The sequence below is a fragment of the Anthropogastromicrobium sp. genome (assembly GCF_037349415.1).
GTDB classification, from domain to species: domain Bacteria; phylum Bacillota; class Clostridia; order Lachnospirales; family Lachnospiraceae; genus Anthropogastromicrobium; species Anthropogastromicrobium aceti.
This window is the reverse complement of the sequence record NZ_JAXWCK010000012.1, coordinates 1-57,671: the sequence shown is the minus strand read 5'-3', so window position 1 is coordinate 57,671 and position 57,671 is coordinate 1. Positions and strand designations below refer to the sequence as shown.

46 protein-coding genes, 1 pseudogene and 1 other annotated feature (1 of these 48 running past the window's edge) are annotated in these 57,671 nt (G+C 39.8%); of the genes and pseudogenes, 6 read left to right on the top strand and 41 right to left on the bottom strand.

Going from position 1 to position 57,671, the window contains the following annotated elements; genetic code table 11:
* The 3 genes from WJP93_RS01065 to WJP93_RS01055 form a co-directional block, all read right to left on the bottom strand.
* Positions 1–220, bottom strand: partial view of a phosphoketolase family protein gene (locus WJP93_RS01065; protein ID WP_227100505.1) — the 5' portion only. The gene continues 2,156 nt to the left of window position 1, outside the view; 220 of the gene's 2,376 nt are visible here — the first part of the coding sequence; the start codon lies at positions 218–220; its stop codon lies off the left edge, out of view.
* 143 nt (positions 221–363) lie between these two features.
* Complete coding sequence (locus tag WJP93_RS01060; RefSeq protein WP_262535799.1) at positions 364–1,227, bottom strand: YitT family protein; 864 nt, start codon at positions 1,225–1,227, stop codon at positions 364–366.
* A 132-nt stretch (positions 1,228–1,359) separates the two neighbouring features.
* Positions 1,360–2,088, bottom strand: coding sequence for a polysaccharide deacetylase family protein (locus WJP93_RS01055; protein ID WP_337546517.1), 729 nt, complete (start codon positions 2,086–2,088; stop codon positions 1,360–1,362).
* Between the two features lie 252 nt (positions 2,089–2,340).
* Between WJP93_RS01055 and WJP93_RS01050 the strand changes: the two genes are divergently transcribed.
* Positions 2,341–3,600, top strand: a complete 1,260-nt coding sequence (locus WJP93_RS01050) for a DUF4910 domain-containing protein (protein ID WP_337546368.1) — start codon at positions 2,341–2,343, stop codon at positions 3,598–3,600.
* A 94-nt stretch (positions 3,601–3,694) separates the two neighbouring features.
* On the opposite strand, the gene WJP93_RS01045 is transcribed toward WJP93_RS01050, so the two are convergent.
* Positions 3,695–4,261: a tyrosine-type recombinase/integrase gene (locus WJP93_RS01045; protein WP_227100508.1), complete on the bottom strand. Its 567-nt coding sequence runs from the start codon at positions 4,259–4,261 to the stop codon at positions 3,695–3,697.
* Between the two features lie 273 nt (positions 4,262–4,534).
* Between WJP93_RS01045 and WJP93_RS01040 the strand changes: the two genes are divergently transcribed.
* Together WJP93_RS01040 and WJP93_RS01035 are read left to right on the top strand one after the other, a co-directional pair.
* On the top strand, positions 4,535–5,479 hold the full coding sequence (locus tag WJP93_RS01040) for a hypothetical protein (RefSeq protein ID WP_337546365.1): 945 nt from the start codon (positions 4,535–4,537) through the stop codon (positions 5,477–5,479).
* 104 nt (positions 5,480–5,583) lie between these two features.
* Positions 5,584–6,489 carry an SGNH/GDSL hydrolase family protein gene (locus WJP93_RS01035; protein ID WP_227100510.1) on the top strand — a complete coding sequence of 302 codons (906 nt, stop codon included), beginning with the start codon at positions 5,584–5,586 and terminating at the stop codon, positions 6,487–6,489.
* Between the two features lie 539 nt (positions 6,490–7,028).
* Here WJP93_RS01035 and WJP93_RS01030 read toward each other — a convergent pair.
* The 16 genes from WJP93_RS01030 to WJP93_RS00955 all read right to left on the bottom strand — a co-directional run bounded on the left by WJP93_RS01030 (position 7,029) and on the right by WJP93_RS00955 (position 29,968).
* Complete coding sequence (locus tag WJP93_RS01030) at positions 7,029–7,487, bottom strand: DIP1984 family protein (RefSeq protein WP_337546362.1); 459 nt, start codon at positions 7,485–7,487, stop codon at positions 7,029–7,031.
* Positions 7,488–7,601: 114 nt separating this feature from the next.
* Positions 7,602–8,621, bottom strand: a complete 1,020-nt coding sequence (locus WJP93_RS01025) for a sugar kinase (RefSeq protein WP_337546361.1) — start codon at positions 8,619–8,621, stop codon at positions 7,602–7,604.
* Between the two features lie 61 nt (positions 8,622–8,682).
* On the bottom strand, positions 8,683–10,833 hold the full coding sequence (locus WJP93_RS01020) for a hypothetical protein (protein ID WP_337546359.1): 2,151 nt from the start codon (positions 10,831–10,833) through the stop codon (positions 8,683–8,685).
* 44 nt (positions 10,834–10,877) lie between these two features.
* Complete coding sequence (locus tag WJP93_RS01015) at positions 10,878–12,515, bottom strand: VWA domain-containing protein (RefSeq protein ID WP_337546358.1); 1,638 nt, start codon at positions 12,513–12,515, stop codon at positions 10,878–10,880.
* Between the two features lie 12 nt (positions 12,516–12,527).
* Positions 12,528–13,403, bottom strand: a complete 876-nt coding sequence (locus WJP93_RS01010; protein WP_337546357.1) for a MoxR family ATPase — start codon at positions 13,401–13,403, stop codon at positions 12,528–12,530.
* Between the two features lie 188 nt (positions 13,404–13,591).
* Positions 13,592–14,662 carry a hypothetical protein gene (locus WJP93_RS01005; RefSeq protein ID WP_337546356.1) on the bottom strand — a complete coding sequence of 357 codons (1,071 nt, stop codon included), beginning with the start codon at positions 14,660–14,662 and terminating at the stop codon, positions 13,592–13,594.
* Between the two features lie 40 nt (positions 14,663–14,702).
* On the bottom strand, positions 14,703–18,449 hold the full coding sequence (locus WJP93_RS01000; protein ID WP_337546355.1) for an AAA family ATPase: 3,747 nt from the start codon (positions 18,447–18,449) through the stop codon (positions 14,703–14,705).
* Complete coding sequence (locus tag WJP93_RS00995) at positions 18,446–19,579, bottom strand: exonuclease SbcCD subunit D (RefSeq protein ID WP_337546353.1); 1,134 nt, start codon at positions 19,577–19,579, stop codon at positions 18,446–18,448. Before WJP93_RS00995 ends, WJP93_RS01000 begins: the two co-directional genes overlap by 4 nt.
* Positions 19,580–19,679: 100 nt before the next feature.
* Positions 19,680–21,197, bottom strand: coding sequence for a CoA-transferase (locus WJP93_RS00990; RefSeq protein WP_337546352.1), 1,518 nt, complete (start codon positions 21,195–21,197; stop codon positions 19,680–19,682).
* A 3-nt stretch (positions 21,198–21,200) separates the two neighbouring features.
* Positions 21,201–21,614 (bottom strand): YhcH/YjgK/YiaL family protein, encoded by a 414-nt coding sequence (locus WJP93_RS00985; RefSeq protein WP_337546350.1) that lies wholly within the window; start codon positions 21,612–21,614, stop codon positions 21,201–21,203.
* A 136-nt stretch (positions 21,615–21,750) separates the two neighbouring features.
* Complete coding sequence (locus WJP93_RS00980; RefSeq protein ID WP_337546516.1) at positions 21,751–23,031, bottom strand: MATE family efflux transporter; 1,281 nt, start codon at positions 23,029–23,031, stop codon at positions 21,751–21,753.
* Between the two features lie 64 nt (positions 23,032–23,095).
* Positions 23,096–23,545, bottom strand: a complete 450-nt coding sequence (locus WJP93_RS00975) for a MarR family transcriptional regulator (protein ID WP_118613830.1) — start codon at positions 23,543–23,545, stop codon at positions 23,096–23,098.
* 174 nt (positions 23,546–23,719) lie between these two features.
* Complete coding sequence (locus WJP93_RS00970) at positions 23,720–24,457, bottom strand: histidine phosphatase family protein (protein ID WP_337546348.1); 738 nt, start codon at positions 24,455–24,457, stop codon at positions 23,720–23,722.
* A gap of 105 nt (positions 24,458–24,562) precedes the next feature.
* Positions 24,563–26,935 (bottom strand): valine--tRNA ligase, encoded by a 2,373-nt coding sequence (locus WJP93_RS00965; protein ID WP_337546346.1) that lies wholly within the window; start codon positions 26,933–26,935, stop codon positions 24,563–24,565.
* A gap of 62 nt (positions 26,936–26,997) precedes the next feature.
* Positions 26,998–27,267, bottom strand: a binding site (T-box leader).
* Positions 27,268–27,327: 60 nt separating this feature from the next.
* Positions 27,328–28,941 carry an MBL fold metallo-hydrolase gene (locus WJP93_RS00960; RefSeq protein WP_337546345.1) on the bottom strand — a complete coding sequence of 538 codons (1,614 nt, stop codon included), beginning with the start codon at positions 28,939–28,941 and terminating at the stop codon, positions 27,328–27,330.
* Between the two features lie 88 nt (positions 28,942–29,029).
* Positions 29,030–29,968: an AraC family transcriptional regulator gene (locus WJP93_RS00955; RefSeq protein WP_337546343.1), complete on the bottom strand. Its 939-nt coding sequence runs from the start codon at positions 29,966–29,968 to the stop codon at positions 29,030–29,032.
* 163 nt (positions 29,969–30,131) lie between these two features.
* Here WJP93_RS00955 and WJP93_RS00950 point away from each other — a divergent pair, with 163 nt between their 5' ends.
* The gene (locus WJP93_RS00950) at positions 30,132–32,168 is read left to right on the top strand and encodes a TIM-barrel domain-containing protein (RefSeq protein ID WP_337546340.1); all 2,037 of its coding nucleotides are present in this window, start codon (positions 30,132–30,134) and stop codon (positions 32,166–32,168) included.
* 113 nt (positions 32,169–32,281) lie between these two features.
* Positions 32,282–35,509 (top strand): carbamoyl-phosphate synthase large subunit, encoded by a 3,228-nt coding sequence (gene carB / locus WJP93_RS00945; protein WP_337546338.1) that lies wholly within the window; start codon positions 32,282–32,284, stop codon positions 35,507–35,509.
* Positions 35,510–35,565: 56 nt separating this feature from the next.
* On the opposite strand, the gene WJP93_RS00940 is transcribed toward carB, so the two are convergent.
* Complete coding sequence (locus tag WJP93_RS00940; protein ID WP_337546337.1) at positions 35,566–36,687, bottom strand: DUF362 domain-containing protein; 1,122 nt, start codon at positions 36,685–36,687, stop codon at positions 35,566–35,568.
* A 17-nt stretch (positions 36,688–36,704) separates the two neighbouring features.
* Positions 36,705–38,648, bottom strand: a complete 1,944-nt coding sequence (locus WJP93_RS00935; protein WP_337546335.1) for a DUF4965 domain-containing protein — start codon at positions 38,646–38,648, stop codon at positions 36,705–36,707.
* 353 nt (positions 38,649–39,001) lie between these two features.
* Here WJP93_RS00935 and WJP93_RS00930 point away from each other — a divergent pair, with 353 nt between their 5' ends.
* Positions 39,002–40,027, top strand: a complete 1,026-nt coding sequence (locus WJP93_RS00930) for an alpha/beta hydrolase (protein WP_337546333.1) — start codon at positions 39,002–39,004, stop codon at positions 40,025–40,027.
* A gap of 196 nt (positions 40,028–40,223) precedes the next feature.
* On the opposite strand, the gene WJP93_RS00925 is transcribed toward WJP93_RS00930, so the two are convergent.
* The 19 genes and pseudogenes from WJP93_RS00925 to WJP93_RS00835 all read right to left on the bottom strand — a co-directional run.
* Positions 40,224–40,685, bottom strand: coding sequence for a GNAT family N-acetyltransferase (locus WJP93_RS00925; RefSeq protein ID WP_337546332.1), 462 nt, complete (start codon positions 40,683–40,685; stop codon positions 40,224–40,226).
* Positions 40,686–40,732: 47 nt separating this feature from the next.
* Positions 40,733–41,827: a Gfo/Idh/MocA family oxidoreductase gene (locus WJP93_RS00920; protein WP_262535778.1), complete on the bottom strand. Its 1,095-nt coding sequence runs from the start codon at positions 41,825–41,827 to the stop codon at positions 40,733–40,735.
* A gap of 25 nt (positions 41,828–41,852) precedes the next feature.
* Entirely contained in the window at positions 41,853–42,398 is a 546-nt protein-coding gene (locus tag WJP93_RS00915; RefSeq protein WP_262535777.1) for a hypothetical protein, read from the bottom strand.
* A gap of 83 nt (positions 42,399–42,481) precedes the next feature.
* Positions 42,482–45,391, bottom strand: coding sequence for a glycoside hydrolase family 3 N-terminal domain-containing protein (locus WJP93_RS00910; RefSeq protein WP_262535776.1), 2,910 nt, complete (start codon positions 45,389–45,391; stop codon positions 42,482–42,484).
* A 40-nt stretch (positions 45,392–45,431) separates the two neighbouring features.
* Complete coding sequence (locus WJP93_RS00905; protein WP_337546327.1) at positions 45,432–46,985, bottom strand: ADP-ribosylglycohydrolase family protein; 1,554 nt, start codon at positions 46,983–46,985, stop codon at positions 45,432–45,434.
* A gap of 163 nt (positions 46,986–47,148) precedes the next feature.
* Positions 47,149–47,298: pseudogene (locus tag WJP93_RS00900) on the bottom strand (SDR family oxidoreductase); the annotation flags it as partial.
* Positions 47,299–47,426: 128 nt separating this feature from the next.
* Positions 47,427–48,071, bottom strand: a complete 645-nt coding sequence (locus tag WJP93_RS00895) for an L-2-amino-thiazoline-4-carboxylic acid hydrolase (protein ID WP_227102023.1) — start codon at positions 48,069–48,071, stop codon at positions 47,427–47,429.
* Positions 48,072–48,152: 81 nt separating this feature from the next.
* Positions 48,153–48,755 carry a class I SAM-dependent methyltransferase gene (locus WJP93_RS00890; RefSeq protein ID WP_227102022.1) on the bottom strand — a complete coding sequence of 201 codons (603 nt, stop codon included), beginning with the start codon at positions 48,753–48,755 and terminating at the stop codon, positions 48,153–48,155.
* A gap of 58 nt (positions 48,756–48,813) precedes the next feature.
* Positions 48,814–50,520, bottom strand: a complete 1,707-nt coding sequence (gene ade, locus WJP93_RS00885) for an adenine deaminase (protein ID WP_337546326.1) — start codon at positions 50,518–50,520, stop codon at positions 48,814–48,816.
* Between the two features lie 210 nt (positions 50,521–50,730).
* Entirely contained in the window at positions 50,731–51,129 is a 399-nt protein-coding gene (locus tag WJP93_RS00880) for an HIRAN domain-containing protein (protein ID WP_227102485.1), read from the bottom strand.
* Positions 51,122–51,949, bottom strand: a complete 828-nt coding sequence (locus WJP93_RS00875; protein WP_337546325.1) for a hypothetical protein — start codon at positions 51,947–51,949, stop codon at positions 51,122–51,124. Before WJP93_RS00875 ends, WJP93_RS00880 begins: the two co-directional genes overlap by 8 nt.
* Positions 51,950–51,978: 29 nt before the next feature.
* Entirely contained in the window at positions 51,979–52,578 is a 600-nt protein-coding gene (locus WJP93_RS00870) for a histidine phosphatase family protein (protein ID WP_337546324.1), read from the bottom strand.
* 29 nt (positions 52,579–52,607) lie between these two features.
* On the bottom strand, positions 52,608–53,900 hold the full coding sequence (locus WJP93_RS00865) for a right-handed parallel beta-helix repeat-containing protein (protein WP_337546323.1): 1,293 nt from the start codon (positions 53,898–53,900) through the stop codon (positions 52,608–52,610).
* Positions 53,870–54,304, bottom strand: a complete 435-nt coding sequence (locus WJP93_RS00860) for a substrate-binding domain-containing protein (RefSeq protein WP_337546322.1) — start codon at positions 54,302–54,304, stop codon at positions 53,870–53,872. Before WJP93_RS00860 ends, WJP93_RS00865 begins: the two co-directional genes overlap by 31 nt.
* A 22-nt stretch (positions 54,305–54,326) precedes the next feature.
* Positions 54,327–54,896, bottom strand: a complete 570-nt coding sequence (locus WJP93_RS00855; RefSeq protein ID WP_337546320.1) for a DNA-3-methyladenine glycosylase I — start codon at positions 54,894–54,896, stop codon at positions 54,327–54,329.
* 69 nt (positions 54,897–54,965) lie between these two features.
* Positions 54,966–55,352 (bottom strand): (deoxy)nucleoside triphosphate pyrophosphohydrolase, encoded by a 387-nt coding sequence (locus WJP93_RS00850; RefSeq protein ID WP_337546318.1) that lies wholly within the window; start codon positions 55,350–55,352, stop codon positions 54,966–54,968.
* A gap of 39 nt (positions 55,353–55,391) precedes the next feature.
* The gene (locus tag WJP93_RS00845; RefSeq protein ID WP_337546317.1) at positions 55,392–55,910 is read right to left on the bottom strand and encodes a hypothetical protein; all 519 of its coding nucleotides are present in this window, start codon (positions 55,908–55,910) and stop codon (positions 55,392–55,394) included.
* A 12-nt stretch (positions 55,911–55,922) separates the two neighbouring features.
* Positions 55,923–57,074: an AAA family ATPase gene (locus WJP93_RS00840; RefSeq protein ID WP_337546316.1), complete on the bottom strand. Its 1,152-nt coding sequence runs from the start codon at positions 57,072–57,074 to the stop codon at positions 55,923–55,925.
* 227 nt (positions 57,075–57,301) lie between these two features.
* Positions 57,302–57,671, bottom strand: a 370-nt coding sequence (locus WJP93_RS00835) for a hypothetical protein (RefSeq protein WP_337546314.1), incomplete at its 5' end; no start/stop codon positions are given.

Here is a 57,671-nt window from a genome sequence, read left to right as displayed (position 1 = left end):
TTAAATGAACATACACGAAGTTCTGTCCCGGAACTGTTCCCCAATGACCTACGATCTTCTTCTTTACATGCTCCATTGTCAGCGGCTCACGTAACAGTGGGTTATCAAGCAGATACAGCTGAGCAGCACCCAGATAGTTGGCAGCACGCCAATATGCATTCATTTTTTCCAGGTACTCATCGCTTACTGGCTGACTATTTGCAATATTTGTCTCTACCATGTGGTATATCCTCCCATTATAAAAATTCAAAGTCTTTAGTTGTTTGACACACTAAGCTTATCAATCAGTATATTACACAACAAAACAAATCAAAACAAGTTCCAATTCCTGCTAATTTCACATAAAGTTACCTATTCCGACAATTATTTATATTCTTTTTCCTGAGTAAATCCGCGGCCGCGCACTTCTGTTACACGGCTGATGATTAAAAATGCACTGCTGTCAATGCTGTGGACAAGTTTTCTGACACGTCCCACCTCACGGCTGGACACTACACTTAAGACAAGCTCTGTGTTTTCTCTCATATAGCCAGTCTGTCCATTTAAAATGGTGACGCCTCTGTCGATTTCCTGTAAAATTTCCTGACGGATCCTCTCATGCTCATGACTGATTACCTTAATCTCAACCTTTTCTGTTCCTATCATTAGACATTTATCCAGAACAATCGTATAAATCAAAATTAGTAAAATTCCGTATAGTACTTCTTCTCCTGTACATGAAAATGCCTGTAAAATTAAAATCACGAAATCAAACAAGTACATCGTTACGGATACTGGCAAACGAAACAGCTTGTTCAATACAAGAGGAGGAATGTCCATACCACCTGTTGAAGCGCCTGTACGAATAACAATTCCAATCGCAGCTCCTATACATAATCCACCAAATACAGTACAAAGAACGGGATCAGTTGTTATGACAAATCCGTTTGATAAGCGCTGTATCATCTCAAGTGCAATCGGATATACAAATGTAGACAAAATGGTTGTCGCGGCAAATTTGCGGCCAAGTACTAATAGTCCCATAAAAAACATCACCGCATTAAAGCAGAGTACGAAGGTGGAAATGGGAACACCAAACAAATGTTGAATAAACAGGGCAATTCCTGTTGTTCCTCCTGTGATTAATCCGCCTGGAAGAATAAAAAAGGCGACACCGCAGGCATAAATGATGTTTCCGCCGATCACGATTGCAATATCGCGAAGCAGAGGAAAAATTTTTTTGAACATATGCTGCTCCTTTCTGAATTTTAATCAAAAAAAACGGCTGCCAGAGAGATTTTCCCTGACAGCCGTGGATCGAGGCTACGCGCCTAATACTTAAAAAGTATAACAAAAATTGCATTAAATATCAAGCGCTTTCTAAAATTCTTCAAGTGTTTTAAAGGAATATCCCATTTCTTCCCATTTTGTTAAAAGCTCATCTAGAATTTCACCATTTGTCTTTGAGGTATTATGCAGAAGCACAATTGCACCAGGATGTATTCTTGGAATTAATTTGGAGAATGCTTCATCATGTGTTGGCTGATTGTCAGCATTCCAATCAACATAGGCAAGACTCCAGAAAAATGTTTTATAACCTAATTCTTGCGCCATTTTTAAATTTTGTGTACTGTATTTTCCCTGTGGTGGACGATAATACCATGTCATTTCCAACCCTGTTATCTTTTTATACAGACTGCGTACATCATCAAGTTCTTTTTTAAAGCTTTCTATTGTTGATATAGAGGACATGTCAGGATGGTGATATGTATGATTTCCTACTGTATGGCCTTCTTGCACCATACGATTCACCAGATCAGGTGCAGACTCTAAAAAATGGCCAACCACAAAGAAGGTTGCCTTTGCATTATGTTTTTTTAACGCATCTAGTATGGCACCAGTATTTCCATTTTCATAACCACAGTCAAATGTTAAATAAATTGTTTTTTCATCTGCATTTCCAATATAAAAAGCATCGTATTCTGCGAGCTCCTTAGCAGAGGCATTTCCTGTTGGCTGTGTACCTGATGCACCAAAGCCAAGTCCCCAGTTTTCTGAATATGACACGGCTGCAGCTGTTTCCTGCAAATAGCCTGCCCCACGACCCATTAAAAAAACAGTACAAAAAAGGGCAATGATTGTAAATCCATGTTTGATTTTTTTGCTCAAGCCTTACTTCCTTATTATATGCATCTGATTGCTACCACTCTATTCTGTAAGATTATTTTTTATGTGCAGCACTTTTTGTCAATGCTTGACTTTATATTTTTCTGCTCTTATAATGGATTTTGTGATAATACAAAAACAAGCATACGCGGGAATTATTTAAAAAAAGAAGGCGTTGCGGAAAAGAGGGAAAAAATGGCCTTGTTTACAGAAAATTATCAGGAAGAAATGATGCATATCCTTAAGGATATGGCGCATGTACGTATCAGTGGCACACAAGAGGAAGCAGATTGTGCAATTTATCTGCAGGAATGCTGTAAAAAAATGGGATTTGAAACTCGTCTGGAGGCATTTCAGGTTGAAATGTGTGATATCCACGAAGCAGTACTGACTGTTGATGGCAAAGAAATTCCTTGCAAGGGATATCGCTGTGCTGGAAGCGGTACTGTTGAAGCACCATTTTATTATATGCCAAATACTGATGCCTGCTCACTTGCTCAGTGTAAGGGAAAGATTGTTATGCTCGACGGCGGTGTTGGCTACTGGGGCTATCGCGATTTAATTGAAAATGGCGCTGTTGGCATTATTACATATGATGGAAATGCAAACTATGCAGATGAAGATATTGATCTTCGTGAGCTCAGAAGCTTTGTGCGTGAAGGAAGTGACAACAAAAAAATTCCTTGTGTCAATATCAATGCAAAATCTGCAATCAAGCTAGTAAATCAGAATGCAGCTAATGCAAAAATTGTTTTAAATCAGGATGAATGGATGGGTGATTCTCATAATGTAATTTTAGATCTTCCTGGTGAAACTGATGAGATGATCATTTTGAGTGCACATTATGATTCTACCCCTCTGTCACAGGGTGTATACGACAATATGTCCGGAAGTGTTGGTCTTCTTGGTATTGCAGATTATTTTAGACAGCATCCGCATCACTATAGCCTTCGCTTCTTATGGTGCGGCAGTGAGGAAAGAGGTCTTCTTGGCTCTAAGGCATATGTTGCAGGTCATGAAGAGGACTTAAAGAAGACTGTTTTAAATATCAATCTGGATATGATCGGCTGTATCATGGGTAAGTTTATTGCCTGCTGTACTTCTGAAGAAAAGCTTGTTCACTATATTGAATACCTTGCTTCTGAGACAGGTTTTGGAATGGCTGCAAGACAGGGTGTTTACTCTAGTGACTCTACTCCATTCGCTGATAAGGGTATTCCTGCTGTTTCTTTTGCACGTATTGCATCTGGAAATACAGCCACCATCCACAATCGATATGACACAATGGATGTCATGAAGGCGGAGCATATGGCAAAGGATGTTGCTTTTATCACAGCATTTACTGAGCATATGGCATGTGCAAAGCATTGTCCTGTTTCCAAGGAAATTCCGGAAAATATGAAGGAAAAGCTGGATATTTACCTGAACAGAAAGCGCGACAATACATCTCACTAAATAAAATCCCATATTAAAGCATGGAATAAAATAAATAATGCAGAGGGCTGTTTTGGTGTTTACATGTATGAGCATCAAAACAGCCTTTTAATTTTTATAAAAGCTCAATATGGCCTGCCAGTGCATCCTCTAATTCCTTACTTGAAATACCGATATAGCGCTGCGTAATAGCCGCAGAGCTGTGCTGTAAAAGCTGCTGTACAAGAATGATATTATAATTGTTGTTTACATAAATTTCCGTTGCAAAAAACTTACGAAAGCTGTGAGTGCCAATATTAGGATATCCGAGTTCAGATGTCACTTTTGCAAGATATTTTTGTATAGTACGCTCAGTAATCGGGAAAATAGTCTGATCTGTTTTTATGTCGTGATCAATACAATATACTCTCAGATACTGGTAAATCGGCTGTGGAACTGTAAATATACGCTTTTTCTGTGTTTTTTCCTCTGTAATATCAAGGCGATACCGTCCTCCATCCAACACAATATCCTGCAGTCTAAGCTTTAAAATATCTCCTATTCTAAGTCCGAGGTTTGCTTCTAGGACAAGTGCTGTCGCAATCCTATCATTTGCCCTAAAAGTATTACCTCCTTTTCTCATCGATCCAATCAAATTTTCATATTGCTCCTTGGTTAGAGCAAGTGATTTCTTATTTGCCATTCTGTAATACATCTCCTATTTTCTAATAAAATTCTTATTCTGTTTAAAGTGCTTTTTGGTATAAAGTTCGTATAATAGTAAAATGTAGTTCGTTTATTTGCTAACATGGATATTATATCCTATTTTTTACCTAAAATCAAGCTAATTCCACACAAAAAGTACGTATAATATTCATTATACGTACTTTATTTTAATATAAATGTAAACGTGTACTTTACAAAGTAAACACTATGTATTACAATAGAAATATAGATTAAAAACAGGAGGCTTATCATGACTGGAATCAAATCATTTCGTATCTCAGATGAGACAAAGGAACGCTTGGAATTACTATCAGCTTCAATCGGAGGCAATAAGGATCGTGTATTTAATACATTGATGGATACCTATTCGCTTGAACAAGAAAAGGCGACAGTGGCTGCATCTGATCAAGAAAAAAATGTAGAAACATTCGAGCAGTATGCAAATACACTTGTTCGTCTTTATTTAGAGGCCTTACGTGCCGTATCATCATCTGATGATCGAATCCGCGGTGAATTTCATAATCAGCTTGAAGAAAATGCCAAGACAATAAAAGAGCTTAGAAACCAGCGTGATCGCATGGTAAATGAACTTACACTTGAAAAGACAAATGCACAAAAAGAAGCTGCCGAATTTCAGGCTAAAAATAAAGAATTGACAGCTGTAATAGAACGGTTGGAAAAGTCACTGGCTGCTGCTAACGAACAAGTTGATGCAAAGCAGGCAATGAATGAGGTACTTCTTTCTCAGGTAAAGCAGACTGAAAAAGAGAAAGAAGAATATAACCAGATGGCAGCACGCTTCCATGAGCTTGAAAAGCAATTGGAAGATGAAAAGACTTCTTCCAGAAAGGAAAAACAAACATTTGAAGAAGAATTACGCAAAGCTATTTCCGAAAAAGAGAAAGCTGCTTATGAAGCTGAGTTATTAAAAAAAGAAGAAATACATAAAGCAGAAGAAACAATCCGAAAGGAAAAAGATGAAGAAATTGCTGCTCTTCAAAAACAACTCTTTGATATGCAGACCAGGCAGCTTTCTGATCAGGCTGCCCTTCAGGAAGCAAAAACTGCACTGCTGTCCCTTCGTTTAGAATTATCACAAGCACATCAAAAAGAACTTAATGAAGTGCGTATAGAAAAAGATAAGAAAATTGAAGCACTGCAAAATGAATTGTTAAAGGCTTTTGATAAAAAATAAAGAACACAATATTTGTAATTGACATTAAAATATAGTTGTCTATAATAAAGATACATAAAAATAATTTTATGCTTATTTGGATAATTACAAGTTGGAGGCTTATTATGAGTACACATGAAGATTTTGAAGATTGCCCACTGCAGAATATAATTCGAGATGGAGGCATGATGAACATCTTTCGCACGATTGGATGCATTGGAGACAGTCTTGCGAGTGGTGAATTTGAATATTGGGATAATGGTCAAAAAGGCTACTGGGACTTTTATGAATACTCCTGGGGTAAGCAAATTGAGCGCATCACTGGTATTTCAGTAACGAACTTTTCGCGCGGTGGTATGACTGCTTTTCATATGTATCAGGAAGCAGACAAGCAGGACGGACCAAATGCAGATATTGCACACTTATTTGACCCATTTAATTTAAAGCAGGGTTATATCATTGCACTCGGTGTAAATGATTTAAAGGGTAAAAATAACTTAAATGATTTGTACGAAGGAAATGTCGGTTCAGCAAAAACAGACATTTGTCTTGAAGATTATAATAAGAATGCAAATACGTTTGTTGGCTGGTACGCAAAGATTATCCAGCGTATTCAGAAGATGCAGCCTCACACCAAATTTTTTCTGGTAACAATGCCAGATGAAGGTACTGGAAACTGGAAAGAGGAATCACACGCAAAGGCACTTCATGAAATCGCTGATTATTTGAAAAACTGTTACGTAATTGACTTGTATCATGAGGCTCCGAAATATGATGAAGAATTTCGCAGTAAGTATTTCTGCGGTCATATGAATGCAATGGGCTATTTATTAACTGCTCATTATTTCATGACATATATTGACTGGATCATCCGCCACAATGTACATGATTTTCGTTTTGTCCAGTTTATCGGAAGCGATAAAATTCCGTTTGCTCTTGGTAAAGAAGCTGCTGAAAAACAACAGCAGGAAAATGACAAAAAGAATGCCGCAAAAGAAAAAGTTCTTGTGAGTGGTATGTCTAACGACTAATTTTGTATAAACGAAAAAGAGGAGGAATACGAATTGTTTCTCCTCTTCTATTTTTTTGCTTTCTTGTGTGTTAGAAATGTTGTTTTGAAGGAGAAGTTCTGGGTGGAAAATTTTATTCTATTTAAGTTATGCTACTTTTATGTTATTATATATTCAGTAGCACTTTTTTACTTATCCATTTTTCGCAGAAAACCTCGTCCGATAAGAGAAAACTATCAATACCTTTTAACAAAAAATAAGCTGTGACATCTTATAATAATTCGATGTCACAGCTTATTATCACAAAAATTAGATTCGATAAAGCCCCTCTCCCACCCTCACTGTGTGTTAATATCTGGTAGTAACGATAAAGAATTTCTATGCGCATGTAACGATGCTGGAGATTACAATGATTTTATACTGCTCTCCCTCACATGTTTTTCCTCTCTATTTTCTGTATGTTTTGCTGCTTTGTGCTCTGCAGCTGAGCTGATATTCACTCACACAGCTACCGCTATCTTATCTTATTTTTTGCTGTTTCTAATTACCTTACAATCTTTTCATTCTTCTATCAGATCTGCTGTCCAGTTTGCTGCCTGAATTCGATTATCCAATATTCGATAGTCGCGACTCAAGGCATCTACCTTTTTTTGCAGTGCCTTCACATCAACTGCTGATAATTGGCGAATTTCATCGCCGCGTGATCTAAAGCACAGATTACTTGCAATTGAAATTGTATTTTGAAAACTTGCAATACGCAATTTCAAAACATCACGCTTTGCAAGCAAGTCTGACAGCAATTCACCATCTGATACAACTGCCATATTTGTTTTATTAATTATGATAATCAACTTTTCCAGCTGATTCAGGCATTCATCGAGTTCCTTTAAAAGCTGTTCTGGATCTTCTACTGGCAAAACTCCTTCCTGCATCAATGCATTGCTCGTAATACGAGAACGAAGCTGCTCAATTTTCTTATTTAAATCTGCTCTTTCCTGTAATGCTTCTGCAAGCTTCATGTTTTTCTCCTCTCTTATACGCTATCCTATTATGGTAGTATTTTTCTTGTTTTATAAGTTATGCTACTTTCGTGTTATATTGTTTGTTATGATATCTTTTTGGAGCCAATTTTATTAGCGCTGCAAGTTTACATCATTTGATTTCATAACACGAATAATATCTTCTTCTGTTACAATATTAAAATCATGTTGAATCATCAGCTTCAATACACTGGCTGCAATTGAAAAATCAATCGTATACTGTGGATTTTCTTTCTTTTTCAGCATATGAATCAGTGCTGCAGCAAATGCATCTCCTGCTCCTACCGCTTCTAAACTATGTACATGATGTACTGGCGTCTCATAAAACTGATCACCGATCAGATAAATGGCCATCCAATCTCCATCTTCAACTGTATGCATACTGCGAAGCACACTTGCTACTGCTTTGCAATTTGGAAACTGTCTTGTAATTTCCTGCATTCCCTCTCGATATGTATCAATTTGTTCAATTCCTCTTGACATGTCTCCATCAAATGCATGAATTCCAAGAGAAGCTTCAAAATCTTCATCATTTGCAATGCAAAGTGTTACATATGGCATAAGCTCTCGCATAACGCACTGGGCTGTATTTTTATCCCACATCTTAGCGCGATAATTTAAATCACAGACTACCTCGATTCCCTTTCTTTTACAGCATCGAAGTGCATCCAAAACTGTTTCCTTGACGCTCTCACTGACTGCCGGCGTTACTCCAGAGAAAAAGAAAATATCAGTATCTTCCAGAATTTGATCCCAGTCATATTCGTCTGGCTTTGAACAGGCAAATGCACTGTCAGCGCGGTCATACACCACATTTGTAGGACGAATATTATTTCCCTTTTCAAAATAGTAAATGCCAAGACGTTTTCCGCCTCTTAAAATATGAGTGGTATCCGTTCCGTAACGGCGAAGCTCATTTAATGCTGCCTGACCAACTGGATTATCGGGAAGCTTCGTAACCAATGCTGCTTCTTCTTTTAACATGGCAAGTCCTGCTGCCACATTTGCCTCCGCCCCGCCATAACTTGCTTCAAAATTCTGTGCCTGCACGATACGAAGATATTCAGGTGTCTTAAGGCGCAGCATAATTTCTCCAAACGTTACCGCTTTCATTATAAAATTTACTCCTTCCCATCTTCATTTTATACAAGTATACCACTTATCTGACTGTTTTTCAACACAAGAAAAATTGCTTTACCACTTTCTTCTCATGCGTATTTGCATTCTTATATCGCAGCTTTACAAATTTTATTATCATTTCTGGTGCATCTGCAAAATATTTTCGCACTTCTAACTCATGCAAAACCAAAACAATTGGATTACTTGCCAGATTTATCAGATCCATATAGGTGCTGGGACTTTTTTCTTTTCTCAAAATTTCGTAGTTCAAAAATCTCTCTGCTTCCGAATCTGAGATTGCTATGCCATCACGCAGGTTCTTGCGCACTTCTTCTTGCTTTGTCTCTGTCCAACTACTCTGCTCATCCCCCATCAAGGTATTCAGTTCTTCCAACTCCTGCCGTGTCTTTTGAGGTATCTTCAAAATGTAGAAATAGCCGTATGTGCCTTTAATCTCTTTTGACATCAGTATTTCTGAATCAAGCATCTCTGTTACCATGTCTGAAACCTCATCTGCACTGTATAAGCTGTAGAATCCATGCCCACGTGATTCAAGAACGTTGGCATTCAATGTCACTTTGGTACCGCGCATTAACTGCACCACTGCATTTTGTGTAATATAAGTTTCATTTTTGGAAACACACTCAAAAATATCGCGTGCAAGATAAGAATCCAGATACAGATGATATTGCTTTTTAAGCTCATTTTTCCGTTCTTCTTTGGTGGCTGCTGCCAACATCTTAATCTGTTTCACATTCCTTTGCAGTGTCTTTTTCCATTCGGGAACAGATTGCTGATAAGAGGCAGTCTTATACAAATAGGAAAATGTCGGAATACCAGCCATATGGAAGGTAAGCTTTGTGTCCCCGTTTAAGATTCCCGCATTCTTTGATTTGCATTTAATGCGTCCAAATCCTGAAAAAACTTCAATGGCATGTTGTCTGCAGCGTTCACGGAGCTTGGTATTCTTTAATAGCTGGTACTTTTTAAATTGTTCCGATGCCGTATACTTCGAACCCTTTCCGTTAACCGTAATGCTGCCGGCTTCACTTGTAAAAATTACTTTCTGCTGCTCAATATACAGTTTTCCATCAACAGCCTTCTCCATTCCTGTACTAAAGCCATCCAGCCATGAAATCGCCCAACTGTTATATTCCTTTACCTTGTCATCCAACTCACGCTTGTATGATACTGGACTTGTGGATGGAGCTAATGGAATGCCTTCTTTTACTTCCTGTTCCAGTTTTTTTACAAACTTTTTTAGTTTTGCTTCAGTCGCAGCATCCCAATCTACACAAATTAAATCCCATAATCTGTCGTTCTGCTCTGTAATCTTTAGATATGATTTTATCCATGTCGGCTCCTGAAAAAAAGATGCAATGGATTTGCCTGAAAAAGTATCGCAAATGAACTTCATTCCTAGGTGCGAGACTGTGATATCTACTCTTTTGTCTTCATATTTGTTGCAATGCAAGGTTCCCTCAAATTTGGCATTGTTCCTGCACAGCTGGCCCAAATACGCATTCACACATTCCTGCCCCTTTCTTTCAATCTCTTCCCAGTAATCTCGAATCAAGTCTTTCATTTGTTGGCGCTGCCTGGCTGCTTGCTCTTTGCGGACATCTTCAATTATTTCATCAGTCAGCTCTAAAAGATAAGACTGTACTTCATCTATGTCCGTACACAATCCCAATCGTGTACAATCTATCTTCCTTTCTAACACAACCGGTAGTTCATCTGCATTCAACCATATCTGATAAATTTCTTTTTTCTTTCCAATATTTTCAACATCCAATTGGAATTTCCAATCTGGTTTACCTAATTTTTGACGAATATGCTCCCGAAGCTGCGGCAATATCTGCGTTTCTACCTCTGAGGTCGAAAGCCATCGTCCCCATTTATTTCTCTGTACTTCATTGATTGGAACTGGTTTTCCAAAGTCTGACGCATACTGTACGTAGTCCTTCTGCAACGATACCGATTTCAGGAGATCTTGTTTCGTCAAGATCGTCTGCACCTGCAAAGCCCACAAAAGCTTTACATTTCCAACTTTTGAGATGCCGGCCTCTGCTTTTTTGTTGTGCTCAATAAATTCTGGCATCTGTGTGATTGTCTGGTACAGTGACGGATATTTTTTTTCAAATGATTCGTCTACATTGATCCATTTTTCTGGCGTTCTCATATTGCTTTTCTGGCGATCTGCCATCCTGCAGACAGCCATCCTCCTTTCTTCTCTTATTGCCCCGGCAATTACTTCATTTCAGAAAGAAATCCCAGTAATTGTCGGATATTCCTTATCTCATACATCGCTGCATAGTGTCCATATACAGAGGCAATTGAATCGCCCTGATCCCACTTTTTACGATCATCCGTATTTAACCAATACGCACATTTCGCCTTTCGGCAGATGTTTTTTATATAATTCTCCCCGGCATCGTTTTTGTTGTTTCTTGCATCGCCAATAAAGATGATCATGCTATCCTTGCTGATGCGATTGCGGTACTCTTTCCACATACTCCGCAATGGTCGCTCATAGTTTGAGTACTGCCCGCTGCGCGGAATCATCGTAAGAATCTGTTTTGCAGCATTATCAACATCTTCTGTATCGTACACCCTGGATATATCATACAGAGAATTGACAAAAGCAAATGCACTGCATCCTCGTGGAAAGACCTCTTTCAAAAGCCCTATGAAGGTGAGCATCATCTCCGATGCATCCTTGCAGGAACCGGACACATCCAAAATGAGAACCAGATCGGCCTTGCTGCGCCGTGGCTGCTTATATATAAGGTTGATGGGCTGTCCGCAGGTGCGAATAGACTCTCGCATTGTCTCCTCCAGGTTCAGAGACAATCGCCTTTTGCTGTTAATATTTCTGGTCATACGCGTCTTAAATGCCAGAAGATTCTGGCGCAGGTATTCGCGCATTTGATTTTTTTCTGCTTCCGTCAGCTTTTTAAACGGCTTCTCGCTAAGTCTCACAAACTCTGCATTCATCGTTTGTATACTTCCGCCGCCGATGAAATCTGCACGATGGATCACGGAAGACGGCTTAATTGTTAGCGAATCATTGGAACTATCCATGCCTCTTTTCATTTGTTCAAAGGCACGATCCAGTTCTCTGCACGTGTCCTCATAGCGTCGCTGTTCATCCTTCATCTGACGCTGCAGCTTTTTTATTTGCTGGTCCGTTTCTTCTTGTGCCTGACTGATTGCAGACTCCAACTCAGCCGTATTCTTTTGCCTTTTTGTGATAGCAGAACTTAGTTCCTTACTGATATCCATCATTGCGTCTACCTGTTCCAAATCTCCATCGTATAGACTTTTCTCTGCCTGCTTCATCAATGTCTGATATAAGCAACCTGCCTGTTTCTCATCCCATGGCAGTTCACCTAAAAGCATTTTTTTAGCTTGTTCTATCTGCTTTTGAGACTTTGTTTTTGTTTCCGACAATTTCTTTAACTGTGTCTGTGTTTTTCTGCTTACCTTTGGTTTCGACTCATTCTCATGCGCCTTTTGAATTATATTCTTTCGAATCCGTTCTTTTTGTTTTTTCAAATTCTCCAGCTGTTTTTGAACGTCAGACACAAATAAGTCCAGTTCTTTTCGTTTCTCCTGCTTCTCTTTTTCCTTTTGTTTCTCTCTTTGCGGGATTGTTTTTTTGCTCAGAAACTCTCGAAACAACGCTTTCATCTTTGCTACCTGCTCGCCTGTCTTTGCCAGGCAGACAGAAAGTGCGGCCAACATTTCATCTTCCTCTGTGATATCCACACCGGCTGATTCCACTAATCTTAGCAGATGTGCAAGTGCACTCTCGGAAACTGCAAATTTATGGTCTTGGAGAAAAACAGCAAATTCCGAAAGAAAATCAAGAATATCTTTTTGCATTGCATTCCTCCATTAGAACAGTTTTGCATTTTCCATGGTCTGACGGTCTTCCTTGTTTTTCGCAATCATACAGAGAGAAGCTTTAAGCGTTTCTTCCCCAAGTTCGTCACTATTCAACGTAGACAAATACTTTGCCCACTCACTCAGTTCTGAAATGGAAGGTTGCTGTTTTAACGGCAAAGAGCGAATCTGTTTTGCACAATTTGCTACCGATTCTGCAACTTTCGGGTCAATGCTGCTCTGCATTTGAAGTATTTCTTTCAACTCTTCGGCTGTCTTTTGCTTAATGTAAAGATAGTTGCAACGACGTTTCAATGCCTGCGACAGATCTCTGTAGCGGTTAGATGTGAGAAATACGATTGGACGCATCTCTTCTGGACAGGTCACGGTACCATACTGCGGAATGGAAATGCTGAAATTCTCCAGCACTTCAAGCAGCGTGTATTCTATCTCCTCTGATGCTTTCTCCACTTCGTCCAACAAGAGAACATAGCGTTTCTTTCCGCTAATTGCCTTTAAGATCGGGCGTTCAATCAAAAAATCACGTCCATAAAAATTGATTTTGCCTGCCGCATCCAGCGATTCCTGCAAGTCTTTTCCTGCAAGCGATTCCTTAATCGTTCCCTGGATCGCCTGAATCGTCAGGAGCTGTTTCTGATAATCATAGTCATACAGAATCTTATCATAAGACAGACCATCGTAGAACTGAACACGCAGAAGCTCCAAATCAAGCATCTTCGCTGTAGCATAGGCAAGTGACGTTTTTCCAACGCCTGGATCACCTTCTACTAGAAGCGGAACCCCGTTTATCGCGCTCATTACAGCAAAATTAATGTACGAATTTGAGAGATACCCATTTTCTCTGAGTTTGTTTCCAATTTCTAACATTGCATTTCCCTCCACTTCATGTAATATTATATATTTGTGTATATTATAGTATACATATAAATATAATTCAAGCCCTAAAATAAGATTTTGAGGAAATTTAAAATTTTCTGCATTATAATGCCGCTAATCCAAAGCTTCTTTAGCTTAGATTAACGGCACTTTTTGTTTTACTTATTGTCATTATGATTTTATATATTTTTTTCTTCTCGATACTTAATTACCGCATGCCAGTCATCACGTCCCAGAAAATGTGTACCTGCGCGAAGGAAAAATGAAATATTTCCTTCATCATATAAGGTATCTGGCAATATTTCATCTGGGCAAATCAGTCCTTTCTGTCCTAATATTTCAAAAGCTGGACTGGCAGCAAGTCCGCTTAGTACCTCAGAATGCGCATCTGCCCAGAGATCACGCGTAGCTCCTGTCAGGCAAACATATCGAGGTGCAATAAGTGCAATTAAAAAATGCATGTCAAATGGCAAATCATTTGCATCACGATCATCACGAAACAAATTCGGGCAAAACCAGTAACGTGTATATTCACGTGACAGATCACGAAAACTTTCTGCCTGACTGCCACGGTAAAGACTTCCTGAATTTCCAGCCACAGCAAGAGAAAAACGCTCATCCATCGCAGCACACCATAGGGCTGTCAGCGCCAGACGTGAATGACCTATTACTGCAATGCGGGCATGATCAAGCTGTACTACAGTCTGTAAATAATCCATTATTTTGCTTGCTCCAAATGCCCAAACTGCAATCTTACCCCAACGATCTTTATTAATCCAATCTTTTTCAAAGCGGCTTACACCTAAAAAGCTCTCCTTACTGTCATCTGGATCAATATCCTGATAACATACGTGCACAATTGCATATCCGTTATCTATTATTTCTTCACCCAAGCCTCCAGCCACAAGTTCATTAAACTGCAGATGAAGAAATGCAGGTATCTTTTCCTTTACTGCTTTTGGCAAAATCAATTTAAATATAAACTCGTATGCGTCATTATTATTTGCTAACTGAACTTTTATTGTTTTTTCAGTTGCCTTTCCACCATATGCATCTTCATCCACACCCACACATTCAAATGCAGATTTGATATTTTCTGGTGTTACTCCCATATATTCATGACACAATAGCTTTTTAATTTCTTCCCGACGAAGCTTCCAATCCTCATAGTTTGTTACCGCATCTCCATTCTCCAAACGCATCAGCTCTGGAAGGTGTCTACTTTCAATTTCTTTTTGCAGTCCATTCATTCTTCTTTTCCGTCCTTTCATTTTTCTATGTTTTATGATTTTAATTTGTTTCAATTTTTATATAGCTGCCAGGACCGTCTGTTCCCATCGTCTTTGTGACAAGAATCTTTTTGTTAATAGAATCCTTTAGCTCTGCCACATGTGAAATGATGCCAACCATACGATTTTTGTCCGCCAGATTTGCAAGTGCCTTTAATGCCTGCGAAAGTGCTGCCTCATCTAATGAGCCAAATCCCTCATCCACAAACATCGTATCAATCTGAATGCCACCTGCTATTGACTGTATCTCATCTGAAAGACCAAGTGCAAGAGACAAAGCTGCCTGAAAGCTCTCGCCGCCCGAAAGTGTCCGTACACTTCGCTCACTTCCATTGTAATGATCGATAACATTTAAATCAAGTCCTGCTTTTTCTTTTTTATTTTCGGCATCCTCACGACGCTTTAACTCATACTGTCCCTGACTCATCGTCATTAAACGCACATTTGCCCGTCGCAGTATGCGCTCGAAATAAGCCATCTGAACATATGTTTCAAGCTCGATTTTAGGCTTTCCTGTAACCTGACCGTTTGCTGTGTTTGAGAGTTCACGTACCCAAACATATTTTTTCTCTGTTTCCTGCATTACTGTCTGGTGTTTCTTAACGCCAAGAAGTACAGCACGATTCTTCTCATTCTCGGCAAACCAAGTCCGACATTCCTGTGAAGTTATCTCTTTTTTAATCGACAATTCCTCCTGTTCTTTTTTTACCAGTTCTTCCTCTGGCATTGTACCGCCATTGTCTTCTAGTATCGAAAGAATCTGCTTTTTCCCCTCCTCTATGCTGTTTCTTAAGATTTGCTCATCTGCCTTCAGGCTGTGCATCTCTTTTTGTGCTGCCTGATATACCTGCTCAATTTGCTGCTGCTCGCTCTCGATTCGTTTCATTTGCTCTTGCAAACATAAACAAAGCTCTTGTGCGCTTTGGCCATCCCACTGCGCATTCTGTGCCTGCAAAGAATCATATTTTTGTCTCAGACTGTTTTCTCGCTCCTGATTTGTGGCTCGCTCCTCTGCAATTAAAAGCTCCAGCTGACGAAATGCCTCATCTGCTTTTTCTTTTTTTGTCTGTTCCTGCAAAAGTTCTTTTTGCATCAGATCTTTCTTTTCTGCCTCTGCCCTAAGCCTGTTTACCTGCTCTTTTTTATCCTCATACAATTTGGCAATAGCAAAATCACTTTCTACCTCTTTCTTGAGCTTTTCAATTTGGATTTTTGTAATATCAAGCTTTCCTAGCATACCATCAAGGTTTGTCCTTTGCTCCTGCTCTTTTTGCATCAAATTTTCTTTGTTCTTCTTAAGCTCATCTTCTTTTTCTCTTAATGATCTTGCATATGAAATCATCTTGCCCGCCTGCAAAAGCGCCTCCTTTGCCTGCTGTAATTGTTTCGTCAAAAATATTTCCTTTTCTGTCTCATTTTTATCAGCTGCAATCTGATCAAGCGACTTTTTCATGCTCGCCGCCTTATCGGTCAGCACTGCATAATTTTCTTTTTCCTTTTGAAGCTGGCTGACAGCAAACTGCTGTTGTTCTTTAGCATTTACAAGTTCTGTTGTTAGGCAATGATACGTCGTGCTTTGTTGTTCTAAGCTTGTCTTTTGTGTCAAAAGCTGTTCTTTTTTTTGACATAGCTGTTTGAAGCTTTTCTTTAGTAATTCTTCTGCCTGATCACATGTCTTAATTGATTCAAATATTACTTCTTCACCTTTAACCCATTTTGTAATTTCATCAAACATAGTCTGGCGCAGCTTTTGAAGCTGAGCGTAACTTGCTTGTGCCGCGGCACTTGCCTTTTCTGCTTTTCTTTGTGCTTCATCTGTTTTCTTTTGCATTTCATCAAGTTCTTCACGGCTCACTGTCTGTAAATTCTTTGCTGCCAGAACAGGATGATGCACAGAACCGCACACTGGACAAGGCTTGCCCTCTTCAAGTCCTTCGGCTAAAATTCCTGCCTGCGCATTCAGATAACATGTCCATGCCTGCTTCCACTCTGACTGGCTGCTTTCATATGACTCTATATAAATTTTACACTTTTTTTGAAGCTCTGCATGTATACGCTCCTGCTCTTTTTCTTCTTTCAGCTGTTTTTCAAATTTAGTAAGTTCCTCAAGGCGATAGCTATTTTCCTTTATCTGTGCTTTTTTCTGTTCCAAAAGTACATCGCAGTCTTTAAGTTCTTCACAAAGCTGCTCTTTTTTATGTATCATCTCATTAAGCTTATCAAGCTGCTCTTTTTGCTGAATGATTGACTGCTCCTTCTTTTTTTGACAGTCGCATGTACTTTTATACTCTGCATAGCTTGTCTGATACTGCTCAAGCTGATGTTTTCTATCCTCTACCAGACTTTGACAGCGCTGTTCCTCTCTTCCTGCTTCAGACAGCTTTTCTATCTCAATTTCACAAGCCTTTATCTGTTCTTCTTGCTGTTTTCTCTGATCAAAGACAGACTGAATAGACCGCTGCAATTCACAAATCGTCTCTTCCACTTCTAATTTTTGCTTTTGAATCTCTTCCCACTCATTTTTTTGCTTTTCAATCTGCTTCATTTGCAAAAGTGCCTGAGAATATGCCACCTCACAATCCTTTAATAGTTCTAGCTGACGATTCATTTCTTCTATATACTGTGTCTGCTTTTTTCTTTCCTCAGACTGTCTTAATTGCGTGTTTTCTTTCTCTTTAAGATCATTTTTTACTTGTATAAGCTGTTTTTCTTCTGATTGAACTGCCTCGCACAACTGCTTATCCTGCTGCAGACGATGTTTTTTTGCTTCTAACTCTTTTTGTCTTGGCTGTTTGTTAACCTGCTCATTAAAAAATTCCTGTGCCTTTATCACCTTTGGCAGCAAAGTTTCTAATCGTTTTTCTTTTTCCTTGACACTCTCACAAGTTTCTTTATACCGCTGAAGCTTTTCTTCATAAACGGCAAGTGTACGCTGTTTGCCTGAAAGTTCTTCCTCCTCTTTTTTGAGCATCTGATACTTTTCTTCCCCTGCTGACAAAAATCCTTCAATTAACTCAATTGCCCGAAGTGTCTGACCGTCAAAGCCATTTTTCTTTAATATGTTCCATTCAGGCTCTTCAATAGCACCATTAGGGCAGACTGCCATGCTTAGTTCCTGACTAATGCCTTTTCGCAGATCCTCATATGCTTCTTTTTGTCGGCTAAGTTCTGCCTTAAGAGCATCCTGAAGCTGCTGAAATTTTTCTGTATGAAATATTCGTCTAAAAATTTCTTTTCTAGTCGCCGTGTCAGCAAAAAGAAGCTTTTGAAAATCTCCCTGGGCAATCATAACAATCTGCGTAAATTGGCGATAATCCAGGCCTAAAATTTCGGTTACAGCTTTTGTGACATCCTTAGACTTTGACACAATCGGTCTGCTCGAATCTGACAAATATTCAAGCTCTGCCTCTGCCTTTTGAAGTGTCAAGCCTGTTCCTCTTCCCTTAGGTCGCTGATACTCTGGATTTCTTTTTACGCGATACTTCTCTCCCCTATAACAAAAGGTGAGCTCTACATATGTTTTTATCTCTGCTTTCGCATATTTGCTGCGAAACATCTGCGGATCACGCACTTCACCGCTGGCTTCTCCATATAGTGCAAATGTGATAGCATCAAAAATGCTTGTTTTTCCTGCTCCAGTATCTCCAGTAATCAGATAAAGTCCCTGCGTCCCCAGACGTTCAAAATCAATCGTTATCTCTCCTGCATATGGTCCAAACGCACTGACTGTTAACACTTGTGGTCTCATGATTTGTCCTCCTGTAATCGCATAAACAGTTCTTCTACAAATTGTTTTTGTTCTATACTCATTGGCTGATTGTTCTGCTTTTCGTAAAGTTCTTCAAACAGCTGTTTCTCACTCTTTTGCTTAATCTTACTGTCAAAATCTATTGTCTGCTGCGTTCTTGTTCTTAGATTGTCATAAGAAAGACCAAGAAGATTTGGATAGATAGTGCGAAGCTTCTGCATTCCATCTGGAATATCTTCCTCATCTGTCAGCGTAATCTGCACATAATCATCCGTAGCCATCCCCTGATAAAATGTGCGCGCTGTCACTTCCATATAAAAGCCATGAATTGCCCTAAGATCATGCTTTGGAATTAATGGAATTGTGCGAATAACAATATCATTCTTTTTTCCCATCTCGATAACAGTAACTGATTTTTCCTGTCCTGCCTCGGAAACTGAATATTTTAATAAAGTTCCGCAATAACGCACATTTTCTTTTATATTCTGCGGACTATGAATATGACCAAGTGCCGTATAATCAAATGCTTCAAAGATAGATGCATCTATATTATCAACTCCGCCAACAACAATATCCTCCGAATCACAGCGGCCTGCACCCGTAACAAATTGATGTGCCACCAAAATATTTCGCTTTTTCGTATCAATATCCATATGGTTTACTGCCGCAAAAACTGCATCCTGATATGACTCAATTTCCTCTTGTCCCAGTGCACGGCGCACAATAGACGGACGAACAAATGGCAAAAGGTAAACTTGTGCTTCTCCAAATTCATCTGTCAATATAACCTTCTGTGTACTGCCATCATATACTGTAGACAAGTACACGCCTGATTGCTTCATCAGCCCTGCACCAAACGCAATGCGCTCCATTGAATCATGATTGCCGCTGACAGCACATACTTTAATTTTTTGCGCTGCAAGTGCGTTAAAAAACCAGTCTAACATCATAACAGCCTCAGTCGGTGGAATAGGTCTGTCATAAATATCTCCCGCCAAAAGGAGTGCGTCTGCATGCTCTTCTACGCAAATTTTGACTACCTGCTCCAAAATATAACGCTGATCCTCCAGCATTGAAAATTCATTGATCCGCTTTCCAAGATGCAGATCAGAAATATGTATCAATTTCATAGCTTCTCCTTTTGTTCTCTACTTGCAAAAAAACAGCACTAAAAGAAGTGGGCCTTGACCCTATCTTCTCTTTTGTACTGTTCTTGTAAAATATATGTTTTTACTGTTTGTATTCTACCTCAAACGGAAGCTGGTCAAGAATATCACGCTTCGCGTCAATACCAGGATACACCTCAATAAGTTTAAGTCCCTTAGGTGTCAGTCTAAATACACAGCGCTCTGTCACATACAAAACCTTCTGCCCATTTTCGATTGCACGCTTTGACGAAAAGCTTATGCTACTAACATGCTCTACAAATTTAGGTACTGATCCTTCTTTTTCAATAGTAATCTCACCACTTTTTTGTGATACAGTTAAGCCTTTTGCATTAAAGCTCATGCAGAATACAACAGTTGGTGTCTTTGCAGTTATATTGGCAAATCCACCAATACCAGCAAATGCACCTGGACCTCTGTGTGCATTAATATTTCCATATTGATCAACCTCAAGTGCACCCATAAAGCATATATCCAAACCGCCATTGTCATAAAGATCAAACTGGTTTGCCATGTCGTAGACGGACGCAGCTCCGATCATCGCGCCAAACGCCTCACCAGAAACTGGAAAACCGCCAATACCACCTGATTCAACAGTCAGTGTTACCATATCGAGCATGCCGCTCTTTCTTGCATAGCGTGAAACCATCTCCGGAATGCCAATTCCAATATTAACAATATCATCAACCCGAAGCTCTTTAGCAGCTCGTCTTCCAATGATTTTTCCGATTGTATTATCCTTGAGCATCTTTTCTGATGCCTGATCAATCTTCTCACTCCAGATATGCCATTCCTCATATGGAATTTCAAAGCTTCCAGTCAGCGCTGTATACGCTTCATTTCGCTCTTGTGGCTCTGCAACTACAATCGCATCTACCAGACAGCCCGGAATAATAGCATTTCGTGGTCGTGACGGCGTGTCTACCAGCCTATCTACCTGGACAATTACTTTTCCTCTGTTTGCCTTTACAGCCTGACAAATGGAAAGTGCATCGCCAGACATAAACATATCGTCAAAAGTAATATTTCCCTTATGGTCTGCCGCAGTTCCCTTTATCAGCGCAATTGTTATTTTCGGAAGCTTATAATAAAGAAACTCCTCACCATCCACTTCTACATGCTTTACAAGCGAATCGTCAATCGAAACTCGGTTGATTCCTGGTCCCTCCAGTCTCGGATCGACAAATATATCAAGACCAACCTTTGAAAGTGCACCTGAAAGTCCCCCTGCCTGTGCGCGAATCGCATGAGAAATACAGCCAAGCGGCAAATTGTATGCCTCAAAGCGATCCTCCAACACAAGCTTTTTTGTGCTCATCATAGCACCAAAATGACCACAAATCAACCTGTCTACTGCCCCGTCACGAATGTATCCTTCAGCATTGTGTTCAGTATCCCACACGCCAAATCCTGCACTAGAAACAATTGTCAGATGGGTAGGTGACTGCATTTTCTGATAGCGGCGATAAAGTGCCTCATGCAGCTCCACTGGATTTTCAATTCCCACAAATGAATTAACACATATACAGTCTCCATCCCGAATCAAACGGATTGCTTCATCTGATGTCATAATCTCATACATAGATTAAACCTGCCATTTAACTTTTGCTACGCACTTCTTTACGTGACAAGCTTCTTTTCCAGCACGCATCTGCGGCTTATGAGCAATGCTCGGAGGAAGTACTGCGTAAGAACCTGTTGTCAGAATGGACTGACACATTTCCTCTGGCTCCTTCCAGAATGCAACATCACGCTTTTCATCATATTCCTCATCTGTCTCTAAACCAGTTCTGCTTACTGTGTCGATCTCCTCCTCACCAGAAATGATCCACTGAATATCTGCATAACAATTATGAGTCTCCAGACGGCAATTCTCTGCCGGCTTTGTCTCATACTCCTGAATCATAAAATAAAAATCATCATTTACCTGGTAGGTACCAACTTCAAGTGCTGCTAAATCCTGCTTTTTTAAGTAGCAAACTGCTTCTTCGATTGTCATTTCATATTCCTTCCCAAAAAGCGCCCGCATTGGCACTTTCCTGCGTATACTTTATGTAACTTTTTTGTATCTTTCATGCTTTTCTAGCTTACTTAAAAAATATTTTTTTGTCAAGCATACTGCACTATGTTCTTTTTTAAATACACTTTCTGGCTTTATTCATCCACACAAAGAATCCTATATTTAAGACAATTCCAAAAATTGTTGCCACCGGTGCTGCAAATCCTATATTTGTAAGACTTGCATTTGGCTGAATACTCATGTAATATGCTAATGGAAGACGAATAAGCAATGTCTGGATCAGTCCCTGTGCCATTACCCACATAGTCTGATCGTGTCCGTTAAAATAACCAATCATACTAAATAATATAGCGGTAACAATTGTCTCCAGTGCAAAACCTTTAAGATAATCATATCCTTTTTGTATAACATCGGCGTCTGTTGTAAATATTCCTGTCAAAAAATCCCCCTTAAGAAGAACAATGGCAAACACAACCATTCCAATCAAAACACCTACACCAATTCCAGTAAACATCGCGTTTTTAGCTCTTTTTTCGTTTCCTGCTCCAACGTTTTGTGATACAAATGATGCCATTGACTGCATTAAGGAACTTGGAATCAACATCGCAAAATTTACAATTTTACACGCAACACCATATCCAGATGAAGCCTCTAATCCCAGACGATTGACAAATGCACAAAGTGCAAGGAATGAAATCTGAGTCAAGCATTCCTGAAGTGCTAATGGAAGACCAATTTTCAGTGCACGCTTGCAGTGGCTATTAACCTTAAAATCAGCTTTTGTGATTTTAAATGGAAGCTTCTTTTTCATCAGCATCCATAATGCAAACACAACACTTACAGCCTGTGCTACTACAGTCGCAATCGCTGCACCTGCTGCATCCATACGAAACCCTGCTACTAATATTAAATCTCCTGCAATATTGATAACACATGCAACTGCAACAAATATCAATGGTGACTTACTGTCTCCAAGTCCTCTAAAAATAGCAGAAAGAACATTATAAGCAACAATAAAGAAAATACCGCTTCCGCATATCTTTACATAAACAGATGTCAGACTTACTGCTTCCTCTGGTGCCTGCATCAATACAGCAATCGGACGCGAAAACACGATCATTATAACAAACAGCACTGCTGACATTACCGCAAATACAACTACAGAACCGCCAATCAGTGCACCAATTGACTGTGTCCTCTTCTCGCCAATATATCTTGCAATCAAAACAGTAATACCCATTGCGAACTGTGTTATCACAAATGTTACAAGATTTAATACCTGACTGCCTGTAGATACTGCTGAAAGACCAGATGTCGTTCCAAATCTTCCCACCACAAGAAGATCAACTGCACCATATGCTGCCTGCAGCACAAGTGCACCAAGAATCGGAATCATAAATGGAATTAATTTTCCAAGTATGCTGCCTTGCGTGAAATCTGCCTTATCATTTACTTTTTCTCTACTCAATGTCAACTCTCCTTTCGCTCATGACCTGATAAAATTTCTTTATTGTCTGAATCATACAATCTGCTTCCTCATCAGAAATCATGTCCAGATACGGAGCCAGTCTGCTGTAATAGTTTCTGTCGTACTTATCAGACAATTCTTCTCCACTTTTTGTAATCGCAATATACGTAACTCTCCCGTCTTCGTCTGAAGAAATCTTCTTGAGATATCCCTTCTCTTCCATAGCTTTGACTGTTCTCGTGACACCTGGTCTTGGAAGATTTAAAGCATCACTAATATCAGATACCTTCACATACTCTTTTGTTTTCTGCAGCGTATGAATAACATCAAGATATTGGATATATGCCGGACTAACACCATCTGGAAGCTTTGGAAGCAGTTCTCTGATTCTTTTTGCCATATAGCAGGCATCAAGCATCCGTTTTATTTTCTCAGAATCCATGTTTTCTCCTTTCTTGTTTTGGTGGTCAATTATAGTAATCTTCTATATAATTATCACTGATAATTATTTAGTTACCATTGATAATTATATGATGTTGTTTTTTTAATGTCAAGCTGCTTTTTATAATAAAAAACCGGGGGCAAATTGCTGCCCCCGGTCAAAAAAAGTACACGATCAATCATGTCTTTCTTCCATATTATCATATGTTTCACAAAATCGTGCTGCAAAGGATGCCGGCTCATCTGCTGCATATAAATGAGACAGATCTCCAAAGGACTGCATACGAAAGCTTGCAATACCTTCTCTTCTCTCCTCTGTGTACAATGTTGTCACAGAAGACGGTGCCGCTGCTGTCCCATGCCAAAGAACAACTGGTGATATTCCAAGCAGATGACCAAGCATCACGCACTCTACACCAAAATGGCAAAACAGCACAATCGTATCTCTGTTTGCATGCTCTGCACGATAATAGCCATTCTCTCTTGTATATCCATGCTTTTTTAACAGTGAATCCAGACCATCATACACCCATGCTGATTCAGTATCTGCCTTTGCCTTTTTCATAAATGGTGTGTTCATCCACTGATCCTTATCATAATATGCTGGCTCACTTGTCCAACGAGCAGGAAGCAAATCCCAACAAACCTTATAAGTACCAGTATCCTCATCAATCGCCGGTGCCTCGAACTCACGAAGCCACTTAAACTCAGTCGCTGTCATACCAAGCTTCTTTAAGGTCAAGGATGCTGTATCCTTTGCACGGCCAAGCGGTGATGTATAAATATAGGTATGTTCCTTCTGCAGTTGTTTTTCCATGCGAACAGAAAGAAATTCTGCTTCTCTCCATCCTTTTTCTGTCAAAGAGTCAATCTCATAATTTGGATCGCCATGGCGAACAATAATAAGTCTCATTTTTCTTTCCTTTCTATATTTAATAGTTTCAATTTTCACTTAATTTCCACTTATTTTCACCATGATTTTAGCATAACAGCAAAAATGTGACAAGTGCAAATATTGTTAACTTCGAATCATAATCTTCTCCGCTGCCGTGCAAGCATAAAGATCACCAAGTGTCTTCTGATAAAATTCCCGGTACGCTTTTGGGCATGTAATCGTCAGCTTTTCAATAGGATCTTTCATCGACATCTGTTTTTGCGTCTTATCTTTTCTTACCTGTGTCAGTGTTGCCTTTACATGTTCGCCAAATTCAAGATACTCTGTCTGTGTCGTTTTCGTTTGCCAAATAGTCTGATGCAGCGAAATCTCTTTTTCGTATTGACGATAATATTCCTGAAAGATATAGTCTGTCATATACGGTGTATAAATCGCATACAGCTTAAGGATTCCAAGAAGACTGTAATACAGCGCAGTCTGACCAGATCTGCAATTTTCTTCTCCATGCTTTTGTGGCTGATAAAGGCGTTCTTTTGCAATTTCAATATAAAAATCGCAGAAATCGCTCCAAAAAAGCTCATCAATTTCATGGCGTGCCTGTCCGATCTCAAATTCATTTAGAAGCTGTGCTGCGCGAATCGTTGTCTCATTTACGCGTTCCATGATCCAGCGATCTATCGGAAGCATTTTTTCTTCCTTCATCGCATTCTCTGGTGTAAACTCATTCAACTGAAAAATTACAAATTTAGATGCATTGTACAGCTTATTTAAAAAACGTTTTGAAATTTTTAGTTCTTCCTCGCTGAAAAATGTATCTGTTCCTAGCTTGCTGTTTGCCGCCCAGTAGCGCATCGCATCCGCAGAATGTTTTTCTATCAGCATCATCGGTGAATTGGACGCATTATTTTTTGACTTGCTAATTTTTTCTCCCGGCTTTGCCAAGACAAAACCACTAATCATTATATCTTTCCACGGAACCTGTCCTGTATGATACAGACTCTTTACAATAGTATAGAATGCCCATGTACGAATGATCTCATGTGCCTGACTTCGCATTCCCATTGGAAAAATCTCATCTGAAATGTCGTCAGTCTCTTTATAGTGTGCATTGATTAATGGTGTTACTGACGATGTTGCCCATGTATCAAACACAGCCGTCTCTGGAATAAACTCATTACAGCCGCACGTACATGCTTTTAATGGACTCTGCTCAAGCGGATTTACTGGCAGTTGGCTCTCCTCTGCAAAAATCGGTTTGCCACACTTTTTGCAGTACCATACTGGAAATGGAACACCAAAATAACGCTGTCTTGAAATACACCAATCCCACTTTAAGTTTTCAACCCAAATTTTATAGCGGTTCTTCATATGCTCTGGATGCCATCGAATCTCATCTGCTGCCTTTAAAAAACGGTCCTTCTCTGAGAGAACATCAATATACCACTGTTTTGACATAATGAACTCAACCTCATGCTGACAGCGCTCATGAACAGCAACCATATGATGAATCGTCTCTTGTTTTACCAAAAGATTTTGCTTCTTTAGTAATTCAATGATATACGCTCTGGCCTTTTTTACAGTCATTTTCCCTATAAAATCAATTTTCTCGCTGATTGTTCCATCTGCAAGAATCACTTCCTTAGATGTTAACTTATGCTTCTGATACCACTCAACGTCGGCTGAATCACCAAATGATGCACACATAACTACGCCAGTTCCCTTGTCCATCGCTACAGTATCATCTGCAAGAATTGGAATTTCAAAATCATATAACGGAACTATTGCTTTCTGACCGATAAACTTCTTATATCGCGTATCATCTGGATGAACAAAAATGCAGGCGCATCCAGCAAGCAGTTCTGGTCTTGTTGTCGCAATCAAGAGATTGCCAATAGGTGTAGTAAAATTCAGATAGTTAAATACCGTCTCACACTCTTTTGTCTCAAGCTCGGCCTGTGCAATTGAAGTTTGGCATTCAGTACACCACAGTACTGGAGATGTCTTCATGTAGGCTTTTCTCTTCTTTGCCAGCTCAATAAAAGAGCGCTGTGAAATTCTTTGTGCCCGATCTGATACTGTCTGATACTGCAAATTCCAGTCTACACTAAAACCCAGACGACTCCACAGTTCTTTAAACTCGCCCTCGTAAGTTCCTATCGTTTTCATACACTTTGCCCGAAATTCACTTCGAGGCATCTGATTTGCCCGAATTTTTTCATCGCGCTCAACTAAGCGCTCTGTCGGCAGTCCATTATCATCAAAACCAAATGGATAAAATACATCGTATCCCTGCATCCTCTTAAAACGCGCAATCATCTCTGCCTGTGTATAGGAAAATACATGACCAATATGAAGCTTTCCGCTTACAGTCGGCGGCGGCGTATCAATTGAAAAGATTTTTCTCTCTTTTCCATTCTGATAGCGATAGATATCATTATCCTGCCACATTTTCTCCAATGCTTTCTCTGCCTTTTGAAAATCATACTTTTTTTCCATTACAGATTCCTCCTGAATATAAAGATTATCCAACACAGACAAAAAAACGCCCTGAGCCAAACGCCCAGGGCGAACATACATGTCCGTGATACCACCTAGATTCAGAAATACTTCTGCACTCAATACAATACGGGAATTTATTTTTAATTCCGATATTGCTTCCCTTATAACGGTGGGAATCTCCGTTGGAGTCTACTAAAGCTGTAAAAATATACCTGTTCGATCCAAAGCTCAAAGGCTACTTCCATGCGTCCTTCACGAAATTTTTCACCAACCAATTTCTCTCTGTCCATCCGGAAACTGCATGTACTCCTCCTCGTCAATGCTTTTTGTCTGTAATTGTTACGCACAGTATATCACAAAAATATGCAATGTCAAGCTTTTTATTATTTTTATTTATCCCAACGTCTGCACAACTTTTCAATATCTTCTGTGAAACGGCGAATATCTTTATTGGCACCTTCTCTGTATTTTTTTACAATAGCTAGAAGCTGCTGTGCTGCATCAAACAGTTTTCGATATACATCACTCATCCGGCCTTCTCTTGGCTGATAATCCTTCTTAACATACTCTCTTGTTCCTTCACGAATTTTTTGATCTGACAGCAAATCCCACGATTCTCCTGTGTATGGTGCCGTTGCATTAATCCCATAGGTAGTTGTCAAAAGAGATGCAAATGAATCTGTGACAGTATCCTCTCCATGAACAACAAATACATGTGTTGGCTTAGGTGCAATATGGCTTACCCAGCGCACAAGTCCTTCTCTGTCTGCGTGACCGCTTATTCCCGTCATGCGTGCAATTCGTGCCTTTACACAAATTTCTTCTCCAAAAAGTCTTATATTTTTTGCACCGCCTAACAGCACGCAGCCAAGGCTTCCCTCTGCCTGATAACCAGCAAATAAAATGGTGCATTCTGGTCGCCAAAGATTATGTTTTAAATGATGACGGATTCGTCCGGCATCGCACATGCCAGATGCTGAGAGAATGACCTTGGGTTTTGGATCTTCATTGATAGCACGTGATTCCTCTACGCTCACGGACAATCGAAGTCCCGGAAAACGAATCGGATTAATTCCCTGACGCACAAGTGCCATGGCTTCCTCATCAAAGCATTCCTGTGTATTTGTCATAAAAATATTTGTAGCCTCCACAGCAAGCGGACTATCCACAAAGACTTCTGTATGTTCAAATTCTGGCAGTTCATGATCTACCTTAAGCTGTCTTAAAAAATATAATATTTCCTGTGTACGTCCAACTGCAAAACAAGGGATCACTAAATTTCCGCCGGCAGCAAGTGTCTCCTTTAAAATTTGCTTTAACTCACTTTTACAGTCTAAAAGAGAAATGCCCTGATCATGACTTCTATTTCCATACGTTGATTCCATAACAACATAATCGGCATCGTCCACATATAATGGATCTTTAATCAATGGCTGATTCATATTTCCAATATCACCGGAGAACACAATTTTCTTTGTATGTCCTGCTTCTGTCAACCATACCTCAATAGACGCTGAGCCAAGCAAATGGCCAACATCTCTCATCCTGATTTGAATGCCTGGTGCAATATCAATCTTTTTTTCATATTCACATGGAACAAAATATGTCAGCACATTTTCTGCATCCTCAATAGTATAGACAGGAACCACCGGCTCTGCATCACTTCTCTTATTTTTTCTGTTTTTCCACTCTGCTTCAGACTCCTGAATATGAGCGCTATCCTTCAACATGATTCGACATAGCTGCGTCGTTGCCTTTGTTGCAAAAATACTTCCACGAAAACCATTTTTATAAAGATACGGCAGCATTCCAGAGTGATCAATATGCGCATGCGTCAGAAAAACATAATCAATCTGGGAAATTGGAAACGGCAGTTCTTCATTCACATAAATATCACGTCCCTGCTCCATGCCACAATCAACAATAATATTCTTATTACATGCCTCCAGACAATGACAGCTTCCTGTCACTTCATGAGCAGCTCCATTAAATGTTAATTTCATAGCAAAACCCTCCTTTTTCAGTTTTTCTTATACTTCTATATATATTATACTATTTCTATCTCTATAAATCCAGACTATTTTCTTACAATTATATTTCATGATTTTGCATAAGAGCCATTTCCTTACGATACGAAGATGGAGTCATTCCCGTTATTTTTAGAAATGTGCGGTTAAAATAACTTATGCTATTAAAGCCACATAATGACGCTACCTCACTGATTTTTTTAGAAGATCTGGCAAGCATCTGGCTGCTGTTTAACACACGGCATCTGTTTAGATAACAAAATGGTGTCATTCCTGTCCATGCCTGAAACAATCTGCAAAATTGACCTCTGCTTAGATGAACCAGACTGGCAAGTTCTTCAAGCGTTAAATCTTCCATGTAATGTGTCTCAATATATGACACTGATTTTTGCAGATATTCAAGCTGCGGTCTTCTTTTTTTTGCATCTGGATAAAATGACTTTAAATGATGATCATACAATTTTTGCCAGATCATTAAAAACGTTCCCTGAATCAAAAGTTCCTTTGCTGCAATTTTCTCCTCATCCATAGAAAATATAAATTTCAGCTGCGTTAATATTTCCTTATGCCAATTTTTTTCTGACGTAAATGTTACGGCATACTTCCATGATCCACTGCAAACAGGATACATATATTTTTGAAAGCATTCTGAGTTATGCGGTGAAATAAGCCACAGCGGATCAGCTACTGCGGCATGAAATAAAACAGTCCCTTTAGTTCTTGCCCAATGCATAAGCTTTGGAGGCACGAAAATACCATCTCCTTTCTTTAAAAGAAATGCATGATTTTCAATAAAAAACTCTACTTCTCCTTCCTCCACATAGAAAAACTCCAGTTCTGGATGCCAGTGAAGATAAAGTGCTGGGAAGTTTTTTTCTGGCAGCGCTGCTACACCATCTGTTTCTGTAGGAATTTCTATTTTTGTTGTATGAACAGACACTGGAACAAAATGAGATTTGTGAGGTACTGTTTCTCTATATTGATCTTTTTTCTGTGTACTCATTTTCACGCTCCTTTCTTTTCTATATCGTAACACATTTTAAAAAAATGCGCAATATAGTGCTACTTTTTGATACCATTTTTCAAGTATTTCTTTTTTATTTTTTGTATGATAAAGCTATTAAATGATGTCAATACAAGATGATAATTGACAGAAAGGTGGATTTATGAATACTATGCATCAAGAGGGCAATGCCCTTATTTACGAAAATGATGGAGAACTTTTACGTATTGAACCTTGGGGCAAGAATAGTCTGCGTGTTCGCTCTGTTATGCAGGGTCCAATCTGTGATACTGACTATGCACTTATTGAGCTGAATGAAGCTGATAAAGCAATTGTACCATCGATTTCAGTATCCGAATATGAAGCAAGTATTACAAACGGAAAAATAACAGCACGCATTGAAGTAAGCGACTGGAATCACAAATGTGTCATTTCCTACTACAACCAGAACAAAAAGCTGCTGCTTAAAGAAACAGGCGACGGCGGTGCTCTCAATAAAGACAGCAGACGCTTCCACGGAATTATTGGCGGTGCTTACAACCTGCATGTTTCCTTCGCATCTGCTCAAAATGAAAAGCTGTTTGGAATGGGTCAGTATCAGCAGGATGATCTTGACTTAAAATATACCACACTTGAACTTGCACATAGAAATTCTCAGGCAAGTGTTCCTTTCGTTCTTTCCAGTCTTGGCTATGGCTTCTTATGGCATAACCCAGCTATTGGTCAGGTTACATTTGGAAAAAATGTGACAGACTGGTATGCAGCAAGCACCAAGCAGATGGATTATTGGATTACAGCCGGAGATACCCCTGATGAAATTGAGCAGGCATATGGAAGAGCTGTTGGAACTACACCAATGATGCCAGAATATGGACTTGGCTTTTGGCAGTGCAAGCTTCGTTATTGGAATCAGGAGCAGCTTCTTTCTGTTGCCAGAAAGTACCATGAGAAAAAAATCCCAGTCGATGTGATTGTATGTGATTTCTTCCACTGGCCAAAAATGGGTGATTTCCGATTTGAAGAAGAATTCTTCCCAGATCCTGATGCCATGGTTAAGGAATTAAAAGAGATGGGCATGGAGCTTATGGTTTCTGTATGGCCGCAGATTGACACGCAAAGTGAAAATTTTGCAGAAATGAAGCAAAAAGGACTCCTCGTTAAAACAGAGCACGGTGTTGAGATTTGTATGCGTTTTGGCGGTGAAAGTGTTTTCTTTGATCCTACTAATCCTGCTGCACGCCGCTATGTATGGGATAAATGCCGTCAAAACTATTATGATAAAGGTATCCGCGTATTCTGGCTGGATGAAGCAGAGCCTGAGTATCTTGGCTATGATTATGATAACTATCGCTACTATCTTGGACCAGATATCCAGATTGGAAATGTTTATCCTCAGTATTTTTCCCGTACCTTCTATGAAGGTCTGAAGGAGCAAGGTGAAAAAACAGTTGTAAATCTTGTCCGCTGTGCGTGGGCTGGCAGCCAGCGCTATGGTGCACTCGTTTGGTCTGGTGATATCCACAGTGACTGGCCAACATTCCGTCGTCAGGTCAGTGCAGGATTAAATATGGGAATTGCTGGTATTCCGTGGTGGACAACTGATATCGGCGGCTTTTCAGGTGCACGTCCAGAAGATCCACGTTTCCAACAGCTTTTTGTTCGTTGGTTTGAGTGGGGAACATTTTGCCCTGTTATGCGTCTGCACGGTGATCGTGACTGCGATGACAGACGTGTATTTCACGCAGATGGCCGTCCGGCACTCTTTACTGGCGGTGACAATGAAATTTGGAGCTACGGTGCAGAAAATGAAATAATTTTAACACGCTATATCTTCTTAAGAGAGCTGATGCGTCCATATACAAGAAAACTGATGGAGGAAGCTCATCTGTACGGCAAGCCTATTATGCGTCCAATGTTTTACGATTTCCCAGAGCAGGATGTTTGCTGGGAATTAAAGGAACAATATATGTTTGGACCTTCTATCCTCGTTGCACCGATTCTTTACGAGGATCAGAATGAGCGCGATGTTTATCTTCCATCTGGCAATAAATGGACATTGCTCATGAATGGTGAAGTTTACGAGGGCGGTCAGACACTTCATGTAACTGCTCCAATCGATGAAATACCTGTATTTATTCGAGAGGGCGGTCCAGATCTTGTTGATGGTTGGAAAAAAATTAGAGAAAATCACGAAATTTAACTTTTTTTTGAATTTCCCTCTATCATATTTTTGAATTTTCCTTTATAATAAGAAAGGTTAAGGAAGTCTCTTATCCCGCTTTGATCTACAAAAAACGACTAAAGGAGAATATCATGTCAAAGAGAACAGACATCAACAAAGTTTTGATTATCGGATCTGGCCCCATTATTATTGGTCAGGCCTGCGAATTTGACTATTCCGGAACACAGGCTTGTAAGGCTCTTCGCAAGTTAGGTTATGAAATTGTCCTGGTTAACTCCAACCCGGCAACCATCATGACAGACCCGGAAATTGCCGATGTTACCTACATTGAACCGCTCAATGTACATCGTCTTGAACAGATTATCGCAAAAGAGCGTCCGGACGCAGTTCTTCCAAATCTTGGCGGTCAGTCTGGTTTGAATCTTTGTTCAGAACTTGCAAAAGAGGGCATTCTGGACAAATATCACGTTCAGGTAATCGGTGTTCAGATTGATGCTATTGAACGTGGTGAGGATCGTATTGAATTTAAAAAATCAATGAATAAGATCGGCATTGAAATGGCACGCAGTGAAGTTTCCTATTCAGTTGATGAGGCACTCGCAATTGCTGATAAGCTTGGCTATCCAGTTGTTCTTCGTCCTGCCTACACAATGGGAGGTGCCGGCGGTGGTCTCGTATACAACAAGGAAGAGTTAAAGACCGTTTGTGCAAGAGGTCTTCAGGCCAGTCTTGTAGGCCAGGTTCTTGTTGAGGAGTCCATTCTTGGTTGGGAAGAGCTTGAGTTAGAGGTTGTTCGTGATGAAGAAGGAAACATGATCACTGTATGTTTCATTGAAAATATTGACCCTCTTGGTGTTCATACAGGTGATTCCTTCTGTGCTGCTCCAATGCTTACCATTTCCAAGGAGCTTCAGGCGCGTCTTCAGGAGCAGGCTTACCGCATCGTTGACTCCGTACGTGTAATTGGTGGTACAAACGTGCAGTTCGCTCATGACCCTGTTAGTGATCGTATCGTTGTCATTGAGATCAATCCAAGAACTTCTCGTTCTTCCGCTCTTGCATCTAAGGCAACTGGTTTCCCGATTGCTCTTGTTTCTGCTATGCTGGCAGCCGGACTGACCTTAAAGGATATTGAATGTGGAAAGTATGGCACTCTTGATAAATATGTTCCAGACGGTGACTACGTTGTTATCAAGTTTGCTCGCTGGGCATTTGAGAAGTTTAAGGGTGTTCAGGATAAGCTTGGCACACAGATGCGCGCTGTTGGTGAAGTTATGAGTGTCGGAAAGACTTACAAAGAAGCTTTCCAGAAGGCAATCCGAAGCCTTGAGATTGGCCGCTATGGTCTTGGCTTTGCAAAGGACTTCAATGCAAAGACAAAGGAAGATTTGTTAAAGCTCTTAATTACACCATCAAGTGAACGTCATTTCATCATGTATGAAGCACTTAGAAAGGGTGCCACTGTTGATGAAATCTTTGAGATTACAAAGGTAAAGAAGTATTTCATCGAGCAGATGAAGGAGCTTGTTGATGAAGAAGAAGCACTGCTTGCCTGCAAGGGTGCGCTTCCATCTGATGCACAGCTTATCTCTGCAAAGAAGAATGGTTTCTCAGATAAATATTTAAGCCAGCTTCTTGCTGTATCTGAAGATGATGTTCGCAACCGCCGCATCGAGCTTGGTGTTGAAGAAGCTTGGGAAGGTATTCATGTAAGCGGTACAAAGGACAGCGCATACTACTACTCTACCTATAATGCACCAGATAAGAACCCAGTAAATAGCGATAAGCCAAAGATTATGATTCTTGGCGGTGGTCCAAACCGTATTGGTCAGGGTATTGAGTTCGATTATTGCTGCGTTCATGCATCTCTTGCTTTAAAGAAGCTTGGATTTGAAACCATTATTGTAAACTGTAATCCAGAAACCGTTTCTACAGACTACGATACATCTGATAAGCTGTACTTTGAGCCATTAACACTTGAAGATGTATTAAGCATCTACAAGAAAGAAAAGCCGGTTGGCGTTATCGCTCAGTTCGGTGGACAGACTCCATTAAACTTAGCTGCACAGCTTGAGAAAAATGGTGTAAAGATTCTGGGAACCTCTCCTGCAGTTATTGATCTTGCTGAGGACCGCGACCTGTTCCGTGCTATGATGGACAAGTTAGAGATTCCAATGCCAGAGTCTGGTATGGCTACTACTGTAGATGAAGCTCTTGCAATCGCAAAAAGAATTGGTTATCCTGTTATGGTTCGTCCTTCCTACGTTCTTGGTGGACGTGGTATGGAGGTTGTTTACGATGACGAGAACCTGACAAGCTATATGAAGGCAGCTGTTGGCGTAACACCAGACCGCCCGATTCTGATTGACCGCTTCTTAAATCATGCACTTGAGTGTGAGGCTGATGCAATCAGTGATGGTACACACGCATTCGTTCCAGCTGTAATGGAGCATATTGAGCTTGCTGGTATTCACTCCGGTGACTCAGCATGTATCATTCCTTCTGTTCACATTACACCTGAAAATGTTGAAACCATTAAGGAATACACCAGAAAGATCGCTGAGGAAATGCATGTAAAGGGTCTTATGAACATGCAGTATGCAATCGAAAACGGTAAGGTTTATGTGCTTGAAACAAATCCACGTGCATCTCGTACCGTTCCGCTTGTTTCTAAGGTATGTAACATCCGCATGGTTCCGATTGCAACTGATATCATTACCTCTGAGCTGACAGGACGTCCGTCACCAGTTCCAATGTTAAAGGAGCAGAGCATTCCTTACTATGGTGTTAAGGAAGCTGTATTCCCATTCAACATGTTCCCAGAGGTTGACCCTCTGCTCGGGCCGGAGATGCGTTCTACTGGTGAGGTACTTGGTCTTTCTACCTACTATGGAGAAGCATTCTACAAGGCACAGGAAGCTACTCAGACATCTCTCCCACTTTCTGGAACTGTTCTGATTTCTGTAAACCGCAAGGACAAGGATGAAGTTGTTGAGATTGGAAAGCTCTTCCATGAGTGTGGATTTAAGATTCTGGCGACAGAAAGCACCTGCAGACTGATTAATGAAGCCGGCATTCCAGCTGAGCGTGTTAATAAGCTTCAGGAAGGCCGTCCAAATATCTTAGACCTTATCACTAATGGAAAGATTGATCTGATCGTTAACTCACCAGTTGGTAAGGACAGCGCTCACGATGACAGTTACCTGCGTAAGGCAGCTATCAAGGGCAAGATTCCTTACATGACTACAATCGCTGCAGCAAGAGCTACCGCAAAGGGTATCCACTATGTTCAGCAGCATTCTGATTCTGATGTAAAATCTCTTCAGGAGATTCACAGCATGATCTGCGATAAGAACTAAATTTTAAAAACTAAATTTAAAAAAAACCGCGGTGAACGAAATCACCGCGGTTTTCTTTAAAATTTAATTAATTCATACTCTCTATTTCCAAGTCCAATCTTTTCTGCATGTTCCAGCGTTTCCTTCCAACGCACATTCGGATTGGAATCCATAAAATGATCATGATGATGATGCCAATCTGTTTTTGCAAGATTATCTGACAGCTGAGAGTTTGGCATTGGATCTGCCTTAAGACATGCATCTGCACATGCCTGATCTAACGCTACCGGATCAAATGATGCAAACATACCGATATTTGGCAGAATAGCCGCATCATTTTCTGGATGACAGTCACAGTTTGGAGAAACATCTAAAATCAAGCTTATATGAAAATGAGGACGACCATCTACAACTGCTTTTGTATACTCTGCAATCTTGCATCCCAAAATTTCATTTGCATTATCATTTGGATTATGAATTGCATCAAATGAACAGGCACCGATACAGCGTCCACATCCCTTACAAATATCCTCATGAATCACAGCCTTTCCTGTATCAAAGAAAATCGCATCTGATCCACATTCCTTTGCACAGCGCTTGCAGCATCTGCAAAGATCTGCATTTACAACTGGCTTTCCCTGACTGTGCTGATGCATCTTTCCTGCACGGCTTCCGCATCCCATACCGATATTTTTCAGTGCTCCGCCAAAACCTGTTGATTCATGGCCTTTAAAATGTGTCAAAGAAATAAACACGTCTGCATCCATAACAGCTCTTCCGATGTACGCTTCCTTGCAATATACACCGCCCTCAACAGGAACAATACAATCATCTGTACCGCGAAGACCATCTCCGATAATAACATGACAGCCTGTTGTTATTTCATTAAAGCCATTTTCCTGCGCACAATCTAAGTGCTCCAATGCATTCTTTCTGGAACCAGGATATAAAGTATTGCAGTCTGTCAAAAATGGCTTTCCGCCTGCTTCCTTAACAAGATCTGCTACTGCCTTTGCATAATTAGGACGCAGATATGCAATATTTCCCAGCTCACCAAAATGCATCTTGATCGCTACAAACTTATTTTCAAGATCCATTGTCTGAAGACCTGCCTTACGGCACAATCTTTTTAGCTTTTCCGGGAGTCCAACTCCATTTGATGTTCTAAAATCAGTAAAATAAACTTTTGCCTTTTCCATGTTGTCTCCTATTCTATTTATTTAATTTGCTCTGCCAGCATCGGCATAAAAATGCCGCCCTGAACACTTCGAGCAATAAAATAGCAATACATTCCACTATCAGTCTGATACCAGTCTGAAAATGGCACTCGTGTTGTTGTTTCCTTTAAATATGCTGCCACCGGCTGTATAAGTGCTGCTGTATTGTCCATCGCTGCACACCAAAGAATCCAGTCACTCTTTGTATAAGCTGCTCTGCTGTCAAGCGGTGTTCCATATCGATTTGCTTTCTTTTTATAATAAGCAAGCTCCTTTTCATACACCTCATCAGAAAACAGTCCGCTCTTCCACAGCTTGTCCCAAATCAGGTTATATTTTAAGCTCCATGTATCTTTTTTTCCTTCTCCAAATACAAGCTGATAATGATCGTCTGCTTTTGCGCGCTTTTCCCAATCTGATGCCATATCTACTGCTATCTTGTGGTACTTCTTTGCCTCATCTTTTTCACCTGCCAAAGCTGCTATCTGAGCATATCCTTCGATTCCCATAATCGCCTTCACAGAAAGGTTTGTATTATGTGAAAGATGACCGGCAAAATCATCTGTACACAGCTGCTCACCCGGATCTGCACCATAACGTATCAGGTATTCACGCCATTTTTTTAATGTTTCCATATATGGCAGTGCAAAGGAAACATTTTGCTCCATACGGCAAACCATTGCCGTCATAATAAGCATATTTCCACATTCCTCTACAGGCATCTGATCACGCAAACCATATACATTACTTCCTGACGGATACATATAGTAAGGCGGATAGACAAATTGATTTTCTGAGCAAAAACGCCTATTTTCCTCATCTGAGCGGCCATATACCTGCCCCCACGCATATGGATAGCGACCTACATCATGAGGTGCAAAATCATACGTCCACACATCACAGTCTGCAAATCTAAAAATTGGACGCAACATTCCCTTGACGTATTCTGTATTATAGAGCATAAATAACGGCACTGACGGATAGCTTACATCAACAGTTCCAATGCAGCCATTAGAATCATTTTCCTTTGAGAGAAAAATTAAATTCTGATCTTCATCTGTGATCAGCTTGTGCGCTGCAATCGCATGACGATAGCTCATAACACATAAAAATGCATACTCATCGCCGCCAATCTTTTTCGCCTTCGCTTCTATCTCACAATCTATTTCTGATGCCTGCTTGTAAACCTTTTTCTGATCTGCAAAGGCAGCTGAAATTGCTTCAAGAATTGTCTTATATTTTGTTGTCCAGTACGCCTTTCTCCACTCTCCGAAATAATTGATTGATGCAAGATCATCATATGCCAGAATAAGTGTAGTCTGACCATTTAAATCTGCTGCCTGACAGCGAATTACTTCATTTGCCGCATCATATGTAATTGTGCTTTTATCATTTCCTGCAAGATACACATAACCCCAGTCAATTGTTGTATGATCACCGCTGCTTCCAAGCGGCTGCTGACGCATACGTCCCATAGACGCGTATGAAAAGTCCTGCTTAAAAGTTCCAGCAAAGCCTGCCACTTCGTCCTTTTCTTGGCGCACGAGATCAGCTGATACAATAAAATCAAGCTGTACATTATCCGCATTCTTTTTCTCAACCATAAAATCAATATATGTACACGGTCTTGATACAAGCAATGGATCACTCAGAATAAGCGGAGAAGTAAAACGACAGCATAATCGCACCTTATCGTTTTCAAATGTATATATTGTCGCAGTAGCTGTCACGTCCAATGATATCTGAGGTAATATCTGGTGAAATTCCTTATCTCCCATAAAACAATATACAGTTTTATCCACAGTCAGATATCCTCGAATCTGCTGGCGCTTACCAGTCCAGTGAACAGTATCCGTATCATATAAATGGTCACTGGATGACCAGATTGAAAAATATGGATCATGCGTAACAAGCGGTATACTTGCAGCTCTTGTAACCTTCATAATAAACCTCCATTTTTTTTATTTTAATTCCCTTTCTTTTATTTTATCGTAACTATTCAGAACCCCATTCGCAAAATCGCATCTTCGATGCTTCTATTTTGCTCATGTGGTTACCTCGCCATATAAAATTGCTATTCTGTCTGAATGCAAGCATTCACAGAAAGCAAGCATTCACAGAAAGCAATTTTGCATGGCTCTGAATAGTTACATTTTACCACATATTTCATGCTATACACAATTGATTTTACTTTTTTTCTATGAATTTTAATCAACTCTTCATAACCTTCGATTGCATTTTCATGCTGATTTTGTTACAATAATTAACGCATTAACTGAAAGGACATTAAGCTTTAATGAAAAAACATATCAAAAAAATATCTACTATACAAAAAGCTGCTGCCGGAATTGGCGGCGCAGTTGTCGTTTTGACCTCTGCCACAGATTTTTTTGCTGGAAATTATCTTGTCAACTACGCTATCGGCCGTGGCGGCGACGGTGGAAACCGTACGGTTTCTGATGATGCTGACGCAAATATTGAAGCCCAAAAAAGTGCTGACGCAGAGACAATCATAAATGATGCCAAAAAGCAAATGGGTCTTTCAGCCGCCCTTTTTGAAGAGGCTCATCCTGCCAAAGATATTACCATTTTGTCAAATGACAATTTAAATCTTTATGGTGCATACTACAAAAATGAAGCTGCTGCCAGCGATCACCTTTGGGCCATTGTGATTCACGGCTACCGCTGCGATCACAATTCAATGACAGAGTTTTCACAGCGCTACTATGAAAATGGCTATCAGGTAGTAGCACCTGACCTTCGCGCCTGTGGAAAAAGTGAGGGCAATTATGTCGGTATGGGCTGGCTTGACCGCCTCGATATTATCTCATGGATCAACTGGATCATTGAGCAGGACCCTGATGCCCAAATTGTGCTGCACGGTGTCTCCATGGGCGCTGCAACTGTCATGATGACCTCTGGTGAAACACTTCCTGAAAATGTAAAAGTATTTGTTGAGGACTGCGGCTATACAAGCACCTGGGAAATATTTGCAAATGAATTAAAGCTTCGCTTCAATCTTCCGGAATTTCCACTGATGCAGACTGCAAGCCTGATTGCATCTAACAAGGCAGGTTATGATTTTAAAGAAGCAAGCTCACTTACTGCTGTATCTAAATGCGAAAAGCCTATGCTTTTTATTCATGGAACAGCAGATGACTTTATCCCATATTCTATGATGAATGAGCTTTATGAAGCAAAACCTGGCACAAACAAGCAAATGCTTACAGCAAAAGGTGCTACTCACGCTAACTCACTTTATCTTCTTGGCGAAAGCTATTGGGATACCGTTTTTGATTTTATTAACAAATATATAAAATAAATTGTAACTATTCAGAGCCATGCAAAATTGCTTTCTGTGAATGCTTGCATTCAGACAGAATAGCAATTTTATATGGCGAGGTAACCACATGAGCAAAATAGAAGCATCGAAGATGCGATTTTGCGAATGGGGTTCTGAATAGTTACAATAAATTTTTGTAAAACAATGTTTACCCCCGCTTGTATCATTTATTCTTTTAGGACATTAAAATCATATTAGAATAAACGCTGTTTTCTGGATTGCCTCCCTTTATAAATTCAGCATCTACTGTTTTGCGATAAAACATCTCGGCATCACCAACCCAGCCAATAACTGCATAGCCATAGCCATATTCCTTCATGGCATAAAGCGTTTTTAATAAAAGGGACTGACCAACATTTTTTCCACGATAATCGGGATGCACACCAATAGGTCCGAAAAAGCCCTTCGCTGATGAATCGTAGCATGCAAAGCCAATAACCTTTTTATCTTCTACCGCAATAAAACACTTTGGTACCTCCTGCATAATGGCATGCTCTGCTTCATATACCCAACTATCTGAAAAATTGCTCTTGATAAAGTTTAAAATTGCTCCCTTATCACCTGCAAATGCTCTCTTGATCTGAATTGTATCCTTCCTATCCTCTAACTTCGGAAGTCTGTACAAATTTGTGATCATATCATTGCCTTCCATATTTGATTCTCCTTTTTATTCCCTTTTATTTTTTAATTCATCTTTTCTGGCCGTTCACAAGAAGACGTCACTGTTACAAACGCTCCTTTTTTACCACTTTCCATAATACAATCAATTACTTCTAATACGTGACATGCCATCTGTGCATTGGCACGATGTTTTCTTCCTTTAATGATTGCATCCGCCATTTCTGAAGGACCAAGTCCTCTGCTATTTTCGCCATATGGAAAACCATAGTCTAAGATTTGAGGCTCCATATTTTTCCCAAAGCCATTCTGTGCAGGAATATAAACTACATTTCCTCCAAAATTGTTTGGATCTGGAATCTTTATAATGCCCTTTTTTCCATAAATGGTAAAATTTGCCTGATCATTTATTATACTGTCTCCATTTACACTGAATGTTCCTGTAACACCATTTTCCATCTCAAGAATCGTAAATATCTGACTTTCATTCTCGTAGGCAAACTCCTGTCCAAATGAAGGACTATCTGGAAGAACATTGACACGACTGCGTGCCAGATTGCGCACAGAAGCCACAACCTTATTTACAGGACCAAATAAGCTAACAAGTGCTGTCAGGTAATACACACCGAAATCATACCCAATACCGCCTCCAGGCATACGTAAGAATCCAAATAGGCTTGCCAAAAGGTCAATATCACGATTTGCACACGCATCAAATGAGGTAATTTCTCCGATTAAACCATCATCCAACGCTTTTCTAGCTGTCTGCAATGCTGCTCCCAAAAAAGTATCTGGCGCCGATCCGATATACAATCCTTTTTTTTGTGCTTCTGACACTAACTTTTCTGCTGTATGATGAGAAAGCGTCATTGTTTTCTCTGTATAGACATGCTTTCCTGCCTCGATTGCTCTGCGAATCAGTTCCTCATGTGTTGGTGCTGGTGTTAAAATTACAACCATTTCAATCGCATCATCCGATAAAATTTCTTCATATGTACATGCCTTAATTCCATACTTCTGTGCCTTTTTCTGTGCATGCTCAAAATGCGCTGCGCAGCAGGCCACTACTTCAAGATTATCAAAACGCTCAATCATGTTTGTCAAATAAATGTCGCTAATCGCACCACATCCGACAACTGCAACCTTCATCTTTTTATCCATATGTTCTCCCTATCCCCAGTATCTCTTATGATAACGATTCTTTAATCGTATTCCAGATGCAGTCAGCTGCAAATTCTGAGCCTTCTCTTGATGCATGAGCATTATCTTCTGCATACATTTCCACTTCCGGATGATTTTTACGATACTCCCACCACAGCTCTCCGACTGGTGCTAAAAGCGCATTTGCCTCTTCTGCAGCCTGTCGAAATGCTTTTGTCATGCGCGCCTGTTGATCTGGCTCATCCTTCTTTGCCCATGTCATATACACAAGCGGCTTTGCATTTGCCTCGCGAATCCATGTATTCAGCTGTCTAACTGCATCAAACAATTTTTCCTCTGGTCCAAATGGATGTGAGTGCTCCTGAAGTACAACATAATCATAGTGACCATATAAAATGTTAAATCTCACATCTGGCTCCTGAACATGCTGCTCCAAAAACCATCCTCCGTGAGCAATCATCGTTACCTCACAATCATATCCTTCTTTTCTGGATTTTTCTGCCACCATATTTGGCATATCATTGTAATAGGTATGACTGTTTCCGATAAATAAAATGCGTAATTTTTTCATTGTTTACCTCCGACAAATATATGTGTATAAATTACTTTATTAGTATCTTAGCCTACTTAAATAGTAAAGTCAAGCCAAAAGACTTACCTAAGCCAAAAGCAGCACAAGCTGATGTCGCCTGTCATTTGTATACTTACTGTCTGACTTTCTTGCTTAATTGATCCAATCTGTTCAAACGGCACTGTGATATCTGAATAGATTGGCTCACAAATCTTTTGCTGTTCTTCTCTCTCTTTTTTTGCATTGTTATCCAATTCAAACATTGGTGTTGGCTCATACAGGCGCGTATCACCGCTCCAAAATGCTGCTCTTTTTCCATTCACACATAGTTCGATACTGCCGCCCTTTGCGCTCTTTGCCAGAAAATGGACTTCGCTCGCCTCCATTGCCTGACAGTCACGCCATTGCAGCAGCGCTGGCTTTTCTTTATCTTTTGCTGTTGCTGCTGTAAATGTCATGATTCCCTGTGTCAGTTCAATATTCTCATATTCGTCAAAATGATCTGCTCTGATACGCTTTGTCAATACTCGTGTTTTAGTTTTTTCACCAGCAAGGAAAATAGTATCATAAAGTGGTGTCTCTTTGCTTGATGGACCCACAAAAATCATATAATTTCCTTCCTCTACTAAGAAACTTCCACTGATACAGTCATAAAAACGAAGCTCGTTTGTAGAAATACGCTTTATAACATGCCTTACTTCATCTGGCGCAATATCATGAAGTCGTTCAAATGCAAGAAGCTGGCGGCGAGGCTTTGGAACACGAGATTTTGGCGCTGATGCATAAATCTGAATAACTTCATCGCTAGTCTGTTTTCCCGTATTTTTAACATCAAATGCCACTTCTATATGTGCTGGATCTGACATATAAACTGAGAGGTTTGAATACAAAAACTTTGTATAAGTCAGTCCATGACCAAACGGATACAGCACCTCTTTGTCAAAATAGCGATATGTCCTCTTTCCCCGAATAATATCATAATCATCAATATCAGGCAAATCATCATCGCTGTTATACCATGTCATATTCAATCGCCCAGCTGGTGCATTTTTACCATATAATGTCTGAGCCATTGCTGTTCCCATATCCTGGCTTCCTGTCGCGCTCCATACAATCGCTGGAAGCGTATTCTGTACAGAATGAATCGTGTACGGATAATTGGAGAATAAAACGCAAATAGCATCTGGCTTTATTTTACAGATCATTTTTGCCAGTTTCTCCTGATGCGGCGGCAATGCAAGTGTTGTGCGGTCAATTTCTTCCTTTGCATTAACCATAGGATGACAGCCAAGTGCAAGAATTACTGTCTTTGCACACTGCATAAGACGCTGTACTTCTTCAAAGCCATCTACGACAGTCTCCATTAAAAAGCTGCTTCCCTCTCCAGTCAGTGCAGAATAAAGTTTTTTATCCTTGCTAATCTGAATTGGCTGATCAAAACGGTTAGTAAGTCGTACTGCTCCATTCTCTGCAGGAATGATATGAAAAATCGCCGTGACAAACCAGTCAAACGCAGCATCCTTCACTGCCACCAGTGCGCCGTCCTCCTCTTCGCTTTGACGGCGCCCCTTTGAAATAGTTGTCACATACTTTCCTGTACGCTCACATCTAAGATTTATACGTCCATCGCCCCAATCCTCTTTCACAAACAGATCTGCCTTATCTGACAGACAAAGCGTGCCATCTTCCTGAACTGCCACATACTGATCACCAGCACGAAGCGTTATGCGATCCCAGCCATCCACACAGCGAATTTTCGTATTCAAAAGCTTCTCTAGGCCTTCTTTTAGCGTACTCTTATGATGTGGCTCACCACCGTACCAGTCCTGATACCAGGCATCACAAAGCGGTCCAACTAAAACTGGATCTTTATGAAGAGTTTCTGACAGTGGCAAACGATTATCTTCATTTTTAAGAAGAACAATTGATTTTTTTGTCAGCTCCAGACAAACTTTCTGTGCCTGGTTGCTGCATAGATCTTTTTCTGTAACTCTGTCATACGGATTTTGTACTATATCATCAAACATACCTAGCTTTAATTTTGTACGAAATACATTGCGAATAGCTTCATCCATTTCATCTTCAGACAAAAGACCATATTCTAATGCTTCACGAGCTGCTTCCTCTACAACCGGCATAGGATCGGACATTGCATCAACGCCAGCCTTTACAGATGCGGCAAGTGACTGTGCGTGTGTTCCAAAATAGTGATGCAGATTTCTAACAAGCTCCATTGCACCACCATCGCACACTGCATGCTTTAAACCATATTGCTTCTTTAAAATAGATTTCACCTGCGGATTTAACATTCCCGGAATACCATTGATTTTATTGTAGGCCGTCATAACTGCCTCAGCACCATGCTCTTTGATGCAGCGCCTAAATGGTTCAAGATAAAGCTCATACATATTTCTTGGATCAATAGACGCATTTTTCCAGCCTCTGCCACGTTCTGTGTTATTCGCATAAAAATGTTTCAGCGTTGCCGCAATACGCAAATAGTTAGGGTCATCACCCTGCATACCCTCTATGTATGCTCCTGCCATTGCTCCTGTCAGCACAGGATCCTCTCCATAACCTTCCTCATTTCGTCCCCAGCGCGGATCTCTCTCCAGATCAACAGTCGGTGCCCAACGGCTTAGTCCACCAGCCGGATGACGATGCCACAGTACTCTTGCCTCTGTTCCAGTGACTTCTCCCGCCTTCTTTATAAGCTCTGTATCCCAGCTGGCACTCATGCCAATTGGCTGTGGAAATGAAGTAGTTGGCTCAGGTATATTTCGCCCATTCTGATCATTTCTAGCCTCAACACCGTGAGCAGCCTCACCGCCTACATAACTCATATCAATTCCAAAACGCGGCAGCGCAGGCATAGTTGAAGCCATGCATGTTATCTTTTCTTCCAGTGTCATATTGGCTAAAAGCCAGTCTAATCTCTCTTCAATCGGAAGCTTGGCATTCCAAAATGAATTTTGTCTATCTTTTTCTTCCATGTTTTTACGACTCCCTTTATTGCATTAACTAGCATTTCACTTACTGTCCAAGCAATACCATTTTTACAGGTCCACTTGAATGCCTTCCATTAAGTGATACATCTACAATCAGCTCCAGCCTTCCAGACATAAATGATTCTGTATTTAACTCAAATTCCTTTTCCGCACAAGAAAGATAAAGATTATTTAATGGCATTTCCACTTCTGATACGCCAACTGCTGTGACACCGTCTGGCAAATACAGCTTTATTTTAACCCACTGCTGTTCTCTCATTGTATTTGAGTTGATCACTTTTACTTTAAATTTGCGATTTTCTCCTTTTTTAAAGAAAGCTGATCCCTCATAATCAATCAAAACCTGAAATGCTGTAAATTGATATCTTGCTACATATGGCTGCGCACAAAGCTCATTTAAAGGTGTCTCATACATTCTGCCGCTTAAATTAATATATGGAAGATAGTCATCTATTTTCTTGCAAAACAGTGCTTCTTTTTCACAGCACTCAATTTTCATACCGCCCTCTGCAAATACATCACAAAGATCCTGTCCAAGAAATCCTGGAATATCTCTCAAAATACGCTCTGCAAGCTGAGTTGCTGTTTCTGGCACCCAAATGCCGCCACCTGTTTTATTTATACACATAGTAACAATTTTATCATTCAGCGGATCAGTCCATTTCTTTGGAAGTTTCGATGCGCCATTCATAATACCTAAAAGTGCGCCTAACGTTGCACATGTGCAGTCAGTATCCTCGCCACAATTATTTGCCAAAATAAGACTCTTTCCAAAATCGCCTTCTCCATACAAAAGACCGAGCACAACAAATGCCACATTCTCCGGTGCGTCAAAACCAGCTGCACCCAATTCCATTCCCTCATTATTCTCTGTCGGAATTTCACTAATCGCGATTCCCTGAATGCCAAATGTTCCAGGTGCTGTATTATGAATCAGTTTTCTAGCCTCAATGAAATCAACGCCTGAATGATAGCAGTCAACTGCCTTTCGTATTGTCTGCGCAGTTATACAGTTCTCTGGAAGATATGAAAGACCTATTTCAACAAGCTTCTCTCTATCATTCTCCACAAACGCTGCACTTTGTATTGCTGATGTAAAAATTTCTGCATACATTCCCTCATCAGCATGATCTACAATTGCATCCTCAAATGCATAGCGCGTTGCTATTTCAGGATGTCCCGGTGCAAGACAAGCCCACAGCTCTGAACGAATCCAACAGCCATTGCTGTTCTTATAAGTATTATCTACATCACCACTCAATGGCGGAACTAAACCTGCACGAAGATTTGTTTTCCCGGTTCCATACTCAACCCAGTTTGGAATAACAAAGGACAGCCAATACTCACCGAGAATTGACGCATTTACATTTCTTCCATACCGCTCAACAGCAGCCAGCCACACAATCTGTAAATCTAGGTCATCATTTGCCGGCGGTCCCTGAGTAAGATCCTGTACATAAAAATCTACATTTGGAATCATTCGTTTGCACTCAAACGGTGCTCCAAGCACACCTCCTACATTTTTTCCGGTCCAACATCCAGCCAGCTTATCACGCAGCTCATTTAACTGTAAAATCATTTTTATGTCCTCCTTTTATTATTGATTTTAACTGACTTTTATCTGCATTTTTACAAGTATTCTGCTGTAAGTATATTCCAGAAATCGAATTTATTCAATGTACTATATTTTCATTTTTGTCAAACAAAATTAGCCGCTAGGGCTATCCCAGCGGCTAAAATAATTTAAGCGGAATCATCTTAATCAGTGGTGCAATCACCTGCTCTGGCAAAGCGGCAACCATATCAGTTTTTGTGATACCAGGTGCAACTGCATTCACACGGATATTGCTTGGTCCAAGTTCTCTTGCAAGAGACCATGTCAAACCATTAATCGTCTGAATAAATGAATTCCAATCTTTGATCCCATATTCCTTAATCATATTGAACGTTTACCTTACTTTACCTTATTTTACTTACTTTGTTTCACTTTCTTTTGCCTTACTTCATTTTACTTTAATTTTTATTTTGGATTTTTCATCTTATCACCGACAAACCAATAATCACAAACCTTTCCGCCGCTTGCCAATGTGTATTTTCTATTTAATTTTGCATGCATCAGGGAAGCTGTTATATGGTCAATATCGCACATAACCGGCAATACCTCCAGATAGCCCTCTCTTCTTGCAAATGTATTCAATGGACACTGTGTAAAATAATAGTAGAAGCCATCCTTGTGTTTCTTTTCATCGAAATGGAAATCCCACGAATATTTTTTATACTGCGGATGCTCGTCCAGCCACTTCGCATCTCTTTCCATCATTTTTTGAATTCGTTTTATACCGCTCGCCTTATTGGCATTGATCAAAATGCCCATTACCTTCATGATCGGAGCGGACAGCACATCTTTTGAAATCGCACGCAGATCTTCTACTGAAATTTTTCCATCAGCAGCTTTCCATATTGCCAAGAAGACCAGACATTCATATGTGTTGGACGCCATCGGATTGTCCCTTCCAATATCATCTGAGCGATTTAACATATCTCGATATTCTGCATCTGCTTTTGGAATCAACGCTTTCGTATATGCTTTTCCATAGCGCTTATTTAAGCTCTTTTTGATAAACGGCATAAGCATGTTCCAATATTTGTTGGTATATTCCATCATAATTTTTGTTCTCCTTTCCTATGCGTTCACACATTCTTTATGCTTATTATTATCTATACATATACATATTACTTTCACATATTACTTCCGTACACATTCTGTATACACAAGCGGAATGCGCGCTCCCAACTCTTTTGAAAACCGCACACGCCAACCATGAAATTCCAACCATCGAAGATATTCCTCTGATGTCCATTGATGTTCAAAGCGAATTCCTGCAATTTTCAAAATTCCTGACCAAATGCGGCTGATAACACCCTTCTTATGTCCCACAAAATTCGGTGCAATCAGCAAGCCTCCATCTTTGAGCACACGATCAATTTCTTTCAGCGCCTTTTGCGGTTCTGGCATCACATGGAGCGCATTGGCAATTATGACCACATCAAATGAGTTGTTCTCATACGGCAGACACGTCGCATCTGCCACTTCAAATTTCAGCTGTTTGGGATAGTTTCCCTTTAATGCCTCGCAAATCATCCCTTCTGAGTAATCCGTCGCGATCATTCGCTTCGATACCTGCGCTACATGCTTCGCCAAAAGTCCCGGACCAGTTGCAATTTCCAACACTTCTTTATCCACTACTCGTCTTGAAATGCGCTTATACATATACGCATAATATTTCTGATCCATACGCATTGCCTTCTCATAAATCGGTGCATACAAATCCCATATTTTTTTATTCATATATGATGCTCCTTTCCGTTACCGGTTCTGTTCCATTGGGATATTCGTTCTGCTCAGCTTACGATAAAATAGCGGGGCCTTTTGCTGTCATCTTACAAATTCCTCTCGGTGTAATCCGAAGCTCTGGAATTACTGGAAGTGCCAGAAATGAAAGTGTTACAAATGGATCAATCTGAGAGGCAACACCCATTTGATGCGCTTTTTGAATCATTCGCTGCAATGCTTCATTCACATTTTCAAAGCCAGCATCGCTCATCAAGCCCATAATCGGCAGCGCTAATGTCTCATATACCTTTCCATTTTCCACCACTGTATAACCACCCTGGGTTCGTATAATCTCATTGACTGCAATCGCCATATCCACATCATTATCTCCGATTACAATAATATTGTGCGAGTCATGTGACACGGATGATGCCACCGCGCCATTTCTGATTCCATACCCTTTTGCCACGGCAACGCCGATCTTACCTGTATTGTGATGCCGCTCAACCGCTGCAATTTTTGAATATCCGCCGAATGGTTCAAAGTTTAATGTAGGAGGAAGTGAAATCGTCAAATCGGTCGTCGTGATCTGTCCTGCATGAATTTCAATCACATGCGTCTTTTTCTTTGAAATTGGCAAAAGAAATCGCTCTGCCTTGACTTTATCCAGATGAACGGTATGCTTTAACACGTGGCTGCAAGGACGCACACGAATCGGTGCATCCTCGTTCAATCGTTTTCCTTTATAAAATACGTCTGTCACATTTAAATCTGTCAAATTATCAAGTACCACAAAATCCGCCTGAAATCCCGGTGAAATTGCACCCAAATGCTTTAATCCATAACACTTTGCAGTATTGATCGTTGCCATTTTAATAGCACGAATCGGATCAAGTCCAAGCTTTACCGCCATTTTTACGCTATAGTCAATGTGACCATCTCTTAAAATATCTTCAATATGTTTGTCATCTGTGCAGAAAGAAAAATATTCCGTGTCAATTCCAGTTCGTACAATTCCCTCTACGATATCCTTCAGATTATGTGCCGCACTTCCTTCACGGATGTGGACATGCAGTCCCCTGCGCACCTCCTCCAATGCATATTCAAAGGTTGTCGCTTCATGGTCGGTATCCACGCCAGCCATCTTATACGCGCTCAACTCCTTGTTCGGCAAATACGGTGCATGTCCGTCAATTGTTCTGTTCTCAAAGAGATTCATCTTTACAAACATGCTCTCCTCTGCATGAATAACAGCCGGATCATCCATTACCTCTCCTAAGCCCAACACTCTTGGGTTTCTCACATACGGATACATGTCGTTTGCGGAAAATACACATCCATTGTCATCCACACTCGTCGATGGCACACAAGATGGCATCATTACATAGACGTTTGCCGGTGATTTTTCTGTCTGATTCAAAATGTAATCAATGCCAGCCGCGCCGCTCACATTTGCTGCTTCGTGCGGGTCGACAATAAACGTCGTCGTTCCATGCTTTGCAGCCGTGCAAACGAGTTCATTTGGTGTCACCATCGTGGACTCTAAGTGCAGATGTGCATCAATGTAGCCCGGAGCCAGATACCGACCACCCAGATCAATCTCCTTTTTCCCACGATAGCTTCTCGACACACCGGCAATCAAACCATCTTTGACTGCCACATTTGATTCTACAATTTCACCAGTAAACACGTCCACTAACTTTAAATTCTTTAAAACTAAATCTGCTTTCTGTTTTCCAAGCGTTACATTGGCAAGTTTCTTATACTGAGTATACTCCATAAAATCTCCTTTGCTTTTTTCTAAGCATATCGCCTAAAAAACAGTTTGTCAACGCAATTTGATAGCAGAAATTTCATATAAAGCGAAATTAATCAATTTAAATTTCGTTTTGTTTTTCGTTTTTAGCGAAAACGTAGCAACAAAATATCCACTATGGTCAGATAAAAAATCGTTTTCCCTGATCCTAGTGACTATCAAATACACCACACATTATTCATGCATAAAAACTTGAATCTTAATTCGCAGCCAATTTCCCTTCTTTTCTTTTTCCGTAATTTTTCCAAAAAGAAGCTTTCCTGCATCCATCAAGCGTGCAAATATGATATTATCTTTTTGAGGGATATATCCAATCTTTACTCCATCCATTGTTTTAATAAGAATTGCAAACTCATCATATGGATTATCTGGTTCTCGAAAAAGATTCAATCTGTCACCACTTTTTAAATAAGGCTCCAGTTCATCAATTCCCTCAATATAAGTTGTTCCTGCCACATGAGTATCTAAAAGAAAAATGTCTCTCTCAAACGGCTTTGGAATCAAGGACTCTCCGTTCTTTCCATGAAATAACGCAAGCAGTCCATCTCCCCCTAATTCAATCAAGTTATTCATGCGATTCCCCCATCATTTCCTCAATTTTTATTCTGTAGAATAAAATACGTTCTTCATATTGGCCCAAAATCTCCTCATATTGCTGACGCAGCTGCTCTGTTTTCTCCTCATCCTCCAAAATTTCCTTCATTGTATATGGATATCTTGTTTTTATCTGAGCAATACTTTCCTGTATTTTTTTCAATAAATTCTGTAGACGTCTTTTTTCCTCGTTAAGCTGCTCAATTGTATCACCCGACTGTTTTACAAGTGTTTCGCTTCCAACCATTGCATCGATCATCCTTAATGTTGCCAAATCTCCATTTTTATAGGCTGTTACTGCATGCTCAAACAATTCTCTTTGAGCGTCTGTTCTCTCTGGATTCATATCAGAATGTAGGATTTTAACCAACTTACGATATAGCATTTTCAATTCCTTGCTATCCGATTCTGACAAAGCATCCGATTCCTTCCATTGTAACGCCTCATTCATTTTACTGATTCGTTCATCAAGCTGCTTTTGATATGAGGCAAATTCCTGATCAAGTATTTCTTCTATTGCTACAATACTGACCGGTTCCTGCCGATTTCTTTTTGCCTGAATCAATTCAATTTTTCGTTTCAAACGCAGTGCTGTACACTGCGCTTCATACGCCCGATATTCAATACTTCCAAATTCTAACGTATATTTTGCTTCTATATTCCTGCAAATCACAAATTGAAGTTCGTCGCGTTCCAATAAAAGCATTGACAGTTCGATACGAAGTCTTTCAATTTCGTTTTTTATCTTATCGAACTCTGGAAATATAATTATGTCATCTGCCATTTCTATTTGCTCCATTCCCCACAAAGCCATTCTCTTTCAGTCGATCAGTAGTATTTCGCCTCCTCGATTAAGCTCACATTTCCGTTTTTAATTTCAAACTTGTTTACCGCACAATTTCCCTGATATACACCACTCCAGAAATCCTTTAACTGTTTATGAAGCAAATTCAGAAAAAGTGCTTTGTTCAATGCGCCATGACCAGATATTAGAACTGTTGCATCTGGTTTATTTTCTTCAATTGGAAAAAGTACATTTTCAATAAACGCCTTTGTTCTTGCCAACAATGACTCATATGACTCTGCCCCTTTCTCTGCTACATAATTCTGTGGATCATCAAAGAAAAGTGCAAAGCTTCCTTTACGTTCATCTACTACGGTTCCTTCGTACAGCCCAAAGCCAACCTCAATCAATCGTTCATCTTTCACGATTTCTATATCTCGGTCCCCTTTGATAATGCATGCTGTCTCATAGGCACGCTCCAATGGACTGGAGAAAATATAATCAAACTTTATGTTTTTCAATCCATCTGCCGTTTTTTGTGCAAGTTTTCTTCCATCCTCCGAAAGACTGATATCCGTTTTTCCTTGCATTTTTCCCATCTTATTCCACTCTGTCTCACCATGTCGAACAATGTACAAAATCATAACTATTTTTCCTTCCTATGGTCAGTGGTTCATCTTGTTACGCCAACAAATTTGCAAAGTTTCTCCGTCACGTGATCTCTCCAGTTAGGATTCTGTGTTTCATATTGTATTAATTCCAGCCACTGGCTGTCATTTACAATATTTTCTTCATAACGTGCTTTCTGCCAGTCCGTCTCTTGTGGAATGCAGAAAATATTATGGTCAAAATGGAAATTTTCACCTTCATTAAAACAACAAATCTGGATTGGCTTTTCATGGAAAAATAAATTTCCATACCATTCCGTTAAAATGCCCTGATCATATACGGCAATGCCTCTTCCATCTCTCATACTGATATTGTAACGCAGAATAGTCTTTTCACAGTCTCTATTGTGATTAAGCTTCATGCAGTCCAGCCAAAATCCCCCTTCATTATCGTGCGAATAGTTATACTGAAAAACTGTCGTACCCGCAGTTCCCCAGTCTGTATCAAACGCAGTTCCATCATTTTCAAACATTCTGGTTCGTGCCACTTCATTTCGCTGAATAAGCGCATCCCGTGTCGCGCAAACCCAGATACCAGCTATCAGCTGGGTATCTTCAAGTGTACCAAGTGCTCCTGCATCAAAACAAACATTACTATCAATCAGCGGTGATATGCAATTTGCCACAATAACTCCATCTGATCCAGTTCGTTCAATCCTATTTCCACGCACAACTACATGTGTATGATGAATATCATTTATAAAATCTTCCTGCTGATTTACACGTATACCACTTGTTCTAACATCGTGAATGTAGTTATTACTAATAACGATGTCATGAAGATGATCTTGAGCTGATGTACGACCTGGAAAGGTAACATACACAGCCCCATTCCAATACATGCTCTGGTATACTGGCATTGACCGTCGATTTTCACCGTCTACCTCAAAGATTTCGCAATCAGAAATTTCGATTCCTGCTGTAATTCCCTCTGACTTTGCACTAATGCAAATTCCCTGACGCACACATCTTTCGCTGCTATGATTACAAATACGAAGTCCCTTTACTTTCCAATAGCTCACTCCATCCAGTAATATCGCTGCATATGCACCATTTCCATCAATTAACGGTGCTTCTCCATCCCCATATGTTCCAATCTGTGCAAATTGAAAACGATCTCCATCCCCGTGTGGGCAAAGCATTCCTTTCCACTCACAACCACATTTTAAAAGCAACTTATCTCCAGCCCCAAATAAAATCTGATTCGCAGCTTCAAGACTTTTCAGCGCTGCATCCGGCGTAATTCCACTGTTTTCATCATTTCCATTCACAGCATCCAGATAAAATATTCTTCCCATATTTCTTCTCCTCTTTCTTTTCTCTGCTTTCGCAGTATGTTTGAATTTTTTTGTACGGTTTCGGCATTCAATGTCTTACCATCTATCTGCAATACTTTTACTCCCTGTACATCATCAAGTGCACCCATTGAAACATATCCAATTGCATTTTTCTCTTGTGCAACCGTCTCAAGTACCAAGCTTGCCGAGTCTGCAGTTTCAGCATCTGTTCTTGTTAAATCTGATGCACCAGTTTCTTTATTTTTTTCATCAAAGTCTATAAGCTGCGAAAACGTGCTTCGTGTACCTGATCCATCCTCTCTTGTAATTACCATTACATTTCCTAATTTATCAAGACCAGATATCTGCTCTTTTAATATGCTTTCATGTGTTCCAACTGAACGGCAGCCACAGATTGCTGTCAAAACTATGATACTTCATGTTCTATCAACGATCTCTGTATTTGCAATCTTCAAGATGATCATTTACCATCCCTATGGATTGTAAGAATGAATAGGTAATCACAGGGCCTACAAAAGCAATTCCTTTTTTCTTCATGTCAAGAGCCATCTTACGAGACACATCTGAAACTGTCGGTATCTGCTCTACCGTCTTCCAATGACCATCTATGACATTATTCTCAGTAAAATGCCACAAGTACGCGTCAAATGATCCGTATTGAGCTTGAATTTTTTTTACTGCCTGTGCATTCTTGCGCACACTGAATATCTTACTGCGATTGCGTATGATTCCTGAATCCAGCATAAGATTCTCAAGTTCTTCATCTGTCATTTCACTGCATGCATCGATTTGAAAATCATGGAATGCAGCGCGATAATTTGCTCTCTTATGCAAAATTGTTTTCCACGACAAACCTACACTTGCTCCTTCAAGACAAAGCATCTCAAACTGAGAATTGTCATCATGATTTACTTTGCACCACTCATTGTCGTGATATTCCTCCAATATCGGATCGCCCTCATACCACGCGCGATATCTATTTTTTTCTCTTTCCATATATACTACTATATGTCCTCTCTCATTATTTGCTATTATAGCTATTATGAAACAGCTACTATACAGACATCAAAGCATCAACCTGATTTTCTCTATTAATGCCTGATCCGCTGGAAGCCAATCCACACTATCAAGAGCTTCCTTCGTCAGCCACCTTGCCGCTTCGTGCTCTTTTAACTCAAGTTTGCCGCTTACGATTTCACACCAAAAGCAATCCATTGACAAATGGAAATTCGGATAATCGTATTCAATCGTATCAATGCGTTCCTTCACTAATATCTCAGTATCGAGTTCTTCCTGTATTTCTCTTTTTAATGCTGCCTCTGGTGTTTCCCCAGTTTCTATCTTTCCACCAGGGAATTCCCATCCATCTTTCCATTCACCGTAACCGCGCTGCGTGGCAAATATCTTTCCATTCTGGCGAATGACGGCTGCTACTACTCGTATTGTCTTCATATCTTTTGTTTGCATTTCCTTTCTTCATGATTCAATAAATTACTTTAACAAATCCGATAAGCTGTATTCCCCTTTAGGAACATTTGCGGTTCTTCGATATTCTTTTATTGCATTTATCAAAACCTGCTGATTGCTAAAATAGTCCTTCACAAAATCATATGACTTTACATCATGCATACGAAGATCAGTTTTACAAAAGTCACTCGGTTTCTTGCCAGAACGTTTAAAAGCATCATATTTACCTTCACTATGAATAATCAGCATTTCTATTTCTGGAGCTGTAATTACATTTATCACGTCTACTTTGTGTGCATAAGCTTTGCTCAGACGAAAATCTTCTCTACGCGAGTCCAAAATTCGTATAATAGAAATCTGATTATTAAAGCTTTTACGTAAATATCTCTCTTCAAAATTTTTAGCACTTCTACATCGAATAACACTCTCTTCGAGCATTTCTTCGCGTGTAAAAACCAAAAGTCCATTATCAACTAGTATATCAATAATTGCTGCCTCTGCCGATCCTTCACATATACACGCTTTATATTTTGCTAATTTCATTCTGCCACCTCCTTAATCAATTGAAGTAGCCAAACTTTTTTTCAAACGTATATATGCCTCATACGTAGGCGTCGTTCCCTCAAGGAAACCACTTTGATAAGCGTCACTTCTTTTAATATCATTACGAGTCAAAATATAACTTAAATTCTCTACTGTAATTCCATTACGATTCCTTACAATGTATATTCCGTCATTTCGGTCATACTCATCTAACAACTCTGGATAATGTGTTGTAAAAATCAAGATCCCCCCATTTTGGTTAAAGCGGCTGTCCATAAAGAAACGAACCAAAGTCGTCACTATTTCTTTATTGAAATGATTTTCAATCTCATCCACCAGAAGATATCCACCTGATTGAAGTACTTCTTTTACCATTGAAAATGTGATAATACCTTTAATTGTACCTGAGGATAAATATTGTTCAAGATCCACTGCATTATTTAAAATAATTTCTTCTTCATTTTTAAACTTCAAATGAATAAAAGTTTTTCCCTCTACTTGCTCAAAACATAGTTTCTCAATTGTAGGATCAAGAAAAGCAATCACTTCTAGCGGAATATCCTCCGTAAATGGTAGTACATTTATATTCGTATAAGAAAGTAAACTGAATACTTCTACTGTATCATTTACCTTTTTGTTATGTGCAATAATAAAACTAACATCATCTGGTAGATATATCTCATCCTGATTTCGGATTGCTGTTGGTTTCATCCCTGCAAAGTCTGTCAAATATTTCTTTGATCTAACGCTAGCAATTGGCTTTTCCCATAATTTTTCAGATAAAATCGAATACATATATTCTCCTGTCTTCGATTTCTTTGCAGTAATTTCAGTCTCAAGACAGCAAACATACTTACGTTTATCATAAAAGCATGTGCAAATTGTAGCTTTTTTTGCTCCTCCTAGGATGCTCTTAGTTTCCGCATGATTGATAGGCTCATTTTTTATAATGCTTAATGCTAAGTTGACCACTTTAAGCACAGATGTTTTTCCAGATGCATTAATACCAATAAAGGCACATGCTGAATGAAGATAATAATTTTCAATCATATTATATAAATTATTTTTATCATCCTCACTCACACGCTGCTGTGCATAAAAACAAATATCCAGATCTTCCTTAAACAATGGAAGTCCCTCTGCTGTAATACGAAGTATTTTCATTCACCTGCTCCTCCTTTTAAAAACGGTTTTCTCGTTTTTATTACTATGTGATATTATTATATCTCTCAGTAATAAAAATATCAACGTATTTTACGTTTTTATTTTCTTCAAAATATTATTTACTTACTATAAACCATTTTGTTATGCAAATGAAACTTTTCATAACTGGGCATTTAGTTTATAAGCAGCTGATGACATAAAAACTTTTTTACATCACCAGTGACTTCCTATCGTTCCATTAATTTTCTGCTAATCTCTCTTACTGATCCTAATTGTTTTTCAAACATTATGTCCCATAATTCCAAACATTTATCAGCAATTTTCTTTCCTGAAATTGTTGAATTTGTAGTTTCATCATATAAAGATATAATTAACTTTGAAACATTCCTCTCTATTCCCCATTGCCTTTGTAATTCTTCAGGTTTTATCTGTAAAATATTTTCACATAATTCCAAAATAATATCAGCGTAGTCAATTAACGAGATCGCATTTTTCTCCAAATACCGTATAAACGCATTTATTTGCCTTCTACCTGCTTTGCTTTCGTAAACGCTCAATAGTGGATGCGTAGACAGAGGTCTCATTTTTTTAGATAAT

Bases quoted from the DNA above. Each gene is read 5' to 3' on its own strand.
- WJP93_RS01060 (WP_262535799.1), bottom strand. From the start codon at position 1,227: ATGTTCAAAAAAATTTTTCCTCTGCTTCGCGATATTGCAATCGTGATC.
- WJP93_RS01055 (WP_337546517.1), bottom strand. From the start codon at position 2,088: ATGGGTCGTGGGGCAGGCTATTTGCAGGAAACAGCTGCAGCCGTGTCA.
- WJP93_RS01050 (WP_337546368.1), top strand. From the start codon at position 2,341: ATGGCCTTGTTTACAGAAAATTATCAGGAAGAAATGATGCATATCCTT.
- WJP93_RS01045 (WP_227100508.1), bottom strand. From the start codon at position 4,261: ATGGCAAATAAGAAATCACTTGCTCTAACCAAGGAGCAATATGAAAAT.
- WJP93_RS01040 (WP_337546365.1), top strand. From the start codon at position 4,535: ATGACTGGAATCAAATCATTTCGTATCTCAGATGAGACAAAGGAACGC.
- WJP93_RS01035 (WP_227100510.1), top strand. From the start codon at position 5,584: ATGAGTACACATGAAGATTTTGAAGATTGCCCACTGCAGAATATAATT.
- WJP93_RS01030 (WP_337546362.1), bottom strand. From the start codon at position 7,487: ATGAAGCTTGCAGAAGCATTACAGGAAAGAGCAGATTTAAATAAGAAA.
- WJP93_RS01025 (WP_337546361.1), bottom strand. From the start codon at position 8,621: ATGAAAGCGGTAACGTTTGGAGAAATTATGCTGCGCCTTAAGACACCT.
- WJP93_RS01020 (WP_337546359.1), bottom strand. From the start codon at position 10,833: ATGGCAGATCGCCAGAAAAGCAATATGAGAACGCCAGAAAAATGGATC.
- WJP93_RS01015 (WP_337546358.1), bottom strand. From the start codon at position 12,515: ATGCAAAAAGATATTCTTGATTTTCTTTCGGAATTTGCTGTTTTTCTC.
- WJP93_RS01010 (WP_337546357.1), bottom strand. From the start codon at position 13,403: ATGTTAGAAATTGGAAACAAACTCAGAGAAAATGGGTATCTCTCAAAT.
- WJP93_RS01005 (WP_337546356.1), bottom strand. From the start codon at position 14,662: ATGAATGGACTGCAAAAAGAAATTGAAAGTAGACACCTTCCAGAGCTG.
- WJP93_RS01000 (WP_337546355.1), bottom strand. From the start codon at position 18,449: ATGAGACCACAAGTGTTAACAGTCAGTGCGTTTGGACCATATGCAGGA.
- WJP93_RS00995 (WP_337546353.1), bottom strand. From the start codon at position 19,579: ATGAAATTGATACATATTTCTGATCTGCATCTTGGAAAGCGGATCAAT.
- WJP93_RS00990 (WP_337546352.1), bottom strand. From the start codon at position 21,197: ATGTATGAGATTATGACATCAGATGAAGCAATCCGTTTGATTCGGGAT.
- WJP93_RS00985 (WP_337546350.1), bottom strand. From the start codon at position 21,614: ATGACAATCGAAGAAGCAGTTTGCTACTTAAAAAAGCAGGATTTAGCA.
- WJP93_RS00980 (WP_337546516.1), bottom strand. From the start codon at position 23,031: ATGATTCCGATTCTTGGTGCACTTGTGCTGCAGGCAGCATATGGTGCA.
- WJP93_RS00975 (WP_118613830.1), bottom strand. From the start codon at position 23,545: ATGGATTCTGAGAAAATAAAACGGATGCTTGATGCCTGCTATATGGCA.
- WJP93_RS00970 (WP_337546348.1), bottom strand. From the start codon at position 24,457: ATGAGACTTATTATTGTTCGCCATGGCGATCCAAATTATGAGATTGAC.
- WJP93_RS00965 (WP_337546346.1), bottom strand. From the start codon at position 26,935: ATGGAAAAAAAGTATGATTTTCAAAAGGCAGAGAAAGCATTGGAGAAA.
- WJP93_RS00960 (WP_337546345.1), bottom strand. From the start codon at position 28,941: ATGAAATTAACATTTAATGGAGCTGCTCATGAAGTGACAGGAAGCTGT.
- WJP93_RS00955 (WP_337546343.1), bottom strand. From the start codon at position 29,968: ATGAGTACACAGAAAAAAGATCAATATAGAGAAACAGTACCTCACAAA.
- WJP93_RS00950 (WP_337546340.1), top strand. From the start codon at position 30,132: ATGAATACTATGCATCAAGAGGGCAATGCCCTTATTTACGAAAATGAT.
- carB (WP_337546338.1), top strand. From the start codon at position 32,282: ATGTCAAAGAGAACAGACATCAACAAAGTTTTGATTATCGGATCTGGC.
- WJP93_RS00940 (WP_337546337.1), bottom strand. From the start codon at position 36,687: ATGGAAAAGGCAAAAGTTTATTTTACTGATTTTAGAACATCAAATGGA.
- WJP93_RS00935 (WP_337546335.1), bottom strand. From the start codon at position 38,648: ATGAAGGTTACAAGAGCTGCAAGTATACCGCTTGTTACGCATGATCCA.
- WJP93_RS00930 (WP_337546333.1), top strand. From the start codon at position 39,002: ATGAAAAAACATATCAAAAAAATATCTACTATACAAAAAGCTGCTGCC.
- WJP93_RS00925 (WP_337546332.1), bottom strand. From the start codon at position 40,685: ATGATCACAAATTTGTACAGACTTCCGAAGTTAGAGGATAGGAAGGAT.
- WJP93_RS00920 (WP_262535778.1), bottom strand. From the start codon at position 41,827: ATGGATAAAAAGATGAAGGTTGCAGTTGTCGGATGTGGTGCGATTAGC.
- WJP93_RS00915 (WP_262535777.1), bottom strand. From the start codon at position 42,398: ATGAAAAAATTACGCATTTTATTTATCGGAAACAGTCATACCTATTAC.
- WJP93_RS00910 (WP_262535776.1), bottom strand. From the start codon at position 45,391: ATGGAAGAAAAAGATAGACAAAATTCATTTTGGAATGCCAAGCTTCCG.
- WJP93_RS00905 (WP_337546327.1), bottom strand. From the start codon at position 46,985: ATGATTTTACAGTTAAATGAGCTGCGTGATAAGCTGGCTGGATGTTGG.
- WJP93_RS00895 (WP_227102023.1), bottom strand. From the start codon at position 48,071: ATGATGGAATATACCAACAAATATTGGAACATGCTTATGCCGTTTATC.
- WJP93_RS00890 (WP_227102022.1), bottom strand. From the start codon at position 48,755: ATGAATAAAAAAATATGGGATTTGTATGCACCGATTTATGAGAAGGCA.
- ade (WP_337546326.1), bottom strand. From the start codon at position 50,520: ATGGAGTATACTCAGTATAAGAAACTTGCCAATGTAACGCTTGGAAAA.
- WJP93_RS00880 (WP_227102485.1), bottom strand. From the start codon at position 51,129: ATGAATAACTTGATTGAATTAGGGGGAGATGGACTGCTTGCGTTATTT.
- WJP93_RS00875 (WP_337546325.1), bottom strand. From the start codon at position 51,949: ATGGAGCAAATAGAAATGGCAGATGACATAATTATATTTCCAGAGTTC.
- WJP93_RS00870 (WP_337546324.1), bottom strand. From the start codon at position 52,578: ATGATTTTGTACATTGTTCGACATGGTGAGACAGAGTGGAATAAGATG.
- WJP93_RS00865 (WP_337546323.1), bottom strand. From the start codon at position 53,900: ATGGGAAGAATATTTTATCTGGATGCTGTGAATGGAAATGATGAAAAC.
- WJP93_RS00855 (WP_337546320.1), bottom strand. From the start codon at position 54,896: ATGGAAAGAGAAAAAAATAGATATCGCGCGTGGTATGAGGGCGATCCG.
- WJP93_RS00850 (WP_337546318.1), bottom strand. From the start codon at position 55,352: ATGAAGACAATACGAGTAGTAGCAGCCGTCATTCGCCAGAATGGAAAG.
- WJP93_RS00845 (WP_337546317.1), bottom strand. From the start codon at position 55,910: ATGAAATTAGCAAAATATAAAGCGTGTATATGTGAAGGATCGGCAGAG.
- WJP93_RS00840 (WP_337546316.1), bottom strand. From the start codon at position 57,074: ATGAAAATACTTCGTATTACAGCAGAGGGACTTCCATTGTTTAAGGAA.